This is a genomic window from Desulfobulbus elongatus DSM 2908 (assembly GCF_000621145.1).
GTDB lineage: Bacteria > Desulfobacterota > Desulfobulbia > Desulfobulbales > Desulfobulbaceae > Desulfobulbus > Desulfobulbus elongatus.
Window position 1 is genome coordinate 112,119 of the sequence record NZ_JHZB01000005.1, and the last position, 57,671, is coordinate 169,789.

The window sequence follows — 57,671 nt, forward strand, 5'->3', positions numbered from 1 at the left end:
GTCGTTCAGCGCCGCCTTTATTTCTTCCGTGGTCATTTGCTTGGTGCTGATCTGAGATTGGATGATCTCCGCAGTCATTTCAACGAGTGATTTACTCATCGTTCTCTCCTGAGTGGATAAATTAAGTGGGTACAGTATCTCTGTTCCTGCGATGATAGAACAAGAACACGATCAATGCAATTTTTTTATATCGTTACAGGAAAAAATACGAGCCGGAAAATCCGGGGCGGACTTTCTGTTGTTGCACAAAATGATGGTTTGCATCACAGGGCGCGGCTCCTGTTGTCGCCGGTGCAAAGCCCCTTGTCTTTCAAGGGGGTCCAGGCAAAACGTGACCGGGATGTCTCCATGACGGGTGTTGACAGCCTGTCGGCGAGGCATTATTGTTGCCCTTGTTTTGATGGCTCGGTTTTTTTATTTAACCTGCATATATACAGAGTTGTGAGGTGCGATCATGCCGGTGTATGAGTATGAATGTAGCGGATGCCAGAAGGTTTTCGAGGTGCAACAGCGCATGGCCGACGAACCGCTGTCGGTTTGTCCGGAATGCGGCGGCAGCGTGCGCAAGCTGATCTCCATGAGTTCGTTTCAGTTGAAGGGGGGCGGCTGGTACACCGACGGCTACAGCAATGGAGGCAATGGCAAGGGATGCGCACCCTGCGCCGATTCCGGCAGCGCGTCGTCGTGCTCGAGTTCCGGTGGCTGCTGCCACTGCCCGGCATCCACCTGACCGGCAGCGCGGCTGGTCGACGAAACCCGGCTTCAGGCCGGGTTTTTTCTTTTGCAGCGGTGAAATCGGCTCATGACCTGGTGATGATGGCCATGGCGTCCCCATAGGAAAAAAAGCGGTAACCGGCGGTCACCGCTTCCCGATAGGCCGCCAGAATCCGGTTCTGTCCCGCCAGGGCCGAAACCAGGAACAGCAGCGACGACTTGGGCAGGTGGAAGTTGGTGATCATGTTGTCCACCACCCGGAACCGGTAGCCCGGATAGATAAACAGATCGCATTCGCCGCAGCCCGCCCGGACATGCCCTTCGGCATCGGCCGCAAATTCGAGTGTCCGCACCGTGGTGGTTCCCACCGCCCAGATTCTGCCACCCCTCTCCCTGGCCTGCCGGATGGCGGTTACCGTTTCTTCCGGAATTTCGACGTATTCCCTGTGGATGGCATGGTCGCGGATATCCTCGCTTCGCACTGGCGCAAAGGTGCCGTAGCCAACGTGGAGGACGATGTTGGCTCGCTCCACTCCCTTGTTGCCGATGGCTGCCAGCACTTCGTCGCTGAAGTGGAGGCCGGCGGTCGGGGCCGCGACCGAACCGGTCTGGCGCGCGTATCGGGTCTGATAGCGATGCCGGTCCTCGCCCAGGCTGCCGTCCGGCCGGCTGATATAGGGCGGCAGCGGCATCTGGCCATGGACTTCCAGAAGCTGCTCCAGGGACTGCCCCTGTTTCGGTTGATACTGGAGTGTCACCTCGGCTTTGCCGTCCGGATGCAGACCGTCGACGCGCGCCCGGAAGCTCGGGCCGAAGTGGAGCAGGCTGCCGATTTTGGGCCGTTTTGAACTTTTGATCAGGCCGGTGGCCGAGGCTTGCCGCCACGAGCGGTCGGCGTTGCCCTCTGAGGCGGGCCGAGGAAAGGCGAGGAGCAGCAGTTCGACCCTGCCGCCGGTCTGCTTGTGGCCCAGCAGCCGCGCGGGAAAGACCTTGGTGGTGTTGATGACGAGGAGGTCGCCGGCGCGGAGGTAGTCGGCGAGGTCGGCAAAAGTCCGGTGGGCGAGCGAGGGGCTGTCGGTCGCAAGAACGAGCAGCCGGGACCGGTCGCGTTGCGGGGCTGGGAATTGGGCGATCCGGTCGGCGGGCAGGTCGTAATCGTAGTCGTCCAAACGGTAGGTGTGATCGGTCATGGTCAGAAGCAGGCTGGCAGGTTCCGGGTGATTTGCTTGCAAAGCACGATAACCTACTTTACATTGCGACAAAAGTCTTGGCCGAAAAGTGTCCGTGTGGGCGGCTGGGCGCCGATGGGGTTTTCGCGCCGATTGTGAGTTTTTGGGAAGACCGTGTTTCTGGTAACCGCCGCCACCGATTTCGAGATGGAACCGTTCCGGCGCCTCTGCCCGCAGGCCGTGTGTCCGACGCTAGTGACCGGCGTCGGGCCGGTGGAGGCGGCGGTCCGCCTGACCGCTTTTCTGGCCGCAACCTCCCTGCCACTGGCCGGGGTGGTCAATTTCGGGGTCGCCGGCGCTTATGCCGTGGCAGGGCGGGGCAACGCGGCCGTCCTCGACATCTGTCTGGCCGAGCGCGAGGTGTTGGCCGATCTGGGCATCTGCGCACATGACGAGGTGCTGCCCTTGCGTGGCGCAGGATTCATCATAGCCGATACCTTCGAACTGGACGCCGGCTTGCGGCACCGGGCGGAAGCGGTGCTGGCCGCCGCCGCCATCCCTTGCGCCAGCGGCGTATTCGCGACGGTCAACAGCGCCAGCGGCACCCGCAGGCGGGGGACGATGCTGGCCGAACGCCACCAGGCCCTGTGCGAGAATATGGAAGGCGCCGCCGTAGCGCGTGCCTGTCAGCACGCTGGCCTCCCCCTGCTGGAACTGCGATGTATCTCCAACCTGGTCGAAGACCGCGACCTGCGAAACTGGCAACTGCACGATGCCTGTGCCCGGTGCGGCGAGGTGACGGCCCTAGTCGTCAAAGGATTGCGGCATGACTGAACCACTGGCCCTGACCCTCGGTTTTTCTCCCTGTCCCAACGACACCTACATTTTCAATGGGCTGGTTCACGGCCGGGTGGCGCTGGCCCGCTGCCGCCTGGCCGGCATCCATCTGGAGGATGTGGAGACGCTCAACGAATGGGCTCTGCAGGGGCGTTTGGATGTGACCAAATTGTCGTTCCACGCCTTTGGCCACGTGCAGCACAACTATGCACTGCTCCAGGCCGGAGCGGCCCTGGGGCGGGGATGCGGCCCCCTGCTGATTGCCGGCAACGGTGACAAGCCGGCCGACCTGGCCGACTGGACCATCGCCATCCCCGGCGCCTATACCACCGCGGCGTTGCTGCTGCGGCTGTATCGGCCGGATTGCCGGCGGCTCACGGTCATGCGCTTTGACCGGATCATGGACGCCGTTGCCACCGGGGTGGTCGATGGCGGCGTGATCATCCACGAGAGCCGGTTCACCTATCAGGCCCTGGGTCTGCACTGCATCCGCGACCTCGGCCAGTGGTGGGAGGAGACCACCGGACTGCCCATCCCGCTTGGCTGCATCGCCGCCAAGAAAACGCTGCCGCCTGCCGTCCGCGCCGAAATCGATGGGGCCATTGCCGCCAGTATCCGCTGGGCCGATGCCCATCCCGGCGAGGGGTGGGATTATATCAGGGCGCACGCCCAGGAAATGGATCCGCAGGTGATGCGCGAGCATATCGCCCTCTACGTCAACGACTCTTCCAGAGCGCTCGGAGAAGAAGGGCTGCACGCGGTGCGTCAGCTGCTACGCCGGGGCGCGGCTGCCGGGCTTTTCCCCGCCGCTGTCGGCGATATATGACCGTTGCGCCCAGTCAGACAACACCAACTCCTGTCTGGGGCTGCGTGCTGATCGGCGGCAAGAGCAGCCGCATGGGCCGGCCCAAGCATCTCCTCTATCGGGAGAACCGGACCTGGGTCGAACAGACGGTCGCTCTGCTCCGCCTCCGGACGGAACAGGTGGTCATTGCCGGTGCCGGTGCTCTGCCCCCCTCCCTTGCCGGGATGCCGCGCCTGGACGATGTTCCCGGCCTCGGCGGGCCGCTGGCCGGCATTCTGGCGGCGTTTCGGCGCTATCCCGAGGTGTCCTGGCTGGTGGCGGCCTGCGATCTGCCGGATCTGGAGGTGGGTGCCCTGCAGTGGCTGCTCGCCGGTCGCGGTCCCGGCGTGGTCGCGATCCTGCCGGATCTGGCGGGAGATGGCCGCGTCGAGCCCCTGTTGGCCTATTACGACAGGCAGTGCCGGCCGCTGCTGGAAACCATGGCCGCCACGGGCCAGCGCCGGATGCAGTGGCTGCGGCAGGCAGCAGGCGTGATCACGCCGCAGCCGCCCGAGGCGCTCAGGCGCTCGTGGCGCAACGTCAACACCCCCCAGGAACTCGGCCAACTCGCCCCTTGAAGGCGATGCCGGCCACGAAGCAGGACGGCCTCCACGGTCAACGCAGGAAAACGGAGCGGAAAACCACAGACATGGAGCAGGCTATCGCAGATTGTATCGGGCGGGACCCCGAGCAGCGGGAGTTTCATCAGGTAGTCCGGGAATTTCTTGTCAGCATCCGGCCGGTGCTGGATCGGCATCCGGAATACCGGCGGCTGGCCGTGCTCGAACGGCTGGTCGAGCCGGAGCGGATGATTCTCTTTCGGGTCCCCTGGATGGACGATCAGGGCGGGGTCCACGTCAACCGCGGCTACCGGGTGGAGATGAGTTCCGCCATCGGCCCGTACAAGGGCGGCCTGCGCTTCCACCCGTCGGTCAATCTGTCGATCATCAAATTCCTGGCCTTCGAGCAGGTGTTCAAGAACAGCCTGACCACGCTGCCCCTGGGCGGCGCCAAGGGCGGGGCCGATTTCGATCCCAAGGGACGGTCCGATACCGAGGTGATGCGCTTCTGCCAGGCCTTTATGGCCGAGCTGTTCCGCCATATCGGCGAGGACACCGACGTGCCGGCCGGCGACATCGGCGTCGGTGCGCGCGAGATCGGCTATCTCTTCGGCATGTACAAGAAACTGCAAAATAAATTCACCGGGGTGCTCACCGGCAAGGGGCTGGATTGGGGCGGCAGCCTTATCCGGCCGGAGTCTACGGGCTACGGCATCATCTATTTCGCCGCCGAGATGCTCGGACGCTGTGGGGAAACGGTGGCCGGCAAACGGTGGCTGGTGTCCGGGTCGGGCAATGTGGCCCAGTTCACCGCGGAAAAGATCCTCCATCTGGGCGGCAGGGTGCTGACCATGTCCGACTCGTCCGGCCATATCTACGATGAGGAAGGCATCGATGCGGCCAAGCTGGCCTTTATCAAGGAATTGAAGAATGTTCGCCGCGGCCGCATCCGCGAATACTGCGACCAGTACCCGCAAGCCGTGTATGTGCCGGCCGATCCCGTGCTGGGCTGGAATCCGCTGTGGCACTATCCGGCAGACTGCGCCGTTCCTGCGGCCACCCAGAACGAGATCACCGGCCAGGATGCCCGGCATCTGGTGGCCGGCGGCGTGCGCCTGGTCTGCGAGGGCGCCAACATGCCCTCGACCCCGGAGGCCATCGCCGTCTTCCGGGAACACGCTGTCCTTTTCGGACCGGCCAAAGCGGCCAATGCCGGCGGGGTGGCGGTATCCGGCCTGGAAATGGTCCAGGACTCGATGCGGATGAGCTGGACCCGTGAGGAGGTGGATACCCGCCTGCATGCGATCATCCGCGCCATCCACCGGACCTGTCTCGATGAGGCCGCGGCCTACGGCCGCGAGGGCGATTATGTGGCCGGGGCCAATATCGCCGGTTTTGTCAAGGTGGCCAGCGCCATGCTCGATCAGGGACTGGTGTAGCGGCGGAGGAACGTGTTGTGACCGGAAGGGAAAATGCAGGCGGACGGGGCAGGTCCGGAATGATTGTCGGAGATCTGGAGCGGTTCTTCATCCATGCGGCGGCCGAATGCCCCTACGACATGGCCGCCGACGCCATTTATCATCAGGCCGTTTTCGGCCGGCTTTCCGACGAGGCCATGGGCGATTTCCTGGCCCGCGGTTACCGGCGCAACGGCAACTGCATCTACAACATGCACTGCCGCGACTGCAATCTGTGCGTGCCCATCCGCCTGCGGCCGGAGCGCTTCCGCCCGAATCGCAATCAGCGCCGGGTCTGGAAGAAGAATCAGGACGTGGCCATCGAGATCGCACCCCTTACCATGTCGCGGGAAAACGTGGCCCTCTTGCAGCGCTTCCTCTCCACCCGGTTTTCCGAGGGCCGGAGCAGCGCCGAGAGCTACTATTCCGGATTCTTCATCACCAGCATCGCCCGGTGCTTCGAGATCCGCTACCGGGTCGACAACGAACTTCTGGGCGTGGCCATCGTCGATGCCGCGCCCACGTGGATGAACGCGGTTTATTTCTTCTTCGATCCCGGCCAGGGCTGGCGCAGCCCCGGTACCCTCAACATTCTCACCCTCAATCACATCTGCAAGACGCAGCAGATCGACTTTCTCTATCTCGGCTACTGGATCGACGGCCATGTCGGCATGAGCTACAAGAGTGCCTTCCGGCCGCACGAACTGCTGATCGACGATATCTGGCGGGAACAGAAATAAGCCGGGGAGGCCAGGATGCGTCCTGACCTCCCCGGAACGGACCGCGATGCGGCGCGACGGTGGTTGCGCTGAACCGCCCTAGTTTTTCTCCTTCCAGTCGGGCCGCAGGTGCAGTTCGGTCAACTGCTTGCGCGACACGGAAGAAGGGGCATCGGTGAGCGGACAGGTGGCTTTCTGGGTTTTGGGGAAGGCGATGACGTCGCGGATGGAGGTCGAGCCGGTCAGCAGCATCATCAGGCGGTCGACGCCGAAGGCGATGCCGCCGTGCGGCGGGGCGCCGTGCTCCAGGGCCCGGAGGAGAAAACCGAATTTTTCTTTGGCCTCCTCTTCACCGATGCCCAGGGCCATAAACACGGTCTGCTGCATGGCCGGGCTGTGGATGCGGATCGAGCCGCCGCCGATCTCGTTGCCATTGAGCACCAGATCATAAGCCCGGCTCTTGACCGCGCCGGGGTCGGTGGCCAGCAGGGGCAGGTCGTCCTCGTTGGGTGCGGTGAACGGATGGTGCACGGCGGTGTAGCGTTTTTCCTCCTCGTCGTACTCGAGCAGCGGGAAGTCGGTCACCCAGAGGAAGTTGAACACGCCGTTGTCGACCAGTTCCAGCCGCCGCGCCAGCTCCAGCCGCAGTTCGGAGAGCACCTGATGGACGGTCTTGGCCTTGTCGGCGCCGAAGAGGATGAGGTCGCCGGGCTGGGCATCGAGGGCTCGGCTCATGGCGGCGATCTCGTCTGCGCTGAAGAACTTGGTGATCGGCGACTGCCACTCGTCGTCCTTGATCTTGATCCAGGCCATGCCGCGGGCGCCGAAACGGCCGGCATACTCGGTGAGATCGTCGAGATCCTTGCGCGAGAACTGCCCGCAGCCCTTGGCGTTGATCGCCTTGACCACGCCGCCCTTTTCCACCGCCGCCTGGAAGACCTTGAAGCCGCAGCCCCGGACAATGTCGGTCAGGTCCACCAACTCCAGGCCGAAGCGGGTGTCCGGTCGGTCGGTGCCGAAGCGGCGCATGGCCTCGTCATAGGTCATCCGCGCAAAGGGAGGGCGCAGTTCGACGGAACGGGCGGCGGAGAACAGGTCGCTGATCATCCCCTCGACCAGGGCGATGATGTCGTCCTCGGTGACGAAGCTCAGCTCCATATCGATCTGGGTGAATTCGGGCTGGCGGTCGGCGCGCAGGTCTTCGTCGCGGAAACATCTGACGATCTGATAGTAGCGGTCCATGCCGGCAACCATCAGCAACTGCTTGAACAGCTGCGGCGACTGGGGCAGGGCGTAGAACTTGCCCGCATTGACCCGGCTCGGCACCAGGTAGTCGCGGGCCCCTTCCGGGGTGGAGCGGGTGAGCATCGGTGTCTCGATCTCGAGGAAGTCGTGGCGGTTGAGATAGGATCGCACGGTCTGCATGGCCTGGTGGCGGAGGATGATGTTGCTGGCGATCTCCGGCCGGCGCAGGTCGAGATACCGGTATTGCAACCGCAGGGTGTCGGAGACCTCAATTTCTTCGTCGAGAGGAAAGGGCGGGGTCTCGCTGCTGTTGAGGATGCGGAGTTCGTGGACAAAGACTTCGATCGCCCCGGTGGCCAGCTTGGTGTTTTCCATGGATTCCGGGCGGTTGACCACCTGGCCGCGCACGGCGATCACCCATTCGCTACGCAGTTGATGGGCCTTGGCATGCACCGCCTCGCTGACCTCGGGGTTGAAGACCACCTGGGTCACGCCCCACCGGTCGCGCAGGTCGATGAAGATGACCCCGCCGTGGTCCCGGCGGCGGAGCACCCAGCCCATGAGGGTGGTTTCCCTGTCGATGTCGCCCAGGCCGAGGTCGTTGCAGGTGTGTGTGCGCCGCAGCGCTCCCATTGATTCCATGTTTCGTTCTCCGTATGATAGGCCGGGACCGCTTCGAGGTTGTCCCGGAAGGTAGCTGTTCTAAGGCCGGTTGGCTGCTGTGCCGTGCATCTGCGCTCAGCCAGAGGTTGCGGCCGTCCCCACCAGAGCGAGCAGACGCCGCGCCTGCTCCTCGGGGGAGCCGTTCAGGGTAAAAGTCCGCTGTTCCTGGGTCCGCATGTCACGGAGGATCGCCTCGCCCCGCGCCCATTCGTCCTCGCCGACAATGAGGGTGAAGCGGGCGTTGCTCCGGCCAGCCTGCTTGAGCTGCGCCTTGAGGCTGCGGCCGCTGTAGTCGATGGCCGCCTTGGCGCCCTGCTGCCGCAGGGCATGAACCAACTGGCCGCAAGGGGCGAGAAGGGCGGTGCCGAGGGCGGCCACGAAGAGATCCGTGCTCGGGGCCGCAAGCGAATTGTTGGCTTGCTGCTCCATCAGCAGGACCAGGCGTTCCAGACCCATGGCGAAACCGATGCCGGAGAGCGGCGGACCGCCCAGTTGTTCGATCAGGCCGTCGTAGCGCCCCCCGGCGCCGACGGCTGCCTGCGCGCCGAGATCGGTGGTGAGGAACTCGAAGGTGGTGCGGGTGTAATAGTCGAGGCCGCGGACCATGAACCGGTTGATGCGGAAGGGGATGCGCAGTTCTTCCAGCGCGGTGCGGACTTCGAGGAAATGGCGGTCGCAGTCGGGGCAGAGCGTTTCCAGCAGCGAGGGCGCTTCCTGGACCACGGCGCGGCAGGACGGTTTCTTGCAGTCGAGCACCCGCAGCGGATTGGTGCGGGTGCGGCGCTGGCAATCGTCGCACAAAACCTCGCGCCGCTGTTCGAGGAAGGCGACCAGCCGCTCCTTGAACGGCGGCCGGCAGACCGGGCACCCCAGGGAGTTCAGTTCCAGGCTGACGGTCAGGCCCAGTTCGTCCAGCAGCATCCGGCCCATGGCGATCAGCTCGGCGTCGACCCGGGGCTCGGCCGCGCCGATGATTTCGGCGTCCAGTTGATGAAACTGCCGCAGGCGGCCCTTTTGCGGCCGCTCGTGCCGGAACATCGGGCCGATGGTGTAGAGGCGCTGCACCGGCTGCTGCACATGGAGGCCGTGCTCGATGAAGGCGCGCATGATCGAGGCGGTGGCCTCGGGCCGCATGGTGATGCCCTTGTCGGCAAAGGTATACATTTCCTTTTCCACCACATCGGTGGCCTCGCCGATGGAACGAACGAAAAGTTCGGTCTTTTCCAGGATGGGCATCCGGATCTCCTGGAAACCGAACCGTTCGAAAATATCCCGTGCCCGTTGTTCGATGGACTGCCACCGGCCGACGGCCTCGGGTAGGATGTCTTTGAACCCGTTGATTGCTTGAATTTTCAAGATATACTCCAGAAAAACCGCGTGCGCGGCACCGCGTGCGCTTCACCCGTGGCGCCCGTGCCGGAAAAATTATAAAATCTAATCGAGAAAGGGGTGAAAAGTCAAGCCGATGTGGTCTGGTTGTGGTAGAATGTTTAAGATATGCATATTCTCCGTATCCGACGGCAAACCGGTCTCCATGCTTGACAAATGAGCGTGAGCCCGGCATTCTTTCTGCTTTTGATGCGGACGGCCATCGGGGATACGCAATATTTTCGATTTTTTTTCTGAAAGCAACACACGACCAAGAGGCTTGAATGAAACTGCCAGAACTCAAAATAGGTTCGTTCATCGCAAAAATTCCGATTATCCAGGGGGGGATGTCCATCCGGGTATCGACATCCGCCCTGGCGGTGCCGGTCGCCGAATGCGGCGGTATCGGCACCATCGGCGGTTCCGGCATCCCGGTGCCCGAGCTGCAGGAGGATATCCGCAAGGCCAAGAATGCCACCAAGGGGATCATTGCCGTCAACATCATGTACGCGATGAAGGATTTCTACGATCTGGTGATGGGCTCCATCGAGGCGGGCGCCGACATGATCATCACCGGGGCCGGATTTTCCCGCGACATCTTCAAGATCGGCAAGCGGTTCAACATCCCCATCGTGTCGATCGTGTCGTCGCCCGGTCTGGCCAGTCTGGCGGAAAAGCTGGGCGCGTCGGCGGTGATTGTCGAGGCGACCGAGGCCGGCGGCCATCTCGGCACCGATATTTCATTGCGCGACCTTTTTCCCTCGATCCGCAGGGTCATCTCCAAGATCCCCCTGATCGCCGCCGGCGGCATTACCGACGGCTTCGAGATGGCGGAAATGATGGATAAATACGGTGCCGACGGCGTGCAGGTCGCCTCCCGCTTCGTGCTGAGCAAGGAGTGCTCGGTGTCCGATGCCTTCAAGCAGGCGTTTCTGAAGGCCAAAAAGGAGGATATTGTTCTGGTGTCCTCGCCGGTGGGCATGCCCGGCCGGGCGATCAAGACGCCTTTCGTCGACAAGATGCTGAACAATGAAGACATTGCGGCCAAGAAATGCCTCTTCCAATGCCTGAAGAAATGCAATTACAAATACTGCATCAGCGAACGCCTGATGGCGGCGTTCAGCGGCGATGTCGAAAACGGCCTGGTCTTCTCCGGTGCCAATACCTTCAAGATGAAAGAAATCCTTTCGGTCAGGGAGATTTTCGACAGCTTCGTCAAGGCGGCGGAGTCGGTGTACAAGGAAAAGTGCGCCGCCTACTGAGTGGTGTTTGGCCGGCGTGATCCGTCAAGGTTCCCTTTTTCTCAGCTTGTATGACAGTTGAGTCGCTCGAACAGGCATTCGTTGAGGATGCAAGCGGCGTGGCGCATGCCAGGGTGATTCCCGAGTCGGAGCACCCCATCCGCGAACACCAGCTTGACCGGGAAGCGCTGAAGGTGTTGTACCGCCTTCGCGACGCCGGCTTCAAGGGCTACCTGGTGGGGGGGGGGGTGCGCGATCTCTACCTTGGCCGCACTCCCAAGGATTTTGACATTTCCACCGACGCCCGTCCCGGCCAGTTGCGGCAGATGTTCCGCAACAGCCGCACCATCGGCCGCAGGTTTCGCCTGGTGCAGGTCTTTTTCCGGGGCAACAAGATCATCGAGGTGTCGACCCTCCGGTCGCGCAGCGAGTACGACATCGACGGCGAGGAGCAGGTGCTGCCGTCGAACAACACCTTCGGCACCCTGGAAGAGGATGCCTTCCGCCGTGACCTGACCATCAACTCCCTGTTCTACGAGATCGAACACCACACCATCATCGATTACACCGGCGGCGTGCGCGACCTCGACGAGGGGATCATCCGGGTGGTCGGCGACCCGGACCGGCGGTTCACCAGGGACCCGGTGCGGATGATGCGGGTGGTCCGCCATGCCGCCCGGACGGGATTCGCCATCGAAGAGGCAACCTTTGCCGCCTTGCGGGACCACAAGGACAAATTGGGCCTGTGCCCGCCCTCGCGCATCCGCGACGAAGTGCTGAAGGACCTGCAATCCGGGGCCAGCCGGCCCTGGGCCGAGCTGTGCATGGTCTCTGGCCTGTGGACCACGCTCTTTCCCCTCTATGCGTCCTTGCTCGAAGGGGAGCACGGCGAACGGATCCGCCACGAACTGGTGCGGGTTTTCACCGTGTTGGACCGGCTCCATGCCCGACGCGAAGGGGAGGAGCCGGTCAAGATTCCCGAACACCTGCTCTTTGCCGCGCTGCTGCTGCCCTGGGCCTGCGAGCGGTTCGACCTGCCGGAGACCAATGTGCGCGGGGCGGGCTTTCATCTCTTGTCCCGCGCCATCCGCGAGGAGGTCGACACGGCCTTTGGCGAGCCGTTCAATGTGCAGCGCATGGCCAAGGAATCCCTGACCACCTTGCTGGTCAACCTTCCGACCTTCCACCACGCCCGCAGCCAGGGGAACGATCCCAAATGGCTGAAGAAAAAAAGCTATTACCGGGATTGCTCCCGTTTTTATGATATTTATCTGGAGTCGCAGGGGATCCCTGCCGTGAAAACCGAGCGGTTCGTGGTCGAGCGTACGGAAGAGGTCGAGGTGGTGGCGGCGATGCCGCCGATCACGGAAGGCGGCGGTGGCGGCGCCAGGAGCAAGGGCCGAAGCGGCATGAATCCCGCCTTCAGCAGCATCAAGACCGGGGTCTTCGGCCTGCGTCGTTCCCAGGAGTGACCGGCCGGGAGGAACCCATTGCGATTTCTGCTCTATAATATCCGCTATGCCACGGGGCAGGGCGGCCGTTTCCACTTTCCCTTTCCCTACGCCGGCTACCTGCGGCGTTCCCGCGGAAATTTCGATAAAATCGTCGAATTTGTCGCCGCCGTGCAGCCCGATGTCATGGGGCTGGTCGAGGTCGATGGCGGCTCGTTTCGTACCGACCGGCTGTGCCAGGCGGAGATGATCGCCAGGCAGTTGGGATATTATCATGTTGTCGAGACCAAGTACGGCTCGGGTTCGATGGTGCAGAGATTGCCCCTGCTCAGGGAACAGGGCAATGCCGTGCTCACCCGGATGCCGATTGTCAGTCACCGCTTCCACTATTTCGACGAAGGGGTCAAGCGCCTTGTCATCCAGGTCTGCACCGAACACCTCACCGTTTTCCTCGTCCACCTCTCCCTGACCTACCGCAACCGGCAGTATCAGTTGGAACGGTTGTACAAACTGATCCGCTCGGTCGACCGGCCGATGATTTTGGCCGGCGATTTCAATGTGCTGTGGGGCATGCGGGAGCTGGAGCTGTTTCTCGGCGCCACCGGTCTGGTCAGCGCCAATCCGGAGAAAAAACCCTCCTACCCCAGTCGCGCCCCGAAGCGGGAACTCGATTTCATTCTCCACAGTCCGGAACTCAAGGTGGTTCAGTTCCAGATTCCGCCGGTGACCTATTCCGACCACGCCCCCCTGATCTGCGATTTTGTGTTGTGATCGGAAGCCGGAGGCCCGTTCGGTGAGGTTTTGCCTCAAACGGTGGGCGGCAGGCCGATGAAGGAGCCGTTTCTGCCGGTGACGCCGCCGGTCGCCGTGCGGGCGCGGCGGTAGGAGAAAAACTGCGGATTGCAGCGGGTGCACAGGCCGGCCACGTCGATGTGTTCGGGGAGAACGCCGGCGTCGAGCAGTTGCCTGCGGCTGATGCTCCAGAAGTCGAAGTGGTGCGGCCGGACCTGAAAGGCGTGCATCCAGGCGGGCAGCTCTTTGCGGTAATGGATGAACTCGGCGCAGCAGGGCCCCAGGGATGGGCTGATGGCCGCCCGCAGGCTGGCTGGGGCGATCCCGTACTCGGCGTGCAGGCAGTGGATGGTCTTGCCGATGAGATCGAGCACGCTGCCGCGCCAGCCGCAGTGGATGGCGGCGACGATCCCCGCTGCCGGCGCCGCGAGCAGGACGGCTTGGCAGTCGGCCTGCTGGATCAAGACGCCGGTGTCGGGCAGGGATGTAATCAGGGCGTCGTAGCCTTCAGGTTCCTCCTGGAAATATTTTCGGTCGTCGACCCGGAGGATGCGGTCGCCATGGACCTGGCGGACCGAGACCAGATGGCGCAGGCCCAGAGCCGCCAGAGCGCGTGCCCGGTTGGCGTGCACCCGTTCGGCCTGGTCGCCGACGGAATGGCTGAGGTTGAGGGAGGCGAACGGCGGCTCGCTCGTGCCGCCGGCGCAGGTGAACATGCCGTGGGGCACGGGCAGCAGGAGGCTGGTGTAATGGGGAAGCGGCGATTGGTGCAGGCGCATGGGGCCTCATCGATACAAAAGGAAGGCTTTTCAGCCTTCCTTTTGTATTCGGGAACAGGATCGCCCGTACATCAGAAATAGGCCTCGAAGGTCAGGTAGACCTGATTGGCGCTTTCAACCGGGTTCTGTCCCAGCATCTGGAGTTGGGCTTGCTCGCTACCCAGGTCGTAGGGCTTCATGTTCCAGTCGAAATAACCGGAATAATCGTAGTCGTAATACTGCCAGCCCAGCCGGATGAAGGTCTTGGCGAATTTCGAGATCGCCTCGCCGGTGGGGAGATCGTAGATCAGGTAGAGTTCGTAGGCACTACCCCGGGTCGCCAGTTTCGACATGTAGATATCGTCGTGGCCGGGCGAAAAGGAAACCCAGTATTGCGAACCATAGTTGTATTCCGCGCCGATCCTGAGGCCGATATTGTCCATGTCGTAGCGGATGCCGGTGTAAAACGAATACCCGTTTTCAGAGCCGGTGTTGTTCGTCCCGCTGAAAGGATCGTTGAACATGCCGTTGTCGTTGGGATCCGTCCGGCTCCAGCCCCCGGCGACGAAGTAGTTGAGGTCTTTGTGTTTATCCATGTAGACGGCGCTGGTGTGGTAAATATTGCCGACGTTTTTCCTCACGCCATAGCCGCCTTCATCCGGAGGAAAGGCGGCGCCGTAATTGACGAAATCGCTGCTGAAGGCGGGATAGTTGAACAGATTGAAGGCGCCGAAAACCTGGACATTGAGAAAACGCGGGCCCTGCTTGAACACATCCCAACTGAATCCGGCAAAATCCGTGTCGTTGTTCCAGAGGGGATCGGTGTCGGACTGGAGGCCGCTCTCGAAGCCGCGACCATAGCAGAAGCGAATCCGGCCTTCGCCCAGGGCGTCGTTGTCCCAATCATAGCCGTATCCCAGAGAAAGGCCATCAAAAGGATAGTCCATGTAGGCCACCGGGGTCGCCATCCGCTCCTCGTAATTCATGCGGAGCTGGGCGGGCGGACCGTCAGAGGTGGGCCGCCGGCCGATGGAGAACCAGACCGGCGCGCCGCCGATATTGTTCCAGTTGATAAAGGCACGGTCGACGTACAGCGCGCTGTCGTCGGGGGTGCGGGTGGTGTTGCCGTCAAAAATGGGGAACCCTCCGCCCAGGCCGTCCGGGGTGGATTCCATGCCCCAGGCCTTGTACATGGCAAGGCGGCCCTTGAATTCGACATCCTCGGTCGCCTTGACCCGCATGTTGAGCCTGAGCCGGTTGGTGAGAATGGTGTCGTTTTCCTGGTCGCCTCCCGCGGCAAAGAGATTGTCCGCCTTGTAATAATCTCCCCTGGCCCTGAAATCGCCGTCAAACTGGAAACGGGAAGCGAGATCCCATTTTTCCGATTTTTCTTCGAGCATGGTATCCATGCTGTCGACCTTGTCACCGTATTGGGTGATGGTTTCGTTCTGCCTGCCCACCTGGGCTTTCAGCTCTTCCAGTTGCCGCTCCAGTGCCTCGATCTTGCGTTCCAGGTCTGCCTGGCTCCGGCCATCGGCGGCAACGGCAAAGGCCGGTAAGGCAACAAGTCCGACAGCGGCCAGTGAGGCAATTTTTTTCACCATGTTCCCTCCCTTTCATGCGCGTCCCGCGTCCGGGCCCGCCAATGCGTTCGCGCTGACAGCCCGCGTCACGAGATCCTTGGCAATGAAAATAGGTAAGATTCCTGAATTCACGCCAACAGTATCTATCGTGCTTGACGGGGAATGTCAATTGCACAGCAACGGAGAGAAAAAATGAAACCGGACGATGCGGCAAAAAAAGCCGGACGGCAGTGCCGCCCGGCTTGGAGGAGGGGAATTTACAGGTAGGAGAAAGTGGTTTTGTCTTTTTTCCGGTCGATGTGCACCTTGCCGCCCTTGGTGAGGTTGCCGAACAGAATTTCCTCGGTGAGGACGTCGCCGATCTCCTTCATGATCAGCCGGCGGAGCGGCCGCGCCCCGAAGGCGGGTTCGTAGCCTTCCTTGGCCAGCCAGGTGCGGGCCGAGGAGCTCAGGGTGATCGTCACTTTCTTGCCGGCCAGCTGCTGCTGCAGTTCCAGCACCATCTTGTCGACCACCTTTTCCACGGTGGCGGGTTCCAGGGCCGAGAAGGTGATGGTGGCGTCCAGCCGGTTGCGGAACTCGGGCGAGAAGAGATCCTTGAGCACCTTCTGCTCCCTGCCCTTGGCATCCCCCAGAAAGCCGATGGCCCTCTCGCTCATTTCGCGGGCGCCGGCATTGGTGGTCATGATCAGGATGACGTTGCGGAAATCGGCACGGCGGCCGGCATTGTCGGTGAGGGTGGAATGGTCCATCACCTGGAGGAGAATGGAGAAGACATCCGGATGGGCCTTTTCGATCTCGTCGAGCAGCAGCACCGTGTAGGGATGCTTGCGGATGGCGTCGGTCAGCAGGCCGCCCTGGTCGAAGCCGATGTAGCCGGGAGGCGCGCCGATCAACCGGGCCACCGCGTGCTTCTCCATGTATTCGCTCATGTCGAAACGCTCGAAATGGACGGCGAGGGAGGCCGCCAGCTGCCGGGCCACCTCGGTCTTGCCGACACCGGTGGGGCCGGCGAACAGGAAGGAGCCGGTCGGTGCCTGCGGGTTGCCCAGACCGGCCCGTGACCGCTTGACCGCCTTCACCAGGGCCTCGATCGCCTCATCCTGGCCAAAGATGACCGATTTTAGCTTGTCTTCCAGGTGGAGGAGTTCGCTGGTGTCGCTGCCGACCTTGCTGGTGACCGGCACCCGGGCGATCTTGGAGACGATCTGTTCGACGTCGCGGACCCCGACCGTGCGGCCGGTCCTGCCGTTCAGGCGGAAAAAGGCACCGACCTCGTCGAGCACGTCGATGGCCTTGTCCGGCAGGTAGCGGTCGTTGATGTACCGGTGCGCCAGCTCGGCCGTGGCCTCGACGGCGGCCCGGCTGTAGCGGATCTGGTGGTGCTCCTCGTAACGGGACTGGAGGCCGCGCAGAATCTTGGTGGTATCGTCCACCGAGGGTTCGTCGATGTCGATCTTCTGGAAACGGCGCGACAAGGCCCGATCCTTTTCGATGTGGTTCTTGTATTCCTCGTAGGTGGTGGAGCCGATACAGCGGATGGTGCCGGCCTGGAGGGCGGGCTTGAGCAGGTTGGAGGCGTCCATCGAGCCGCCGCTGGTGGCGCCGGCGCCGATGATGGTGTGCATCTCGTCGATGAAGAGAACGGCTTTCTCCTTCTTTTCGATGGCGGCCACCACCTCCTTCAGCCGTTTCTCGAAATCGCCGCGGTACTTGGTGCCGGCCACCAGGGTACCCAAGTCAAGCATGTAGATCTCCGCATCCTGGAGCAGGTCGGGCACCAGCTTTTTCGGGTCCGGGTGCAGTTCGCGCCGGGCGACGCCGTCCTCGTGGATGCGAAGCGCCAGTCCCTCGGCCATGGCCGTCTTGCCGACCCCCGGTTCACCCACCAGCAGGGGATTGTTTTTCTTTCGCCGGCAGAGAACCTGCATCATCCGGTGCAGCTCCCGATCCCGGCCGATGAGGGGGTCGATGGCGCCCTCGGCGGCCTTTTTGGCGAAATTGACGGTGAATTCGTCCAGGGCATCGGCCGGCTTGGTGTCCTGCTTCTTCCTGGATGGCTGCGGCTGGCCGGGAGGCGGCTGCCGCAGCGGTTCGTTCTGCAGATATTCCGGCAGGCTGTGGGAAATGTATTCCACCACCTCCATGCGGCCGACCCCTTCGCTGCCGAGAAAATAGACCGCGTGCGAATCGGGCTCGGTGAAGATGGAGACCAGGACGTCGCCGGTGTCGACCTGCTTCTTGCCGCAGCTCTGGACATGGCTGACCGCCCGTTGCAGCACCCGGTTGAAGGCCACCGTCTGGGCCGGTTCGCTGTCGGCGCTCTTCATCACCGGCATGCTGGTTTCAAAAAAGCGCTCGAGCCGTTCCTTGAGGGTGTTGTTGTTGCCGCCGCACTTGTCGATGATGTGGCGGGCAAGGTCGTCGTGGAGCAGCCCGTAGAGCATGTGTTCGACGGTGACATACTCGTGGCGGTGATTTTTCGCTTCCTTGATCGCTTTGATCAGGGCAAGTTCCAACTCTTTACTCAACATATGCTGTGTCCTCGATCAAAAGACATCTCCCGCCGATGCCACGGAGGAAACGATGTCTGGCCATGCGTGTTCAACTGTCCTTTTCCAGCGAGCAGCGGAGCGGAAATTGATTCCGTTTCGCCATCCGGTGGACGATCGCCACCTTGGTTTCCCCGATTTCGCGTGTATAAATCCCTGCGATTCCTACCCCTTGATGATGAACGTTCAGCATGATCCGGGTGGCCTCGTCGGTATCCTTGTGAAAGACCGTCTGCAGGACCATGACCACGAAATCCATGGTGGTGTAGTCGTCATTGTGCAACAGCACCTTGTAGAGAGGCGGTTCCTGCAGGGACTCCTGGTCAATGGTTTCGACTTTATCCTGGATGAACGAATCGTGTTTCGCCATGCTCACTGCATCATTGCAAACGGGGAAAGAATTCGGGCCGCTCCCCGGTGTCTGCCGTATTCCCGGATAGTGCGGAGAGGGCGGGTGAACGAATCCGCGATGACCATCGCCACTGCCCGCCGGGCAACGATAATCTTTTTTCGTATTGTAATGCCCGCTTTAGTTTTTGCAAGATCAGCCGGCGGGCTCGCCTCTCTTTTGCGGCTAATGAGAAAGGAACGATACCACCAAGTGTTGGAGGATGGTGGCCGGGGCGACAGGCGAGCCCTTGAGGCGCAATTCGGCCCGGAGCAGGAGATGCAGCCAGGTGGCGAGCGTGGGCAGGGAAAAACCGGCGGCGGTCTTGCACTGCATGTAGAGGGCAAAGGGATGGCCGCCGAGTTCCTTTTTCCACCGGTCCCGTTCCTTGAGGCGGGGCAGGCAGGTCTGCTGAAAGGCTGCGGCGGTCATGGTCGGCTGAAACCCTGTGTCCGGCTGCTCGATCAGCGCCCGGCAGAGCAGCAGGCCGCGGACAAAGTTACGCAGGGTGGCCACCACCGCCAGGGGATGGATGCCGTTGTCCTGGAGCCGGTCGGCAATGACCAGGGAGTGCTCCAGATCTCGGCGGGCAAGGGCGGATGTCAGTTCGAACAGGGCCTCCTGGCGGGTCCGGCCGACAAGGAGATCGAGATCCTCGCGGGTGATCTGGCCGCGGTCGCCGAGGTAGGTCGTCACCTTGCGCAGTTCCATGATCACCGCCACCGGATGGAAGCCGACCCGGTCAATGAGGAGATCGAGCAAGGCCGGGGCCATGGTCTTGCCCTCTTCCACCAGGGTCTGCCGGATCAGATCCTGGAGCACGGCCCGCTGCTCCTTCTGGGCCTTGGCGCCGGAACCGGACTCCACGCTGAGATCGACCACCGTCTCCTCGTCCCTGAGCAACTTGAACAGTTTCTTCCGCTTGTCGACCTCTTCGGCCAGAAGGAGGAGCACATTGCCCGCCGGAATGCCGGTGGCCAGCACAGCGGCCAGCAGATCGCCGGGATCCGATCCCGACGAGACTGCCGAGCCGGTTGCCCCGCCGGCGGCGAGACAGGTGCGGGTCCAGTTCAGGTCGCCGTCGGGCCGGGCGAAGCCGAAACACTGCTGCCACTCGGCGGCCGGGAGGGTCGCCAACTCGTTGTCAGGCGACTGGGGATCGAGCCCGCCGCTGGCCAAGAGGGCGCGGAGGGCGCGTCCCGCCTGTTCCGGCTTGGCCTCGGCATGGGCCTTGACCGCCCGGTCCCAGATGGATTTGGCGACCTGGCGGGAATGGAACAGCCGGGTATCGGTCACCCGGTAGAGCTGGCGTCCCGGCAGCAGCGTGAAGCTCCGCAATTTGGCCAGGGTGGCGCTGATCTCCTCCTGGTCGCCGTCGATGGGGTGGACGGTGCCGCCGCATTCCCGCAGCAGTGCCTGCTCCAACTGGTCCGCCGCTGTCCGGCAGAGGTAGCGCTCGCCGAACAGCAGGAACACCCGCGAAGGGCGGTCGGCTGCCCGAATCAGGAGTTCGGGCAATTGTTCGCGGGTGTAGAGCGCCATGTCCCGCCTCAGCTCCGGGGGCGTTCGAAACGGTTACGGCTCATGGTGCCCGAAGCCTGCTGGGTTTCGTCCAGGATCTTGTGCAGAATGGCGGTCAGGGAGCCGGGCATCAGATAATCCTGCCCCCGGTCGCCCTGGAAGATCGAGGACGATTGCTGGGCCACGCCCTTCCAGGTGATGGTGGACGGATTGGCGGCGATGATCTCGAAGAACATTTTGTTGTACGGATCGTTGATCAGCGCCAGGCCGGTGCCGATGGTGGCCAGGATATCCACCGAGCTGGCAAACAGCCGGGTCAGGCTGGTGTAGACCTTGACGCCGCCGCAGGACCCGAGGCTGAGGAAGCGCTGCTTGCCGCGCAGGTCGGCCTCGGTCACCTGCCCTCCCTCGATCAGCTTGGTCAGCGGTTCGATGATCTGCTCCGAGCGCCAGTAGCTGTGGCCGCGCTGGGCCAGCATCTCGTCCCCGGATTGTATGAAGCGCCGGAGCATCTCCATCTGGTTTTCCATGTCGGAATAGACGAACTGGGTGTGCACGATGGTGACGTTGCCGACCTGCTTGACAAAGGCCACGGCAAAATGGCGCTCGCGCATGGCCTGGAACAGCCTGGTCAGGCCGGCGCCGGTCATCTGCTGAATCTCCTGCTGGAAAGCGGGCGTCAGCGAAGCCACGGTATACTGCTGGGAGGGTACCAGTCTGTAGCCGCTGTTGAGCAGCAGGTTGGCGTTGGAAATGAAGGATTGCCGCCCGTCGTCGTCGGGATGGAACATGGAGACCGAGCCAAGGCGGCCGTCCTGTTTCCATTCGGCAAACGGGGTCAACTGGTAGCGCTCGAGATTGACCGCGCCGTGGCGGACGATCAACCGGCTGATGAGGGTGCGGTCCGAGGGGCCGAGCAGTTCCGGATAGGTTTGCAGGTAATACTGCAGGATGACGGTCACCAGCTTGGAGAAGGCGGCGTTTTCAGCCTCGCTGTTCTGGGCCATCAGGCCGATCAGGTGCGACCGGGCCTCGGGGGTGAGCACCTTGAGGAGATGGCTCAGGGTCGCCGAGAAGAGCAGAATCGAATCCTCGTTCCGGAAGGCCGAGGCGGCGACCAGGCTGAGGATTTCCTTTTGCTTGTCGGAATCGGCGGGGAAGAAGGCGGTCAGTTTGCCCTTCTGGGCGCAACTGGAGATGAAATCCGAGATCAGGCGGTTGCCCGGATCGATCGACTTGAGGAAACCGAGCAGATCTCCCTGGTTTCTGCCGGCGATGCGTTCCTGAAGCACCGGCACCAGAATATCGCGGAAGGAGGAGTCGTACAGTTCGCTGCCCTGGGCCATGACGGCATAGGCGTTGGCTACGGTCAGATCGCGGGCGGTCTGCACGCGGGCGGCCGAGGTGGCCTGTTTGAGCATGGCGACGGCCTGCCCCTTGCCTGCGCCGGCAAAGCCGCTGTAACGGGCCCGGACCGACGGTACCAGCTCGTTGAACTTGGCCTGGAGTTGCTGCATCGAATAGCTGCTCAGCGTGGCATCGGAGATCTCGTAGCCGTTGGCGTCGGTCACGGCGTGGAGGTTGTTGATCTTCCAGATGATTTCCTCGCCGCCCTTGTACAGTCCCTGGAGCAGCACGGTTTTCTGGCGGCTGTCGAGCTTGTCGTACTGGGCTTCCTGGATGTTGGTGGGCAGGGCGAAGTAGCCGACCAGCCAGTTCCAGGCGTCCCGGGGCGAGAGCGAGGTGTCGGTGAACAGGCAGCGGGCGTTCCAGGCATCGTTCTGATACAGCTTCTGGAGCAGTTCCAGGCCGTCGAGCATGGTTTCGTGGTCCATGCCCGGCACCCTGGCATAGGTCTCCGCTGCCTTGGCCTGATTGTTCCTGAGCCGCATCAGGACGGGCAGGCCCTTCTGCGCTAGGTCCGCCCGCATGCCCTTGATGGAGAAATAGGCTTGGGCCGCCCGGTTGTTGTCGTCATTCATGTTGTTGAACAGGGAGATCATGGGCATGGCCAGGGCGGCGGTCACGCCCGGCATGCTGACGTAGCTGCGGAAGGACCGGCCCGCCTCGAAACCCAGATTTTTGACCGTGGCGAGACTGGACATGCCCAGGTTGATATCGACCGAGTCCAGACCGGCGAAGGCCTCGTAGGTCTGCACCTGCTCGTAGGTGAATCGTTCGCGGTTGAGGAGATCGATCGCTGCCTTGGCGTGTTCGAAGGTGGCGCCGGGCAGGCCGCAGATCTTGCGGAAGATGCGCTGGGCGTTATAGTTCATCCTCGGGATGGCGGCCCGGCCGTATTCGACCTGTTGGCTGGTCAATCCGGGAATATTCTGGTAGATCTCCATGGTTTGACTGGCGCTGGTCAGGTTGAGCTGGGCGCTGGCCTGACTGGGCGCCGGGCCGGCTCCGCGAACGGGGGCGGCCGGGCAGGCGGCCAGGAGGGCAAGGGTGACCAGCAACGGCAGGATGCGGGGAGTGCGCCGGTTCTTCCGGCAAAAGAGCGTGTGAGCGTGCATGATGTGGACTGTGGGTTGATGGAATCTGTCGGGTTGCAACGAATGGTGCCCTTTCTGGCGCTGGTGCTGGCGATGGCCCTGTGGGGCAGTTCGTTTGTGGCGTTGAAGTACAGTTTTCAGGAGATGCATCCCCTGATGGTCATTTTCGGACGGATGGCGATCGCTTCGCTCTGTTTCCTTCCCTTTGCGCGCTCGTTCACCCGCATGGGGCTGCGTCGGCGGCATGTCCTGCCGATTCTGGCGATGTGCACGCTTGAGCCCTGCCTCTACTTTTCGTTCGAATCGGCGGCGTTGATCCATACGACCGCTTCCCAGGCCGCGATGATCACGGCCATGCTGCCGCTGCTCGTGGCCCTGAACGCCGGTCTTTTTCTGGGCGAACGGCTCACCAGCCGGACCGTCGTCGGTTTCGCCGCAGCGGCGGGCGGAGCGGTCTGGCTCGGCCTGGGCGGCCGGGACACCGCGCAGGCGCCGCACCCCCTGCTGGGCAACTTCCTCGAATTCATGGCCATGGTCTGTGCAGCGGGCTATAGTATTCTAATGAAACAGCTAAGTAAAGAACTCCATCCTTTTTTTCTCACCGGATTGCAGGCCCTTGCCGGTGCCCTGTTTTTCGCCCCGGTCCTGTTGCTGCCCTCGGTGCGGGCCACTTCCCTGTCGGCGAACGGCTGGCTGGTGGTGTTCTATCTCGGGACCGTGGTCAGCGTCGGGGCCTATGGGCTGTATAATTACGGCATCAGCCGCATCCCGGTGAGTCAGGCATCGGCCTTCGTCAACCTGATCCCCGTGTTTTCCATCGTCCTCGGCTTTTTCCTTCTCGACGAGCGGCTGACCTTGTGGCAGTGGCTGGCCTGCGGCCTGGTGTTTGCCGGGGTCCTGCTCAGCCAGGAGATCGGGAAAATGAAGTGCAGAAAGGGAGAAGCGGCATGAACAGAACCCTGATCTTTCTCGGCATCGGCTGCATCGTGGCCGGTCTGCTCTGGCCGTGGCTGCGCACCCTGCCGCTTGGCCGGCTGCCCGGCGATATCTTTATTGTCCGCGACAACGTCCGCTTCTTTTTCCCGATCACCAGTTGCATCGTGGTCAGCATCGTGCTCACCATTTTGTTCTGGCTCTTCCGGAAGTAGTCGTGTTCCGGCGGGCTGCATTGTCCTCCTCCGTCGATTCGCCCCCGGAGGAGTTCCATGAACATGGGGCGCCGGTCAGCGGCGGCTGGTGCCGGCGCTGCCGTACCGTCCATTTTTTGCCCTCGGCGCCGGCCCGGCAGGAGTGCACTGTCCTGATGGACCTGCTGCATGCCCATGGGCGGATCGATTGGCATCTGCCGCGGACCACGGCTGATCCCCGCTGCGCCACCGATTCCCTGTTCGGCCAGGCCGGCGGCAAGATGTTCGGGGTGCTGTGCTGCCGGAACGGCCAGGGCGAGCAGGTGATACTGCGCGCTTTTTCCGGCCAGTTCAACGGGGTGTGGCAGGTGCCCGGCTGGGCGGGCCCCCTGGTCGATGTGGCCGCCCTGGCCGCGCTGACCCGGCAGCCCGAGCAGGCCATCAAGGGTCTGGGCGCGGCCATGGCGCTCCTGCCCAGGGAATCGGACGCATATCGTCGGCATTGCCGGGAGCGGCGCAGTCTTTCGCGGCAACTGATGCGCTCCATCCACGATCTCTACCGGTTGCGCAACTTCCGCGGCGAGACGCTGCCGCTGGTCGATGCCTTTCTCGGCCCGGGAGCGCCGCCGGCGGGAACCGGCGACTGCTGCGGCCCGAAACTGCTCCAGCAGGCGATGCTGAGCGGCCTGCGGCCGGAGGCCATGGCCGAATTCTACTGGGGGGCCAGCAACGCCTCGGCCACGAGAACGCACGGCCGGTTGTATCCGGCCTGTTCCGCCAAATGCGGCAAGATCCTGGGCTTCCAACTGTGCGGCCTGACATGAGCGGGCAGGAGGCGCTGGACATCCGGTATCGGGACCAGGAAATCGTGGTGGTCGACAAACCCGGCGGTCTGCTGGCCGTTCCCGGCCGCGGGCCGGACAAGCGGGATTCGGTGGCCAGCCGGGTGCGGGCGCTGGTGCCGCAGTGCATCGAACAGCCGGCCGCGCACCGTCTCGACATGGACACCTCGGGTCTGATGGTGCTGGGCCTGACCCGAGAGGCACACGCGCATCTGTCCCGCCAGTTCGCCGAACGGCGGGTGGACAAGCGGTATCTCGCCCTCCTCGATGGGATGGTGACCGGCGAGGCCGGGGAGATCGCCCTGCGTTTCCGGCTCGATCCGGAAAACCGGCCGTATCAGGTCTACGATCCGGTCCAGGGCAAGCTGGGCATCAGCCGGTGGCGGAAAATCGAGGCACGGGATGGCCGCACCCTGGTGCTGTTCACGCCACTGACCGGGCGGACGCACCAGCTCAGGCTGCATGCCGGCCACCCCTTGGGCCTGGGGAGCCCCATCGTCGGCGACCGGCTCTATGGCACGGGCCGGCCCGGCGAGCGGCTCTTCCTCCATGCCACCTGGCTGCGGTTCGATCACCCGGCGACCGGACAGCGACTGACCTTTGCCTCGTTCCCCTCCTTTGCCGGCGTCCAACTCGCCGATTGGAGCGAGTCCTAGCGCGCCGGCGGACACCGGTTTTCCAGGCCGGTCAAGCGCAGGACCATGCCGGGCAGCAACCTGTTGGGGGTGGCGATCCGGTCCCGGTTGAGCTGGTAGAGCTGCTGCCAGGCCAATTCATTGCACAACTCGCGCTCGGCGATCAGGCTGAGGGAGTCGCCGGGGCGCACGGTATAGAGAGTGGCGGGCTGTTCCCCGGTGGGCGTGGCCGCGGGCGGATGGGGCTGTTGTTGTCCGTCTTCCTGCGGCGGGGACTCCTGCGGCGGCAATGATTCCCGCGCAGGCGCTTCCGTTGGCTCGGGTGGGAGAGGGGTTGGTTGCGCCGCCTCCGGGTCGGCGGCGAACGGCCGGATCTCGACCGCGACCGGCTGCGGGGGGATCGGCTCGTCCTGGGGCGCGGGTGTCGTCGGTGGCGGTGCGGCTGCAGAGGGGACGGACTGCGGCACGATCGCCGGGACCGTCGCCGTCGCCACGCCCTTTTCCGGAAGCGGCGGCCGGAACGCCACTGGAACCAGCAGCAGGGCCGCGACCGCCAATCCTGCCCCCAGGCCGGCCCAGGGCAGCAGGCGGGTACGTTTGCTGGCGCCGTCTTCCCCGGCGGGCTGCGATTGCCGGAGCCGCTTGCCCCTCCGCTGCACCGCGCGGGTGAGCAGCAGGGCCTCGTCCATGCGTTTGATCTGCTCCCGGATGCCGGGAAAATCGGCGGCACAGAGCAACACCGCTTCGTACAGCGCCTTGGCTTCCCCGCTCTTCCCTTCGCGCTCCATTGTTTCCGCCCGGGTCGCCAGCGCTGCCGCCCGGGTCAGCCGTTGCTCGATTTCGGCGACACTGCCGCGCAGTTCTTCGCTGTCATCGGTAGGCCCCGCCGCCGTGAGCAGGGCCTGCGCCTCCACGACCCGGCCGGCCGCGAGCAGGTTCCGGATGGCTGTGACGGTCATGTGTTCCACTGGAGAACTCCGTGCAAGAAGGGGGATGCAAGGAGCGTAACGGCCTTCCGATCCTCTTGTCAAGACGGGGGACCGGCCGGGGGACAAAAAAAAGGGGGCGCCCGCAAGAGCGCCCCTCAAGTCATCGTCGTCAGCCGACGAGTCGATTATTTCTTGATATGATCGGTGACCGCGGCTCTTTCGCTCTGCAGCTCGGCTTCGGTCTTCTTGATCATTTCGCGGCTGAAGTCACTGATTTCCAGACCGGGAACGATCTTCCAGTCGCCGTTTTCGCAAACGATCGGGAAGGCGAAGATCAGGTCCTCGTCCACGCCGTAGGGGTTGCCCTTGCTGTAAACGCCCATGCTGACCCACTGGCCGTTGCTGCCCAGGGCCCAGTTTCTCATGTGATCGACGGCGGCGGAAGCGGCGGAAGCGGCGGAGGAAGCGCCGCGGGCCTTGATGATGGCGGCGCCGCGCTGCTGCACGGTCGGAATGAACTCGTTCTTGTTCCACTCGTCGTTGACCAGGGATTTCACGGCCTTGCCGTCAGCGGTGGCATAGCTGATGTCCGGATACTGGGTGGAGGAGTGGTTACCCCAGACAATGACCTTCTCAACCTTGGTGGAATGGGTGCCGGTCTTCTCGGCGATCTGCGACATGGCCCGGTTGTGGTCCAGGCGCATCATGGCGGTCACGTTGCGCGGATTGAGTTTCGGAGCGTTCTTCATGCAGATCAGAGCGTTGGTGTTGGCCGGATTGCCGACGACCAGGATTCTGACATCGGGCTTGGCGTTGTCGCTCAGGGCCTTGCCCTGGACGGTGAAGATGGCGCCGTTGGCATTGAGCAGATCGGAACGCTCCATGCCCGGACCGCGGGGACGGGAACCGACCAGCAGGGCGAAATCGACATCCTTGAAGGCGACATTGGGATCGTCGGTGGCGATGACGCCGGCGACCAACGGGAAGGCGCAGTCATTGAGCTCCATGAGCACGCCCTGGAGAGCGCCCATGGCCGGCGGGATCTCCAGAAGCTGGAGGATGACGGGCTGGTCCGGGCCGAGCATGCTGCCGCTGGCGATACGGAAAATGAGGGAATAGCTGATCTGGCCGGCAGCTCCGGTTACTGCTACACGTACGGGTGCTTTCATTTGTTTCTCCTTGTGGTTGAATCGAACAATTAGTAGACCAAAACAATTGATAATCTACCGTGGCGTTACTCTTCGCTTCCTGGGTTCAGGATATCGATCAAGAAGTGGCACATCGGGTGAAGCAAGGTCTGACGCTGGACATGGAGAACAGGAACATGCTGGAAGTGGTCCGAAAAGACCGAACGGGAAGCGGGCGGCCCCGCTTCCGGGAGACGAAAGAACTGTGCAGAATTCTTGAACGCTCCGGCCAAAGAGACAAATCCCCTCTCAAATCCGCCGATATTGATACAAGTCAACGGATAAAAAGTCAAGCGCTCTTTGCGGCGGGAGGCGCCCGGTGCGCCCACTGTATTTTTCAGGAACTACGAGGGTAACGGTCGGCGATCACCAGCATCAGGGTTTCGTAGGTGAACCCCCAGATGAACCCTTCCGTCGCCGGGATGCAGGGGTATAAAATGCCGGGGCGGCGCGGACTCATCGGCCGCTCGATAACGTTGTCCGCATCGCCGACATAGTCGAGATCCAGCCATTCGTGGCAACTGATCTCCGCCTTCTGCAGCCGGATGGCCGGCTCTTCGGGCAGCTCGAACAGGTAGGGGGTCACCGGTACCGGCTGGTTGAGATAATTGCCGGCCTGGCGCACCGGGTACTGCTTGACCAGGTAGCGGGTGGAGAGCAGGATGCCGCATTCCTCGTAGGTTTCGCGGATGCAGGTGTCCAGCAGGGAACAATCGTCGTCGTTGCGCCGCCCGCCGGGGAAGGCGTAGTGGCCCGACCAGGGATCGTCCGGATTGGCTTTGCGCTTGAGCACCAGGACTTCGGGGGTCGGACGACGGGAGATGATGGTGGCCACGGCCGCTTCGGTTTGGCATGCAGAGTTCATAATGTTCCTCTATAGCAAATTATTTTCCACCCCGCCAGCAGCCGATTGCATGGAGAGGCGGCCCTTTTTTTGTATGTGCGTGCGATTGACGCAGGAGATGCGCGCCGGGCGTGAAGGAGCCGAAGTGCCGGTGCGGTTTATGCGGATATGGCGGCGGTGGCCGGGACAAAAACAACCATAACGGGAGAAGCGGGCATGACCACGACCGGGGAACCGTATCTGGGGGTTGAACAGGGGCCGATCCGGCCGCCCAGCGAGAGTGACAGCCTGTTCATCCGGGTGACCCGCAACTGCCCCTGGAACCGCTGCACCTTCTGCGGTCTGTACAAGGGCGAGCGGTTCAGTCAGCGGCCGGTGCACCATGTTCTGCGCGACATCGACGCGATCCGCCGTTGGATGGATGTTCTGCGCCGGCACGGGACGGGCGGCGAAGCCGGTGGACCCGTTCCCGGTCCGAACCCGGCGGCAAACGACTGGCCGGCCCTGCACGCGGCCCGCACCTGGCTGGCAGCCGGCGCCCGGTCCGTCTTTCTCCAGGACTCGAACAGCCTGATCGTCAAGCCGGACCACCTGATCGCCATCCTCACCCATCTCAGGGCATCCTTTCCCACCATCGAGCGAATCACCTCCTACGCCCGTTCCCGGACCATCGCCCGCATCGACGAGGCCGATCTGGTCCGTATCGCCGCCGCCGGCCTCAACCGCGTCCATATTGGCCTCGAATCGGGATGCGATGCCGTGCTGGCCAGGGTGGCCAAGGGCGCGGATCAGGCCACCCATGTGGCGGCGGGCCGCAAGGTGAAAGCGGCCGGAATCGAGCTTTCCGAATATTTCATGCCCGGCCTCGGCGGGCGCGCCCTATCGCGGCAGCACGCCCTGGACAGCGCCGAGGCCCTCAACCGCATCGACCCGGACTTCATCCGCCTGCGCACCCTGGCGTTGCCCGCCGGCCTGCCCCTGGCCCGCGAGCAGGCCGAGGGCAGCTTCGATCCGCTCGGCGACCTGGAGATCGCCGAGGAACTGCTCCTCTTCCTGCAGGCGCTTGCCGGCATCACCAGCCGGATCACAAGCGACCATATCCTCAATCTTTTCGAGGAAATCGACGGCGTCCTGCCCGACGACCGCGACCGGATGACGGCCGTGATTCACCGGTTTCTGGCCATGGCCCCGGAAGAGCAGGTGCTCTACCGGATCGGACGGCGGACCGGACTGTTCCGGCGGCTCGACGACTGCCGCGATCCGCTGTTGCGGCGGCAGGCCCAGGGGCATGTCGAGCGGTGGTCGGCTACCCCTGCGAATGTCGATGCGATCTGCGCCGAGCTGAGCAAACGGTTCATCTGAGCCGAGGGGCCCGGTCCGCCCTCCCTGACCTCGGGTTTCCGTTGCCGTCCGTCCCCGCCGGAACAGGGCGGCCGACATGCGCCGGGCGCAGGCCGAAAAAGACATCTTTCGCCTTGAGTCGAAGGGGGCGGGCGCATAGAATTGATTGAATGTTGATCAAGCGATTTTTCCATCTCGTTTGCCGGTGTGCGCGCCGGCCCGCGGCGTTCGGCCTGGTCCTGCTTATGCCGGTGTTCCTGTCGTTGGCGGTCGGAGCGGCTTCGGCCCGCGCCGCCGTTTCCCCGGCCTCCGACTCCCTGGATGCCGTCCGCGTGCAGTTCAAATGGCGGCATCAGTTTCAGTTCGCCGGCTATTATGCCGCCCTGGAAAAGGGGTATTTCCGCGATGCCGGCCTGCGGGTCGAACTCCTGGCGGGCAGTCCCGATCTCAATGTCTCCCGGAAGCTGCTCGCCGGACAAGCCGAATTCGCGGTGATGTCGCCGGCCGTGCTGCTGGAGCGCCAGCAAGGGCGCCCCCTGGTGGTGCTGGCCGCCATTTTCCAGCATTCGGCCAACGTGATCCTGACAGACAAAACGAGCGGAATACGGACTCCCAGGGACCTGGTGGGCAGGCGGGTGATGCTCACCGGCGACAGCGATCCGGAGCACCTGGCCATGCTGGCCAACGAAGGGATTGCGCTGCAATCGCTGCATGTGCTCCCCCACACCTGGAAGGTGGACGGTCTCGTCGACGGCACCGTGGATGCGCAAACCGGGTACCTGACCAACGAGCCCTTTCTGCTGCGCCAGCTCGGCGGCGATCCGGTGGTGATCAAACCGGCCCAATACGGCATCGATTTCTACGGCGACTGCCTGGTCGCCACCGAGCAGGAGGTCCGGAAGCATCCGAAGAGGGTCGAGGCGTTCCGCCGGGCGGTCCAGCGCGGCTGGCTGTACGCCATGAACAACCCCGAGGAGATCGCCCGGTTGATCCTGAACCGGTACTCGAACGAGAAGTCCCTGGAATACCTGCTGTTCGAGGCGGAGGCCATGCGGGAGCTGATCCGTCCGGACCTGGTCGAGATCGGCTACATGAGCGTCGAACGCTGGCGGGCCATCGCCGACACTTATGTCCGCCTCGGCCTCATGCCGGCCGATTACAACCTCAAGGGCATGCTGTACAGCGAACTCCGGGAAGAGATGGACGCCGGCAAGTACGGCCTGCTGGTTCTGGCCGCCGTGGTGCTCGGCGGCATTCTCCTGCTGGGATGCGGGGCCGGCGTCATTCTGCTGCTGTTCAACAACCGGCTGAGCCGCGAGGTCGAGAAACGAACGGAGGCTCTGGCCGCCAGCGAGCAGAATTTCCGTGCGTTCTTCGAAATGGCCAGTGTCGGCGTCGCCCAGGTGGACGCCTTGAGCGGCCGGTTTCGCCAGGTCAACAAGAAGTATTGCGACATCGTCGGCTACACGGAAGCGGAGATGCAGAGCCGGACCTTCCGGGACATCACCCATCCCGAGGACCTCGAATTCGACCGCCAGTTGCGGCGCGATCTGGTGCACGGCGCGATCCCCGAGTTCACGGTGGAAAAGCGCTATCTGCACAAGAGCGGCCGGGCCGTCTGGGTGCTGGTCACCGCTTCGCCCATGTGGCGGCCCGGCGAACGGCCCGATTGCTGTCTGGCGGTGGCCCGCGACATCACCAAGAGAAAACAGGCCGAGGAGGAACTGGTTTTTGCCGCCAAGGTGTTCGAGCATTCAATCGAGGGGATCGTGGTCACCGACAAGGACGGCACGATCCTGCAGGTCAACTCGGCCTTCACCCAGATCACCGGCTACACCGCCGAGGAGGCTGTCGGCCGCAACCCGAGGGTGCTCAAGTCGGACCGCCACGATGCATCCTTCTACCAGATGATGTGGGAACGGCTGAACCGTGACGGACAGTGGAGCGGCGAGATCTGGAACCGGCGGAAAGGCGGCGAAATCTATCCGGAATGGCAGACCATCAACGCGGTGCGCAACCCCTACGGCCAGATCACCAACTACGTCTCCATCTTCCACGACATCTCCGAGTTGAAGCGGCAGCAGGAAGCCCTCGAACATCAGGCCCAGCACGACGCCCTCACCGGCCTGCCCAACCGGGTGCTGTTCAACGACCGCCTGCAGATGGCCCTGGCCCGGATGCGGCGCAAGTCGACCAGGCTGGCCCTGCTGTTCCTCGATCTCGACCGTTTCAAGAACATCAACGACGGCTTCGGCCATACCGTCGGCGACAATCTGCTGGTGACCATGTCCCAACGGTTGCAGGAACAATTGCGGATCGGCGACACCCTGGCCCGCCAGGGCGGCGACGAATTCCTCGTCCTTTTGCCGGAGATCGGGTCCGTCGAGGATGCCGGCCTGATCGCCGCGCGGTTGCTGGAATGTCTGCGGGTCCCCTATCGCCACGGGGAAATCGAATATTTCGTCACGGCCAGCATCGGCGTGACCATCGCTCCGGATGACGGCACCGACGCCGGCGACCTGATCAAGAATGCCGACATGGCCATGTATCGGGCCAAAAATCTGGGGCGCGACTCGTATCAGTTTTTCACGCCGGAGCTGGACGCCCAGGCCCACCGCCGGCTCTTTCTGGAATCGAAGCTGCGCAAGGGCATCGAATTGGAAGAGTTCGAGCTGCACTATCAGCCCCAGGTGAGCAGCGCCACCGGGGCGGTCGTCGGCGCCGAGGCCCTGGTGCGCTGGCGGCATGACGGGCAACTGATCGCGCCGGCGGAATTCATTCCCCTGGCCGAGGAATCGGGCCTGATCCTGCCCCTGGGGGACTGGGTGCTGCGCACGGCGGCCCGACACGCGAAGGGCTGGCAGGATGCGGGCTACAACCTGAACGTGTCGGTGAATGTCTCGCCTCGCCAGTTCGCCAGCCGGACCCTGCCTTCTGTCTTGCGGGATGTGCTGGCGGATACCGGGCTGCGGACCGGGAGCGTCTATTTCGAACTCACCGAATCGATCCTGATGGACGATATCGTCCGGGCCCAGCGTCTTTTGGAGGAACTGCGTCCCATGGGAGGGAAATTCTACCTGGATGATTTCGGCACCGGGTATTCCTCCCTGTCCTACCTCAAGCGCCTGCCGCTGGACGGGCTGAAAATCGACCGTTCCTTCATCCGCGATCTCGGCGAGGATGCCGACAGCAGGGCCATTGCCGCGGCCATCGTCTCGCTGGCGGAAACCCTGAACCTCGCCGTGGTGGCCGAGGGCGTGGAAACGGAAGCGCAACTGGCCATCCTCCGCACCATGAGCAGTGCCATGATCATTCAGGGCTACCTTGCCAGTCCGCCGGTTCCGGTCGATCGCTTCACCGCCTTGCTTGCGCGGGGCGAAGGATTGCTGTCACCCTGAGGTTGTGCCGGGTCGGAAAGAGGCGGGCGGTCGATTCGACGCGGATCGTGAAAAGAGGAAAGAATCCGGGGAGGAAATTATGGGAAAACGGCAGGGAATGGCGGCCCTGACGATGGCGCTGCTGACAGCCTGCGGGCCGGCGCCCGCCGGGCGGGATATCCATGCGGAGCGGACAGCCCATGTAACCGCCCGGATGGAGGCACATGTCGGCGACAACGCCGTTCCCGCTCTGGTTGCCTCGGGCCTGGTGGTCGCCGCCGTCGCTTCGGCCCCGGTCGCGATGGGCGAAACCGTCCCCGTAGACTTGCCGCTGCAACTCACCGATACCGCACTGGTCGCCATCCCGCCCGGTCGGGCAGGCGACGACACCGGGGCGGCCGGGAATGCGGCCAGCGGTCAAGCGGGCACAACGATGCGCTTTTCTCCGGAGCAGGTGGTGCCTTTCGCCAAGAAGGTCGAGAAGGTCCTGGCGGGCAGAGGCGCCTTTGTCGCCCTCCTGGCCCGCAAGGGCCGGCTACAGGCCGAGATGCCGGAGGGCATGGCCTTCACCCACTCCGGCTTTGCCGTCTATTCCGAAATCACCACCGCCGCTGGCCGCAGGGTGCCGGGATATGCCGTCTACAATCTGTACCAGCAGGAAAAACATCCGGATGTCAGCGATCTGGTCACCGATTATCCGTCCAACTTCTTTGCCGGCGTGGCCGAACTGGAGGCCGGCATCATCATTCCTTCGCCGACGCTGCAGAAGCGGTTGTTGTCCACCATCGCCTCGCCCACCTATGCATCCCTGCATAACCCGCAGTATTCGGTCATTGCGAATCCGTTCACCCTGGGCCGGCAGAATTGCACGGAATTCGTGCTCGATGTGCTCAATGCAGCCATCTACCAGACGGATGACATCGAGAAGATCAAAACGAATGAAAAGGCCTATTTTGAGGCGCAGAAGGTCAATGTCAATCCCTTGAAACTGATGCTCGGATCACTGTTCAGTGCCGAGGTTTCGCTGTCCGACCAGCCCGGGAAACCGGTCACGGCCACTTTCGAGATGATTGGCCGATACCTGGCCGCATACGACAAGGGCTCGGAAATGCTGACGGTGCTGCCGGACTGACGAAGAACGCCTGCGCCCGTCGCCTGCACCACGCACGGCTCCGGCCTTTTCAAAGCGGCTGGAGCCGTGCGCTCGAGCGTCCACGGGTCCTGATTTTTGATTTCGACCTGTCCCGGAAAAACGCTTTTCGTCAGTCGTCGAGGTAGGAACAGCAGTAGTCGGTCAGCGTCCTGACTTTCAAGTTGAACGAGGCGTTCGCTGCCACCTCGAAGGCCTCGCCCCCCTTGACGGTTCGCCAGTCCTTTTCGCCCGGCAACAGCACCTCGAGTTCGCCGGACAGGATTTCCATCACCTCCCCCGCGCCGGTGCCGAAGGTGTATGCACCCGGCATCATGATGCCCAGGGTCTTTTTGGAGCCGTCGGCAAAGAGCACGGTTCGGCTGGTCACCTTGCCGTCGAAATAGATGTTCGCCTCGCGTACCACCGTGACATTGTTCAATTCTGACATGCTGTTCCTCTTGTTCTCTGGTGCGTTGATCCGGGCAGGATCCCTGTCCCGGAGAATAATTGACCGGCCCCCTCGCCAACGGCCGTTTCAGGCAGGCATCGGCAGCGGTTCCGGCCGCTGAGATTTCTATCCTGCCACCGACCCCCTTCCTACATTTTCTGCTGCTGGAACAGATGCTGGCTGACCAGCGAGAGGAGGATGGCGAACACCATGGCCGCGCTGCCGAGGAGCACATTGTAATAGACCGGCGCCACCAGGGCGATGCGGATCATCAGGGTGGACAGGGCATAGCCGGAGTTGCGGAAGATCATCTTGGCCGAGGGGTGGAAGCACTGGGAAACCAGGACGATGAGGATATCGGTGAGAATCAGCTGGGTATAGAAGCCGTGGAGAAAGTCCGCATGGTCGATCCCCAGCACGGTCTGGTAAAGCGAGTAGCCGCCCATGCAGACGAAGGAAACCAGGAGCAGCAGGGAAATCGCCTTTTTGGAGGCGACGAAGCCGTACAGGTCGATGTGGCGGCTGTCCTCGTCGCTCCGTTTCTGGATTTTGTAATAGATGCCGAGCAGGGCGAAGATCAGCAGGGCGCCGAAGCCGTTGGCCAGGATGTGCAGGATCTTGTCGACATTGCCCTCGTAGCCCAGCGGTTCGGAAAAATAGGACAATTCCTTGAAGGCATTGCGGATGAGGATGAGCGACAGGATCTCGAACTGCTTGCCGAGCGACCGGGAAAAGGAGCAGGGCAGGACAAAGATCAGGCTGATGACCTCGAGCACCAGGATGACGGTGAAGGCGGCGTGGACGGCGTAGAAATGATTCTTCGGCAGGATCGAGGCTGCCTCGGCGGGCATCAGGCCCCGGCGGTTCAACTCGATGGCCGCCAGGCTGCACACGAACAGAAAGACCAGCGAAACCGAGAACTTCCGGTAGAGCCGTTCGTGCTCGTAGAAGGCTTGCAGGGGATCGAAGATGTAGGTGATCCGGGCAAACAGGCTGTTCATGACGCGGGTTCCCATGGCAAAGGGACAGCATCGGCCGCGAGGGGCTCGACAGGAAGCCCACCGCTTACCGCGACTCGGCCGGGCGTGCAAGCACAATCATCATCCTCGGGCCGCTCTCTTTTCATCGTCACCGCCGGCACGAGCGGAACCTCAGGGGTGCGCCCGCCGTCCCGTCCGCTTCCCGGCGAACTCACCGGGGGCGGAAGAACCGGAGCCGGTTGGCGTTGGTGACCACGGTCACCGAGGACAGCGCCATGGCGGCGCTGGCGAACATCGGTTGCAGCAGCCAGCCGGTGAAGGGGTAGAACAGGCCGGCGGCCAGGGGAATGCCGATGACGTTGTAGATGAAGGCGCCGAACAGGTTCTGCTTGATGGTGCGGATGGTGGCGGCGGAGATGGCGATGGCGTCGGCCACCAGCAGCAGCGAGTCGCCGGTGAGGGTGATGTCGGCATGCTCGATGGCCACGTCGGTGCCGCTGCCGATGGCGAAACCGGTGTCGGCCTGGGCCAGGGCCGGGGCGTCGTTGACGCCGTCGCCGACCATGCCGACCCTGGCACCCTGCCGTTGCAGGCCTCGGATCACCTCCAGCTTCTCCTCGGGCAGAATCTCGCTGTGCACTTCGGCGATGCCCACCTCCCGGGCCACGGCCTCGGCGGTGGCCCGTGCGTCGCCGCTGCACATCACCACGGCCAGGCCTATGTCCCGCAGCCGCTTGACCGCGGCCGCCGAATCCCGCCGCACCGGGTCCTTGAGAATCAGAAGGCCCATCACCTCCGTACCCCGGCCGAGCCAGACTGGGGTGCCGCCACGGGCGGCTTGGCGCTCGGCCTCGGCGCGCAGGCCGGCGGGCAATTCCAGGCCCTCCTCGACGAGAAAATGGTGGTTGCCGAGCAGATAGGTGAGGTCGCCGTGTGCGGCGCGCACTCCCCGGCCGGGAACGGCGGTGAAACCGTCGAGCCGGACCAGCGAACCGCCGTGTTCAAGGTGCGCGGTCAGCACCGCCTCGGCCAGGGGATGCTCGGAGCCGCTTTCCAGGCTGGCGGCCCAGCGCAGCACCTCCTGCTCGCTGCTGCCGGCCGCCGGGAAAATGCCGGTCACCGCCGGCCGGCCCTCGGTGAGGGTGCCGGTCTTGTCCACCACCACGTGGGTCAGGGTGGCGGCGGTCTGGAGGGCGTCGGAGTTGCGGATGAGGACATTGCATTGGGCGGCCCGGCTGGTGCCGACCATGATGGCGATCGGCGTGGCCAGCCCGAGGGCGCAGGGGCAGGCGATCACCAGCACGGCGATGGCGGCGGTGAGGCCGTGGGCCCAGCGCAGCTCGGTGGCAAATCCCGCCCAGGCGGCGAAGCTGATCAGGCTGACGGTGATGACCACCGGCACGAACACCCCGGCGATGCGGTCGGCCAGGCGGCCGATGGGCGGCTTGCTCATCTGCGCCGTCTTGACCATGCGGATGATCCGTGCCAAAGTGGTATCCTCGCCCAGCCGGGTTACCTTGAGGACAAAGGCGCCGGAGCGGTTCATGGTGCCGCCGGTGACCGGGTCGCCGATGTCGCGGGCCACGGCCAGGGGCTCGCCGGTGAGCATCGATTCGTCGATGGTGGTCCGGCCCTCGACGATTTCGCCGTCGATGGGGACCTTCTCGCCGGGTTTGACCCGCACCCGGTCGCCGATGCGGAGCAGCGACACCGGGATCTCCGCCTGGCCGGCGGCCCTGAGCACCGCGGCGGTGCGGGCGCGCAGTCCGACCAGGGCGCCGATGGCCTCGCTGGTGGTCCGTTTGGCCCTGGTTTCCAGGACGTGCCCCAACTGGAGAAAGGCCAGGATCATCACCGAGGCGTCGAGGTAGAGGTTGTTGCCGGCACCGGGGATGAAGTCCGGATCGACGATCACCACCAGCGACGACAGCCAGGCGGCGCCGGTGCCCAGGGCGACGAGGGTATCCATGTTGGCCGCGCCGTGGCGGGCTTGCTTCCAGGCGCCGATGAAATAGTTGCGGCCGCTGTAGATCATGGTGAGCAGACAGACGAGGGCGGCGCCGGCCCAGAACAGGCGGTTTTCGTGGGGATGGGGAAACAGGCCGCCCATGTGGCCGGCCATGATCGCAAACCCGACCAGTCCGGCCCACAGGGCCCGCCACCAGGAGCGGCGGATTTCCAGGCGGGTGGCCTCGGCCTGCTGGAGGCCGGGATCGACAAAGGATTCGGCCAGTTCGGCCTGATAACCGAGGTCGGTCAGGCGCAGCAGCACGTCGGCCGGGTGCTGGCTGGTGGCGACCCGCAGTTGCTGGTCCTCGACGGCGACGCCGGTGGCGGGATCCTGGGCCCGGAGGATTTCGCCGATCTGTTCCAGGTCGGCCGTTTCCGGCCAGGGACGGAGGCGGATCAGGAACGAGTCGGAGGGGGGCCGCTGCCGCAGGGAGGCGCCGTAGCCCTGGTCGAGGACCGCCTGCACCGCCGCTTCCGGCGAGCCGCCGCGCACCAGGGCTTTTTTCTCGATCAGGTTGACCGCGGCCTCCGTGACCCCGGCGACGGCACGCAGGGCGGTTTCCACCCGCTGCACGCAACTGGCGCAGTGCATGCCGAGGATGTCGATTTCATACCCTTCGCCGCCAGCCGATCGCGGTTCGTCGACGAATGTTGCCCCGTAGCCGGCCTCTGTGACCGCCTGGACGACCTGGCCCGGCTCGCCGCCCTCGACCGCGGCGCTCCCGTCCACCAGGTTGACCGCGACGGCGCGCACCCCGGCCACGGCCCGGATGGCCGCCTCGACCCGGCCGACGCAACTGGCGCAGTGCATGTCGTCGACCCGGAGCGTATAGGCATCCGCAGGCACAGCGGATTGTGGCGCTGCTGCGGCCATCGGCAGCGGCAGGGGGCAGGCGGTGGCGGAAACGCCGGCGTCCGCCGGTGCGGCCGGGTAACCGGCCTCGGCCACGGCCCGGACGATCGCATCGGAATCGCCGCCGCGCACGGTGAGCGTTCCGGCGGCCAGATCAACCGTGGCCTCGGCCACGCCGGCCACCGACCGGGCGGCGGACTCCACCCGTCCCTGGCAGTGTTCGCAGGTCATGTCGCCCACCGTGAACCGGTGGACAGGTGTCGTGGTCGTGGCAGGAAGGGGGACGGAACTGGTCATGACGGCTCGGGCGGGTAAAAGGAACCCGGCGCGTTCACTTCTGCAAGCGACCGCGCCGGAAGAAGGGTCCGGTTGGTACTATAAATCGCTGGGCGGCGTTCATAAAGGCAGAATGTGCACCTCTTCCCGCAGGGGATAGTTGCCCTCGATCAGGAGGCCGTGGCGGCCGTCGATGGAGATCGGCGTGCCGAAGGAGATGCGGGTGCCGCCTATCTCGGCGTATTCGTCGGCCTCGTAGACCTGCATTTCGCGGCAGCCGACCACGCAGGTCTTCTCCAGCCGGGTGGCTACCACCGAGGCGTGCGAAGTCTGGCCGCCGCGCGAGGTCACCAGGCCGTCGGCCATGGAAATCTCGCGGATGTCCTCGGGCACGGTGTCGCGGCGGATGAGGATCAGCGGCGTGCCCGGCTCCTCCCGGCGCAACTGGTTGATGTTGTCCTCGGTGAACACCGCTTTGCCCGACATGGCCGAGCCGGCCACGCCGATGCCCTTGGCCAGGATCGCCTTGTGGGCCAGGTCGGAATCGACGAAGACGTTGAGGTGCTCCTTTTTCTTGACGGTGATCATGTCCCTGGTCTGGAGAATGGAGAGCTGCTCCGGTTCCGGCCCCTCGAAGGTGAACTCGATTTCCTGGGGATTCCATTCCTTTTCGTAGACCAGGTCGCGGCTGATCGAGAGCAGCCGTTCGTAGACCTTGGGAAAGAGCCGCTCCAGGCTCTTGTTTTCGTCGCGGCCGTCGATTTCCGCCTGCTCCACCGAAATGGGATGGCTGGTCACCAGGCCGGAGACGATGTCCTCGCCCTGGTCGCCGGTGGCGTAATCGCCCCACAGGGCCACCCGCCGTACCTTGCGGTAGGGATGGGCGGTGAAGAGCACGCCGCTGCCCGCCCGGGCGCCGAGGTTGCCGAAGACCATGGTCTGGACGATGACCGCCGTGCCCCAGTCGTCGGACACGCCCATCAGGTGCCGGTATTCCTGGGCCTTGGGGGTGTGCCACGAATCGAACACCGCGTCCACCGCGCCGATCAGCTGCACCCAGGGGTCCTCCGGGATGTTGAAGCCGCGGTCGCGCACCGCCCGCTGATAGTCGAGCGCCAGCTGCCGCATCTGTTCGGGCGAGAATTCGCGCTTGTAATGGACCTCGTGCGCGCGCTTGTGGGCGTTCATCAACTCCTGGAAATCCTCGCGTTCCATGTCGTGGGCCATGCCCCAGGACTGGAGGAAGCGGCGGAAGTTGTCCCAGGCGAAGTATTTTTTTTCCGGATGGAGGGCCACGAACTCCTCCACCATCTCCTCGTTGGCGCCGACGTTGTGGATGGTGGACATGATGCCGGGCATGGAAATGGCCGCGCCCGAGCGCACCGACAGCAGCAGGGGCCGTTCCGACGAGCCGAAGATCAGGCCGGTCAGCTGTTCCAGCCCGGTCACCGCGGCCCGCACCCGCCACATGTACTCGTCGCGCGCCCGTTCGAACTTGCGGATCGCCCGGTAGCAGCGGAAGACCTCGGTGGTGATGATGAAGGCCGGCGGCACCGGCATGCCGTCCCGGCTGAGGACCACCAGGTTGAAGCCCTTGTTGCCCAGGTGGATCAGGTTGTGGGTGCGGAGATTCTCGGCATGGAGGCTGCTCACCGCCTTTTCCGGATTGTAGGTCATCAGCAGGTCGAGGGTCTTTTCGTCCAGGATGTCCTTCTGCGCCTCCAGGGTGCCGATGACCTTGCCGATGAAGTTGTCCAGGTGCTGGAGGCCGAAGGTGGTGGAGATCAGGTCGCGGAGAAAGGTCTCCGACAGCCGGAGCACGGTTTCCGGCATGTTTTTCCCGTCCCAGGAGCCGTGGTATCGGGGCAGGAGGTTGCCCCTGCCGATCTGGGGCACGATGATCGACAGGTTGTTCTGGTGGATGTTGGTGTAGTAGGCGTAGATGATGTCCTTCACCCCCTCGGAAAGCCCGCGCATGATGTCGAGGTGCTGGGTGTAGGAGAAGCGGCGGATGCCGATGGAGGTGGCCAGCAGGCTGATGTAGGTGTCCAGCCGGCGACTGGAGATGCCGTCGATCTGGAGCGCCCGGGAAAAGAGCCGCAGGCATTTGAGGATGCGGATGAAGGTCACCTGGGTGATGAACCCCAGGTTGACCGTGGACGAGAGTTTTTCCAGGTAGACGTTGGCCAGGCTCTCCAGGCGGAAGGTCAGGCCGAGGGCGTCGAACTTGCGCTCGGAATAGCGGCCGTAGACCGAGGGGATGTCCACCGCGATGTGCCGCTTGTAGTAGATCTCCTCCTTGGGCTCGAACTGCTCCGGGCTGAGGATGATCTTCTGCAGATGCTCCAATTCGTCGAGCAGGGCCTCCAGGCAGTGGATGGGATCGTTCTCCCCGAGCACGTCGAGCAGGCGGGCCAGTTCGGGAAAGCCGGCGTTGATCGCGTGCTGGAGCTGGCCCTGGATCTCGGGCAGACTGAGGTTGTACTTGAGGTGCATCAGCTTGTACATCCGCACCAGGAGCGCGAACCGCCGCCGCTCCTCCGGGGAGAGATCCTGCTGCCGGTCGAGGAAGCGTTCGCGCTCGTCGTCCGGCCAGGCCAGGATCTGGCTCATGCGGGCAAAGCGCAGCTCCTTTTTGATCCGGGTCGCCAGTTCGTGCTGCTCGTCGACGTACGGTCCGCCGGCCTGTACCTGGCGCAGCACCTCCTCGGGCAGGTATTCGTGGAGGCAGCTTTTGTCCAGGGTGATCCAGAAGACGAAGATCGCTTCGATGAAGCCGACGATCAGGTTGCTCGATTCGACATGGGCCTGTTTGCGCAGGAAATGGATGAGCGGGTCGCGGCGCTTGTGGATTTCGTCCAGCTCGGTGGACACGTCGCGCAGCTCGCCCTCGGCGCCGATCTCGTTGAAGAAGACCGGCATCAGCTTGGTGAACTGCTTGGCCAGGTTGTAGATCGGGCCGATGGGATGGTTGAGCAACTCGGTGATGTCGCGCTGGAACAGGTCGGTGTCGCGCACGCAGGTACCCGACAGCCGCAGGTTGATGATCAGGGCCGAGAACAGGGTGGAGCACCACTTGGGCTCCTGCTCGATCAGGTTGAGCCAGACCCGGATGTTGGTCAGGTGGGCCGGGTTGGCGATGGGCTGCCAGTCCTCGTCGACGCCACGGACGCCGGCGTACTGGAAGCCGAAGCGCACCGCCTCCCAGAGAAAGGCCTCGACCAGCCGCGAGTTGCCGCGCTTGAACACCTCGTTGCCGATCACCTGGATGCACTGGAGCGAGGTGTGCGGGTAGCGGCGGACATTGGCCTTGAGCAGGTGGAAGGTGGTGACGAAGAACTGCTCGATCTCCTCGAAGGTCTGCTTGCGGATCAGCTGCACCAGGGAGCGGTTGATCTCGCGCAGGGTGCCCTCGTGGATCAGCGACAGGCCGGCGGTCTCCATGATCCGGAACAAAAAGAGCAGCTTGCGGTTTTCAACGAAATTGGCCGCTTCCTCGCTGGCTGGCTCCACGGCCACCATCCTGGCGGGGATTTCCTTGTACGACCGCACCAGGTCCATGTGGTTGGGCAGGGAGAGCAGCACGGCCAGCTCGGCCTGGTCGCCGGCGGTGCCATCCACCGATTCCATGGTGTGGACGCACTCGCGGATGCGCTGGTGCGAGATGCCGACCAGGAGATCCTGGCCGTGCCAGTGCCGGCAGTAGTCGCCGCAGTGGCGCTCGAACCAGGGCAGCGGGTCCTCCTCGTTCAGCCAGTACTCGTAATTGCGGCGCAGAATGGTGCGCAGCAGCAGGGTCAAGGCCTGGAGATCGAAGGGCCGGTCGGGCTGCTGCCGGCGCAGGTCGAGGACCTTCTGGGCGATTTTCCGCACCGGTTGATGCCCCTGGACCATGGCCATCATCACCGGCGGATCGGTGTCGTCCAGTTGGCGCAGCCGGGTGAAGAATTCGGCCAGGGCGTGCTCGAAGCGGAACAGGGCGGGGCTGTCCAGCGACAGGATCAGCTTGTCGGCATAGGCGAGCATGGCCTCGAGGATGCGCTGGAGCAACTGCTCGTTGCGGGTCGAGTCCTTGAGGGCGTCGAAAAAGATGCCCATGAACAGGGCGAAGGCCTCGGGGCCCTGGTCGTGGTCGCGGTAATGGCCACAGTTCTTGAGGACAAAGGCCCGCAGCTCGGGAATGATCAGCTTCCAGTTGTGGTAGGGGTGGCTGATCTCGTAGAGCAGGCTGTCGAGCTTGCCCAGGATGCCCTGATAACGGCAGACGATGTCCCGCAGCAGGGAAAAGGCCGGGTCGATGACCACCGGCGCGGCGGTTTCCAGCAGATTGGCCTTGAGGGCATCGGAGGCCAGGGGCAGGGGACAGGAATCGGTGGACATGGCAACCTCGTTATCGGGAACCGGGAAACATTTCGTCACAACGCAAATATTGTATAGTCGATCGCCCGGAAAGTCAGCAGGAGTTTGCGCCGGCCGGGCGCCGTTGTCCTTGCGCGGCAGCGTACATTCGTCCTTGAAATCGGCAGACGGATTGCTACTATACGAGGTTAGTGCTGCCGACCGCATCCTGGAACGCCGCCGGCAGCGCCGGCAATCCGCCGCCACGACCCCGCCCTTTGGTCCGGGGAGCCTCCTCTCCTCTTTCTTCGAACGACCATGAACCGTTATACCCTCACCATCGTGCTTCTGGCCTGCAGCAATATCTTCATGACCTTTGCCTGGTACGGCCATCTCAAGAGCCTGTCGCACAAGCCCTGGATCGTCGCCGCCCTGGTGAGCTGGGGCATCGCCCTGCTCGAATACCTGCTCCAGGTGCCGGCCAACCGCATCGGCCACAATGTCATGTCCGTGGGCCAGTTGAAGATCCTCCAGGAGGTGATCACCCTGTCCATCTTCGTGCCCTTTTCCCTCCTCTACCTCAAGGAGAAACTAACCCTCGACTACCTCTGGGCCGGGCTCTGCCTGCTGGGCGCGGTTTTTTTCCTTTTCCGGGCCAAGCTCATGGGGGCCTGATCCCGCCATCACCGGGAGCATTCACATGGAAACGACAGGATTGCCGCCCTCCTTCACCCTCGATCTGCCGGACTGGGTTTTCGCTGAACTGGAACTTCTTCCGGACGCCGTGCCCGATCTGGAGGCGCGGATGGCGCTGGTGCTGCGCCTGGCCCGCCTGAACACCGAACACCAGAGCGGCGGCCCCTTTGCCGCCGGCGTCTTTGCGCGGGATTCGGGCCGGCTCGTTGCCGTGGGCGTCAACCGGGTGGTGCCGCGCGCCTGCTCCTCGGCCCATGCCGAGATCATGGCCCTGTCGCTCGCCCAGCAGCGGCTGGGCGTCTACGATCTCGGCGGACCGGGCCTGCCCGCGCATCAACTGGTGGTCAACTGGAGCCCCTGCGCCATGTGCTTCGGGGCGGTGCTCTGGTCTGGCATCCGCTCGCTGGTAATCGCCGGCGCCGACCCGGCCATGATGGCCGTCACCGGTTTCGACGAGGGGCCGATGCCCGCCGATTGGCGGAACGAACTGGCCGACCGGGGCATCGACCTGATCGAAGGAGTGCTGCGGCAGGAGGCGCTGGCCGATTTCCGGGCCTTTGCCGCCACCAATCCGGTGGTGTACAACGGCCGGCAGGGATAGGGGCGACCATGGGCGAATGCGCGCGCAGGCAGCCTGGGGCGTCGATCCGTCGCAGAAACATGCCGATGTGTCTGCTGGCGGTCTTCCTCCTGTTCCTCCTCGCCACGGCAACATCGTGGGCCGGCGAATGCGCCCTGCCGGAACTCGGCGAACTGGCATCGCAGTACGACTGGAACCGGCGCAGCGAGAAGAACGCTTGTCTCCGGCGCATCAACGATATTCCCGCCGATTATTTCGTGCTTTCCCTCTCCTATTCGCCCCGGTTTTGCCGGGAAAGCGCCAGGGATGGCCGCACCGGTGCGATCCGGCCGCATCATGCCTTCCAATGCGCCGGCAGCAACACCTTCGGCTGGGTGGTGCACGGGCTGTGGCCCCAAGCCCGCCATCCCCGGATCTGCCGGGTCGGTGGCGCGGCCACGGCCATGCACCCGAGATATTGCCAGGGGGACGATGTCGGCCCGACCGATCCCCAGGTGATCAGAGAGTATATGTGCGTGCTGCCCAGCGAATTCCTGCTGCAGGGCGGATGGGAAAAGCACGGGACCTGCGGCGGATTCGCCTCGGCGGAGGCGTATTTTGCCAAGACGCGGCAGTTGTTCGCAGCGCTGGTCCTGCCTGAGGAGGATCTCAGGCCGCCCCGCCTGTTTCAGGTGCTGAGACGGGACAATCCGCAGCTCAGAGGTGTCTGGATGGGGTACGAGGCCGGCGAAATCCGGATTTGCTACGACAAGAAGTGGCGGTATATCGACTGCCCCCGATGACAGCGGCGGCGGGATGCGGGAAGCCGCCAGCGACCGCCTGACAGGCAGGCACGAAAAAGCCGCGGCCCGGCAGGCAGGTCGCGGCTTTTGTCATGCAGGCACTGATGGTTCAGTGCATCCCTGCCGGCGGGGGCTCATCCGCCGAACTCGTAGTCAAAGAACTCCTTTTGCGCATCGTTGTAGCGTTCGCTGAGTTCAGTCATCCTTCTGTCGATGGTTTCCTGTTCCGGCTGCCACACAAGCGGGCATTCGGTCCGCAGTTTCTCGATCCTGTCCTCCAGTTCGGTCACAATGATGTGCAGGCCGTTGATTTCCTCATACACCCCTTCTTTTCTTCCCGTGGAAAGGGGTTCGAGCTTGCTGATCACATCGTGAAGCTTGGCCTTCCACGTGGTGAGTTCCGTGTCGACATTTTCGCAATATTCCTTGATTTCCATGGTGAATACCTCGCTCTGTCTGTCGTGAAAATAAAAGACATTCAATATCCATAATGATCGACTCGATTGCTCTGTTTGCTCATCTGTTGCACTTTTCCTCCATAATGACAGGTTCCTTCATGACACGGGCCGGCGGGCGCGGCGTATCCTTGCCCTGTCGGGATCTCAGGGGATCACGCCGCAGGCGACCCGCGCACCGCCGCCGCCCAGCGGAGCCGGATGGTCGGCATGGTTGTCGCCGCCCGCGTGGATCATCAGCGAGCGGCCCTTGACATCGTTCATCTTCAGCCGGGGCGCCAGGACCGGGTTGGTGGCGGCGCCGGTGGCGTCAACGTACAGGGCCGGCAGGTCGCCGAGATGGCCATCGCCCCAGGGCATGCCATGCCGCTTTGTTCCGGCCGGATCGTAATGGCCGCCGGCCGCGAGGGCCGGCACCATCTTGCCGTCCTGCTCCTTGGGCGCGCAGGTGGGATTTTCATGGATATGGAAGCCGTGCAGGCCCGGCGGCAGACCGGTGAGCGCCGGTGTGAACACCAGGCCGTAGGGCGATTCGCTGATCACCACGGTGCCGATGGCTGTCCCGGCCCCTTTTTCATCGGCCATGTTCATGGGTACGGTGATGTCCGCCCGCGCCGTTCCGGCGAGAAACGCAAGGGCCATCGCGGCGATCAGGGTGTAGTGCTGTCTCATGGCATGTCCTCCTGTGTTGTGGTTGTCGGTCAGACGGTTTCGATGCACGAACTCAGCGGCTTGCAGACCTCGTAGCCCCGCGTGTCGCCAAAGGGGTTGAACACCAGGGTCGGGCAGGGGGCGCCCTTGATGACCCGGTCCGCCACGCTGCCCAGCAGCACCTTTTCGATGCCCTTGGTGCCGTGGGTGGCGATGACGATGAGATCGACCTTGTCGGCGCGGGCACGGGCCAGGATGGCCTCGGCCGTTTCGCCGTCGACCACCACGCCGTCGATATGGGCGGCCCGATCCCTGACCGAATCCAGAAAGGCGGTCATCTTTTCTTCGGCATGGGCTCGGAATCCCTCGTCCAGCCGGGCGAGGGTGTCGGGCAGGTAATCGCTCAGGTCCGGGAGATGGGGCAGGACATGGAGAAAGGTTGTCCGCTCCGCCCCGAGGCGGTTGGCCATGGCGAGGGCCACGTCGGCAAGGGCCGGAGTATGGACGCGAAGATCGATGGGAACGAGAATGTGGCGGATATCCAGCATGGTGCACCTCCTTGTCGGGTCGACGTTCCGGATGGGACACAGAGGAAAGGGGTTGGTCATGCCCCGGCGATCAGGTCGGGGAGATGGGTGTTTCCTCGAAAAATCGGGACGATTTGATCGCTTTATTTGATAGATAAGGCCGGCGGGGCGGTTCGTCAATCAGGAGTACCTAAAAAGAAGGGCTGCCCGATCCAGGCGGTCGGGCGCGGCTTAGGAATCGCTCCTGAAACGGTAGCCCACGCCCGACTCGGTGAGGATGTAGCGCGGCCGCGAGGCGTCGGTCTCTATCTTGCGGCGGAGATTGCTGATGTTGACCCGCAGGACGTGTGGCTGTTCCAGGTAGGCGGCCCCCCAGATCCGCTTGAGTATCTGGCGGTGGGTGAGCACCTTGCCGGCGTTGGTGGCGAGCAGGCGCAGCAGTTCGTACTCGGTGGGCGTCAGCGCCACGGGCTTGCCACCCAGCATGATCAGCCTGCAGGCCAGATCGAGTTCCAGTTCGCCGACGCGGATGACCGGTTCCGGTGCCTGCTGCACGGCTCGCCGCAGCATCACCCGGATGCGGGCCAGCAACTCGTCCACGCCGAAGGGCTTGGTGAGATAGTCGTCGGCGCCCGCGTCCAGGGCCCGGACCTTGTCGGCCTCGCGGTCGCGCACCGACAGGACGATGATCGGCACCTGCGACCATTGCCGCAGCCGCGCGATTACTTCCACGCCGTCCAGATCAGGCAGGCCCAGGTCGAGGAGGATGACGTCCGGCCTGGTTGAGGCTGCAGCCGCCAGCGCCGCATGACCATTTTCGGCCTGAACGAGCGTAAACCGGTCGTCGGCCAGCGCTGCGTGGAGAAACCGCCGGATCGCCGGTTCATCGTCGACAATCAGAATGCGGCACGGTTGCCCCTGGCTCGATGGTTCGTTCATGGCTGCACAGGGAGGCGGCAGACGACGCGCAATCCGCCGCCGGCGCGGTTTGCGGCACAGATGGTACCGTGATGGGCCTCGACGATGCCCTTGCAGATGGACAGGCCCAATCCCGTTCCGCCGACGCCTTCCGGCACCGGCAGGCGATAGAATTTTTCAAACATCCGTTGCAGATCCTGTTCCGCCACGCCCGGTCCCCGGTCCAGCACTTCCAGGACCAGATGGCCGCCGTCGATGCGGGCGGCGATTTCCAGGGGACTTTCCACTGGCGAGTATTTCAGGCCGTTATCGAGCAGGTTGACCAGCACCTGGGTCACCAGTACCATGTCGATGCCGACCAGGGGCAAGCCCTCTGCCAGTTGCACGCTCACATCCCGGCCGGCCAGCTTTTGGTCGAGGATGGTCAGGGCGCTGCCGATCAGATCCTGGATATCGCAGGGCTCGCGGTTGATCCGCATTTCCCCGGCTTCCAGCCGGGTCATGTCGAGCAGGTTGCCGACAAACCGGTTCAGCCGCTCGGCCTCGTCCCAGGCACAGCGCAGCAGTTCCCGCTTTTTCGGCTCGGGCAGGGGCGGCGCATCGCCGCACACACTGCTCAAGGCACCGATGATGGTGACCAGCGGGGTCCGGAGGTCGTGGGAAATGGAATTGAGCAGGGCCCGTTCCAGGGTCTCGCGGGCCTCCAGCACCTGGGCCTGTTCCGCCTGGCGGGCCAGGTGCACGCGCTCCATGGCCAGGGAGATCTGGGCGCCGAAGGCATCGAGCAGCCGGCGGTGATGGGGGGAACGATAGTCCGCCGCCGCGGCCAGCGCCACCCCCAGGACGCCGAAGCATCGGCTCGCCGTGCACAGGGGCAGGTAGAGGAGGTGCGCCGAGCCGAGGGTTTCGGTGCCGTTGCCCGCCGGCCGCCGGTTGCGGTAGGCCCAGTCGGCCACGGCCATCTCCTTGGCGTCGAGCGCCAGGTTCTCGCCGAGCGCGGCAACCCGCATCTGTTCGTCCTCCGGGTCGGCGATGAGCACCGCCAGATGCGCCTGTAGGGATTCGCCGACATTTTTCCGCACCGCCTCCAGGATGGACGCCATATCGATGGCCACCGCCAGATCGCGGCTTAAATAATACAGGCTTTCGGTCTGGATTTCACGCTCCCGCAAGGCCTCGGCGCGCATCTTGGTCTCGGCCATCAGGGTGCTGATCACCACGCCGACGGTGAACAGGCCGAGGAAGGTGACCAGATATTCGGTATCGGTAACGGTGAAGCTCCACCGGGGTGCGATAAAAAAGAAATCGAGGGCCAGCACCCCGAAGACGGCGGTGAACACGGCCGGATTCCGGCCGAAGCGCATTGCAACCAGCACCACCGCCAGCAGGTAGATCATGACCTGATTGGTCGGCGAAATGCGGGGCCAGAGCAGCAAGGGCAGGGCGGTCGCCACCGCCACCAGGGCCAGGCTGACCAGGTAGTGCGCCCAGGGGCCGATCCTGGTGGGGCTCAGGGCCGGAATCCCGGCGGGCGGCACCTCCTGCTCGAAACTGAGCACCTGGACGTGGATCGAACCGCTCAGACGGATGATCTGGTCGACGATCGGCGGCCGCAGCAGTTCCCGCCAGCGGGGTTTGGCGGGCTTGCCGACCACGATCCGGGTGACGTTGTGGCGCACGGCGTATTCGACGATCGCCCTGGGCACCGACGGGGCGGTGACGGTGGCCACCTCGGCGCCCAGGCTCTCGGCCAGGCGGAGGTCGCGCCAGACCCGTTGCCGGTTCTCCTGCTGTTCCCTGGCGAGCCGCGGAGTCTCGACATAAACGGTGAACCATTGCGCCTTGAGTTCGTCGGCCAGCCGCCTGGTGGCGCGGATCAGGCGTTCGCTGTACGGACTGCCGCTGGCGCAGACCAGGAGCCGTTCGGCCACCGGCCAGGGCCCGGCGATGGCGCGGGTCGCCATGTAGGTCCGCATGTCGTCGTCCACCCGGACCGCGGTTCGGCGCAGGGCCATCTCCCGCAGGGCGATCAGGTTGCCGGGCCGGAAGAATTGCCGGACCGCCTGGGAAGCCTGCTCCCGCACATAGACCTTGCCCTGGCGCAGACGTTGCAGCAGGGTTTCGGGCGGAATGTCCACCAGCATGACCTCGGCCGCCTGGTCCAGCAGGCTGTCGGGCACGGTTTCCCGCACCGGGATGCCGGTGATCTGGGCGGCGATGTCGCTGGCGCTTTCGAAATGCTGGACATTGACCGTGGTGGCTATGTCGATGCCGGCGGTCAGCAGTTCCTCGACGTCCTGCCAGCGCTTTTCGTGGCGGCAGCCGGGCGCGTTGGTATGGGCCAGTTCGTCGACCAGCGCCAGTTCCGGCTCGCGGGCCAGGACGGCATCGAGGTCGAGTTCGGCCAGTTCCACTCCCTGATGCGGATACCGGGCCGGCGGCAGCACCTCCAGCCCCGCCAGCAGGGCGTCGGTTTCCGCCCGGCCGTGGGATTCGACATAGGCGGCCACCACCTCGCGGCCTTCATCCCTGAGCTGTTGGGCAGCCTTCAGCATGGCGTAGGTTTTGCCGACCCCGGCGGCATACCCCAGGAATATGGTCAGCCGGCCGCGCCGCTGTTCCTGTTCTTCCGCCTGGGCCACCCGGAGCAGAGCCTCCGGGGACGGGCGGTGTTCTTCACGATCCGGATACATGGGAAGACCGGGATGGTTGTCCGGAAGCGTGGCACCGACTGTGCCCGCACCGGATTATCGTCCTATCGGACCGATGCCTGAGTTCAATGGGCCGATCGGGGAAGAATGACGTTATTCCGCTGATATATATTGTAAGGGGCATGGTGTTTATCTCGTGGCTTCGGATGTTTTGTGGTTGATCGTCTCTTCCAGAGCGGTGAGGATATCGTCGCACTGGGCCGCGATGATCCGTTTCTTCTCCAGGGAAAGCATCAGGGATGCAATATCGCTGTTCTGGCGCGAAAGCTGCATCACTTGGCTGGTTACGTCAACGAATTCGGCGAAGGAGGCTTTCGCTTGGGCAATCTCCTCGGCCTTTTCGTTGCCGCTGAGTTCCTCCAGTGCCGCGAGGGACTGGCTCGCCACCTGTTCCTCTGCATGGATTCGGGTTTCGATCAGACCCATTTCGGCGCTGTTCACCTCGATGATGTAGGGGGTGTGCAGATTGAATATCTTGAGTGCGGCGATCAGCGCGCGGGATGCCTGGACAGCCACCTGGCCAGCATCCGGGCTGCCCGCCGAAGAGGCGTGGATACTGGCCAGGGCCTTCTCGAACCTGTGCATGCTTTCCTCCCCTCTTCCTCTGGAAAGGACGGCCGCCCTGAGGTTGGCGTTGGCAACCGTCCGAAGCAAGGTGATCTGATCGACCTTGCCGAGTTCCATCCAACAGACGGCGAATTCCTCGAAAAGCTTTTTCTCGTTTGCCATGAATCCGTTGTCGACCAGCGAACGGAGGGCTGCGAGGTCTTGATCCACCGCGGCCGAGGCTACTCTCGATTGATTCGCGTACTCCACGGATTTCGGGTTGGCGAGCGCCATGACCGCGCTCTTTTCCATTTCGACGGACTTCAGCAGTTGCAGACGCATACGGGCGAGCAGTTCTTTCCTGGCAAGAACGGCTTTATAGCCGGTCGACACCGATGGCGAACTGTCGCCGAATTTTGCAAAAACGGCAAACAGGATGAGCGCAAGCGCGATACCACACCCTGCCGCCAGGGCAAGGCGTTCCTTCTTCTTCGTGTATTGCATAGCCGTTTTCAACCATTCGTCTGCACAACCGTCCCGTTGGCCCCAACCTCATAACCAGACCACCGGACAAACGGGACGCGCCGGCCACCGCCGGAACGCGTTCATGGCGCCGCTGCGTCCAGGGCCAGGTTGACCGCCAGGACGTTGATGCGCGGCGCACCCAGGAAGCCGAACTGGCGCGTTTCCAGATGGGCAGCAAGCATGTCGGCGACCCGTGCCTCGCTCAGGCCCCGCGCCTGAGCGATACGCAGAACTTGCGCCGCTGCGGCTTCGGGCGAGACATGGGGATCGAGGCCGCTGCCCGAGGCTTGCACCAGGTCGGCGGCGATCGGGCCGGTCAGGCCGGCGGCGGGCAGTTTGCCCAGCCGCTCGCCAATCGTTTTGCCATAAGCCGGGCTGGCGGGGCTTATGTTGGCGCCGCCCGAAGCCAGGGGGTTGTAGGCGAATCCGCCGGTTGCCGAAGGCCGCGGCCACAGGTACTTCGGGTCGGAAAACGGTTGGCCGATGAGGGCGGAGCCGATCACTCTGCCCGTTGCGTCGGCGATCAGGCTGCCGTCCGCCTGGGCAGGAAAAAGAAGCTGGGCCAGGCCGGTGACCACGGCCGGGTACAGACCGCCGCAGATGAGGGTGAACAGAAGCAGCATGAGCAGGGCGGGGCGGATCTCTTTCATGGCGCGATTCCTTGTCTGTCGATGGTCTTCACAGGAGCAGGCCGAGGCCCAGGTCAATGACCTTGATGCCGATAAAGGGAACGACAATGCCGCCGACGCCGTAGATCAGGAGGTTGAAAATCAACAGGTTCTCGGCGGGCATGGGCCGGAATTTCGAGCCCTTCAGCGCCAGCGGAACCAGCAGCGGAATGATGAGGGCATTGAAGATGACCGCCGCCAGGATGGCGCTGTGGGGGCTGGCGAGCCGCATGATGTTCAGCGCCCCCAGTTGGGGATAGATGGCCGCCAGCGCCGCCGGGATGATGGCGAAGTACTTGGCGATATCGTTGGCGATGCTGAAGGTGGTCAGGTTGCCGCGGGTCATGAGGATCTGCTTGCCGATCTCGACGATGTCGAGCAGCTTGGTCGGATTGCTGTCCAGGTCGATGATGTTGGCCGCCTCGCGGGCCGGCTGAGTGCCGGTGTTCATGGCCACGGCCACGTCGGCCTGGGCCAGGGCCGGGGCATCGTTGGTGCCGTCGCCGGTCATGGCCACCATGAACCCGGCCTCCTGGTTTTCCCTGATCAGGCGCAGCTTGTCCTCGGGCCTGGCCTCGGCGAGGAAGTCGTCGACCTGGGCCTCGGCGGCGATGGCGGCGGCGGTGAGCGGATTGTCGCCGGTGATCATCACCGTTTTGATGCCCATGTTCCTGAGTTGGCGGAACCGTTCCTGAATGCCGCTCTTGACGATGTCCTTGAGGTTGACCACCCCCAGGATCGCGGTTCCTCGGCAAATCACCAGCGGCGTCGCCCCGGCATGGGCGATGGCCGCCACCTTGCTTTCCATATCTCCGGGCACGGTGCCTCCCTGCTCGCCGACAAACGTAGCGATCGAGTCGGCGGCGCCCTTGCGATAGCGCACGCCATCGACATCGATCCCGGAGAGGCGGGTGGCAGCGCTGAAGGGAACGGCCACCGCGCCTGCGGGCAGCCCGGTCGCGGACAGATTGAACTGCCGTTGGGCCAAATTGACCACGCTCCGGCCCTCCGGGGTTTCGTCGGCCAGCGAGGCCATCAGGGCCGCCTCGGCCACCTCCCGTTCGGTATGCCCGGCCACCGGCACAAAGGCGACCGCTTCCCGGTTGCCGTGGGTAATGGTACCGGTTTTGTCGAGTAGGAGCACGTTGACATCGCCGGCAGCCTCGATGGCCCGGCCGGAAAGGGCGATGACATTTTTCCGGAAAAGGCGGTCCATGCCGGCGATACCGATGGCGGGCAGCAGCGCGGCGATGGTGGTGGGCGCCAGGCAGACGAACAGGGCCACCAGCACGGTCAACGAGACGGGACTGCCCTGGCCGGAGGCCGCGGCGCTGTAGACGGACAGCGGGCTGATGTTGGCGCAGACCAGGAAGAAGACCAGGGTCAGGGCGATCAGCAGGACCTCCAGGGCCACCTCGTTGGGGGTTTTACGGCGTTTGGCGCCCTCGATCAGGGCGATCATCCGGTCGAGGAAGGTCTCGCCGGGATTGGCGGTGATCCGGACGACGATGGCGTTGGCGACGACCGTGGTGCCGCCGGTGACCGCGCTGCGGTCGCCGCCCGATTCGCGGACTACCGGGGCCGATTCGCCGGTCACCGCCGCTTCGTTGACCAGAGCGGCGCCGGCCACCACCTCGCCGTCGCCGGCGATCAGTTCGCCCGCCTCCACCAGGATGTGGTCGCCCTTGCGGAGTTCGCCGGCGCCGACCATGGCGTAACTGTCGGCACGATCCGGGCTGGCGAGCCGCTTGGCCATGACCGTGGTGCGCGCCCGGCGCAGGCTGGCCGCCCGCGCCTTGCCCCGCCCTTCGGCCAGGGCCTCGGCAAAGGTGGCAAAAAATACCGTCAGCCAGAGCCAGATCGAGACGCCGCCGGTGAACCAGGCCGGCTCCCGGTTCAGGCCGGTGAGCGAGAGCACGAAGGTCACCAGGGTGATGGCGGAGGCGATCTCCACCGCCAGCATCACCGGGTTGCGCCAGAGCTGGCGCGGATCGAATTTTTTCAGGGACTCGATGAGCGCGTCCGCCAGCAGTTTTCTGTCAAAGGCCGATTGGGGCGCAGGAATATGTTTCGCCATGGCCTCAGTTGCCTCCCGGCACGGTCAGATGCTCGGCAATCGGCCCCAGGGCCAGGGCCGGGAAAAAGGTCAGGGCACCGACAATGAGGATGACCAGGAGCAGCCAGAGGGCAAAGGGCGGCTTGTCGGTGGGCAGGGTACCCAGGCTGGGTGGCACGTACTTTTTGGCGGCCAGAGAACCGGCCATGGCGAGCATCGCCACCGCCGGCACGAAGCGGCCGATGAGCATGGCCAGGGCTCCGAGCAGGTTGTAAAAATTGGTGTCGGCGTTCAGGCCGGCAAAGGCGCTGCCGTTGTTGTTGGCCATGGAGGCAAAGGCATAGAGCACCTCGGACAGGCCGTGGGCGCCGGCGTTGGCCATGGACGCCGTTGCCGAGGGCGTGACCATGGCGATGCCGGAGAGGATCAGCACCACCACACCGGCGATGAGGATGGTCACGATGGACAGCCACATCTCGCGCACCTCGATCTTCTTGCCCAGGTACTCGGGCGTCCGGCCGATCATCAGCCCGGCCACGAAAACGGCGATCACGGCAAAGGCCAGCATGGTATAGAGACCGGAGCCGACCCCGCCGAACACGATTTCCCCCAGCAGTATCAGGCTCAAGGGAATCATGCCGCCGAGGGGGGTGAGCGAGTCGTGCATGGCGGCCACCGCGCCGCAGGAGGTGGCGGAGGTGGCCACCTCGAACAGACTGGTCGCGGCTTGGCCGAAACGGACCTCCTTGCCCTCCATGTTGCCGCCCTCGATGCCGAATTGACTCAGTTGCGGCGCGGCATCGGTCTCGACCCACTGGAGGGCGCCAAAAGAGAATATCAGGAGGAGGAGCATGACCGAAAACAGGGCCCAGCCCTGGCGGGTATTGCCGACCATGACGCCGAAGGTATGGGTGAGGGCGGCCGGGATCACCAGGATGAGCAGGATTTCCAGCAGGTGGGAGAAAGGAGTCGGGTTCTCGAAGGGATGGGCCGAGTTGGCGTTGAAGAAGCCGCCGCCGTTGGTCCCCAGTTCCTTGATCGCCTCCTGGGAGGCGACCGGCCCCATGGGCAGGGTGACCTCGGCGACGGTTTCTTGCCCGGCCGGCGTATCGATATTGAAGGGTTGAAGCAGGAGAACGGTTCGATAGGGGCTGAAATTCTGGATCACCCCTTGGGAAACGAGGAGGAGGGCGGCGGCCAGGGAGAGCGGCAGCAGGATGTAGAGCACGCCGCGACTCAGGTCAACCCAGAAGTTGCCGATCAGGGCGGTAGTGCGGCGGGAAAAGCCGCGGATCAGAGCGATGATCACGGCCAGGCCGGTGGCGGCGGAAACGAAATTCTGCACCGTCAGCCCCGTCATCTGGGTAAGGTAGCTGGCCGCCGCCTCGCCGCTGTAGGCTTGCCAGTTGGTGTTGGTGACGAAGCTGACCGCGGTGTTGAGCGCCAGTTGCCAGGTGAAGGGTGGCAGGCCGCGCGGATTGAAGGGAAGCAGGTGCTGCATGTTCAGCAGGGCGAACAGCGCTGCCATTCCCGTCAGGTTGAACAGCAGCATGGCGGCAGTGTAGTGCCGCCAGTCCATTTCCTTGTCCGGATTGACCCCGCAGATCCGGTACAGCAGGTTTTCGCAGGGGGCGAGAAGAGGCGACAGCAGGGTACGCTCGCCCCGGTAGACCCTGGCCATGTAGATGCCAAGCGGCTTGACCAGAAGCAGCAGGGTGGTGAAAAAAAGACCCGTTTGCAGCCACGCGAACATGTCCATGATCGTTCTCCCGACCGTTTGTTCATAGACACCGGCCGCCCATCGCGAGCGCGGGTCATGAACAGGGTGTTGCCTGTCTTTTTACCACCTTCGGTATCAAGATACGGTCAAGAAGTCAGGAAAATCCATCAATAAACCATCAAGACGGATTGGCCGGGCCAGAACATCGGGTCGGCCTCGTGGTCGCCGGCGCGGCGGTCTTTTTTCCGTGCACTTTTCTGCCGGCGTTAGTGCCCCGGGAAGTATCCCGGTTCGTTGCCGGGTTTCCATTTGATGTTGCAGCCCATGCTCGGCCGCTGCTCCTCGGGAATCGGTTGGCCGGCCAGCAGGGCGTCCAGGGCGCGGCGCAGATCCCGGCCGGTCACCGGCACATCCCTGCCCGGCCGGGCGTTGTCCAGCTGGCCCCGATACACCAGGCGCCGATCACGGTCGAACAAAAAAATATCCGGGGTGCAGGCGGCGTGATAAGCCTTGGCCACCTCCTGCGTCTCGTCGAAGAGATAGGGGAAGGGGTAGCCCGCCCGTCGGGCCTCCTCGTCCATGCGGGCGAAGCTGTCGTCCGGGTAGGCGGTGGCGTCGTTGCTGTTGATGCCGACCATGGCGATGCCCTTGGGGATGTAGGCGCGGCCGATGGCGGCCAACTCGCCCTGGACATGTTTGACATAAGGGCAGTGGTTGCAGAGAAAGACCACCAGCAGACCGGCCGCTACGGCGAAATCGTCGCGGCTGACGACGGAACCGTCGGTGGCGGGCAGGGAGAACGCCGGTGCCTCGGCGCCAAGCGCCAACATGGTCGATGCGGTGAGAGCCATATCATCCTCCTGTATGTTGATTTTTTTGGGAGAAACTCGTTTTTTTCCCGGGAAGGTCTTCCCTTTGCCTCGATTCCGATTATCATTCGGAACCCGAATCCTGCACAGATCCCCTTCACCGCCGTGAACAGAGCCCATGCGCACAGGTGTCTTCCTCGGTTTGGCGACAGCCGATATCGTCTACTATGTGCCCCATCATCTCGAACGCAACCAGAAACTGAAGGCCGAGCGGCAACTGGTCTATGCCGGCGGACCGGCGACCAACGCCGCCGTCACCTTCGCCGCCTTCGGCAACGAGGCCTCGCTGATCACCGCACTGGGGCAGCATCCCCTGGCCCATGTCGCCAAGGCGGATCTGGCCGACCACAAGGTGCATCTGGTCGACAGCACCGACCAGCCCCGCCGGCCGCCGGTTTTGTCCGCCATCATCGTCGATCTGGCCAATGGCGAACGCAGCGTGGTGTACTCCAACACCGATCTGCGCAAACTCCGCCAGGACTGCGTCAACGAAACCACTTTGGAGTATGCCGACATCCTCATGCTCGACGGCTACTATCTGCCGCAAGCGGTGCAGCTGGCCGCCTGGGCCAGGTCGATGCGCATCCCGGTGGTCCTTGACGGCGGCAGTTGGAAGGAGGGGCTGGAAGCCTTGCTGCCCCTGGTCGATTACGCCATCTGCTCCCGTGTCTTCCGCCCGCCGGGCTGCACCGGCGCGGACAGCGTCATCGCCAGCCTGTGCGGCTTCGGCATCGAGCATATCGCCATCACCAGGGACGGCGAGCCGATCCTGGTCCACACCGGCGGCGAATCGAGCGAGGTGCCGGTGATGGCGGTCAAGGTGATGGACACGCTGGGCGCCGGCGACATCTTCCACGGCGCCTTCTGCCATTACATCCTGGAAAACGATTTTCTCTTAAGCCTCGAACGGGCCGGCGAGGTGGCCAGCCTGGCCTGCGCCTCGCTGGGTACCCGCGCCTGGATCGAGCAGGAAAAATTCATCTGACCGGCGCGTCTTCACCGGGACGGCGTCTACCGCTGCCGGAACGGAATCTGGCAGTAATCGATGCCGCGCTGGGGGACGATGCCGTTGCGCTCCAGGAACATCTTGAGCGAATTCATCGAGATATTGATATTGGCCGTGGGGCCCAGGTAGAGGTGGTCCATGGCCAGCGGCCTGCCGTCCAGGCTGAGATCGAATTCGATGTAGGGCACCAGCATGGCGTGCCCCTCGCGGAAGAGGACCGGGGATTCGGCGCTGTTGGCGAACACCGGCGAGACGACGCGCCACTCCTTTTCTTCGCGGAAC

The 57,671-nt window shown here is 63.8% G+C and carries 48 protein-coding genes (2 of these 48 cut by a window edge); 20 read left to right on the top strand and 28 right to left on the bottom strand.

The features are described 5' to 3' along the window. Positions 1–99, bottom strand: the 5' end (the start) of a protein-coding gene (locus Q362_RS0104340; protein WP_028317689.1) for a Ros/MucR family transcriptional regulator. It extends 345 nt beyond the left edge of the window; the window shows 99 of its 444 coding nt (coding positions 1–99); it begins with the start codon at positions 97–99; the stop codon falls past the left edge of the window. 355 nt (positions 100–454) lie between these two features. Between Q362_RS0104340 and Q362_RS0104345 the strand changes: the two genes are divergently transcribed. Continuing rightward, entirely contained in the window at positions 455–730 is a 276-nt protein-coding gene (locus Q362_RS0104345; protein ID WP_028317690.1) for an FmdB family zinc ribbon protein, read from the top strand. Positions 731–800: 70 nt separating this feature from the next. On the opposite strand, the gene queA is transcribed toward Q362_RS0104345, so the two are convergent. Next, positions 801–1,904 carry a tRNA preQ1(34) S-adenosylmethionine ribosyltransferase-isomerase QueA gene (gene queA, locus Q362_RS0104350; protein ID WP_028317691.1) on the bottom strand — a complete coding sequence of 368 codons (1,104 nt, stop codon included), beginning with the start codon at positions 1,902–1,904 and terminating at the stop codon, positions 801–803. A gap of 153 nt (positions 1,905–2,057) precedes the next feature. Here queA and mqnB point away from each other — a divergent pair, with 153 nt between their 5' ends. From mqnB to Q362_RS0104375, 5 genes are all read left to right on the top strand, one after another. Further along, positions 2,058–2,717, top strand: coding sequence for a futalosine hydrolase (mqnB, locus tag Q362_RS22000; RefSeq protein ID WP_051553640.1), 660 nt, complete (start codon positions 2,058–2,060; stop codon positions 2,715–2,717). Then, positions 2,710–3,546, top strand: coding sequence for a 1,4-dihydroxy-6-naphtoate synthase (locus Q362_RS0104360; RefSeq protein ID WP_028317692.1), 837 nt, complete (start codon positions 2,710–2,712; stop codon positions 3,544–3,546). Before mqnB ends, Q362_RS0104360 begins: the two co-directional genes overlap by 8 nt. Then, a complete protein-coding gene (mobA, locus tag Q362_RS22005) occupies positions 3,543–4,142 on the top strand; it encodes a molybdenum cofactor guanylyltransferase (RefSeq protein WP_084312272.1) in 600 nt (199 codons plus the stop codon). The genes Q362_RS0104360 and mobA overlap by 4 nt, the downstream gene beginning before the upstream one ends. Before the next feature lie 71 nt (positions 4,143–4,213). Then, on the top strand, positions 4,214–5,563 hold the full coding sequence (gene gdhA, locus Q362_RS0104370) for an NADP-specific glutamate dehydrogenase (protein WP_028317693.1): 1,350 nt from the start codon (positions 4,214–4,216) through the stop codon (positions 5,561–5,563). A 59-nt stretch (positions 5,564–5,622) separates the two neighbouring features. Beyond that, the gene (locus Q362_RS0104375) at positions 5,623–6,321 is read left to right on the top strand and encodes an arginyltransferase (protein WP_051553642.1); all 699 of its coding nucleotides are present in this window, start codon (positions 5,623–5,625) and stop codon (positions 6,319–6,321) included. A 78-nt stretch (positions 6,322–6,399) separates the two neighbouring features. Here the strand turns inward: Q362_RS0104375 and aspS are convergent, their stop codons facing one another. Beyond that, positions 6,400–8,187, bottom strand: coding sequence for an aspartate--tRNA ligase (gene aspS / locus Q362_RS0104380; RefSeq protein WP_028317695.1), 1,788 nt, complete (start codon positions 8,185–8,187; stop codon positions 6,400–6,402). 96 nt (positions 8,188–8,283) lie between these two features. Then, positions 8,284–9,564, bottom strand: coding sequence for a histidine--tRNA ligase (gene hisS / locus Q362_RS0104385; RefSeq protein ID WP_035215533.1), 1,281 nt, complete (start codon positions 9,562–9,564; stop codon positions 8,284–8,286). A 296-nt stretch (positions 9,565–9,860) separates the two neighbouring features. Here hisS and Q362_RS0104390 point away from each other — a divergent pair, with 296 nt between their 5' ends. The 3 genes from Q362_RS0104390 to Q362_RS0104400 are packed head-to-tail and all read left to right on the top strand — an operon-like array spanning position 9,861 to position 13,039. Next, a complete protein-coding gene (locus Q362_RS0104390) occupies positions 9,861–10,838 on the top strand; it encodes an NAD(P)H-dependent flavin oxidoreductase (protein WP_028317697.1) in 978 nt (325 codons plus the stop codon). A gap of 50 nt (positions 10,839–10,888) precedes the next feature. Continuing rightward, the gene (locus Q362_RS0104395; protein ID WP_035215535.1) at positions 10,889–12,289 is read left to right on the top strand and encodes a tRNA nucleotidyltransferase/poly(A) polymerase-related protein; all 1,401 of its coding nucleotides are present in this window, start codon (positions 10,889–10,891) and stop codon (positions 12,287–12,289) included. Between the two features lie 18 nt (positions 12,290–12,307). Continuing rightward, positions 12,308–13,039 (top strand): endonuclease/exonuclease/phosphatase family protein, encoded by a 732-nt coding sequence (locus Q362_RS0104400; RefSeq protein WP_028317699.1) that lies wholly within the window; start codon positions 12,308–12,310, stop codon positions 13,037–13,039. A gap of 35 nt (positions 13,040–13,074) precedes the next feature. Here the strand turns inward: Q362_RS0104400 and pgeF are convergent, their stop codons facing one another. The 6 genes from pgeF to Q362_RS0104430 form a co-directional block, all read right to left on the bottom strand. Further along, on the bottom strand, positions 13,075–13,839 hold the full coding sequence (gene pgeF, locus Q362_RS0104405) for a peptidoglycan editing factor PgeF (protein WP_028317700.1): 765 nt from the start codon (positions 13,837–13,839) through the stop codon (positions 13,075–13,077). Between the two features lie 71 nt (positions 13,840–13,910). Further along, entirely contained in the window at positions 13,911–15,422 is a 1,512-nt protein-coding gene (locus tag Q362_RS0104410) for a DUF3373 family protein (RefSeq protein ID WP_028317701.1), read from the bottom strand. Positions 15,423–15,658: 236 nt separating this feature from the next. After that, positions 15,659–17,935, bottom strand: coding sequence for an ATP-dependent Clp protease ATP-binding subunit ClpA (gene clpA, locus Q362_RS0104415; RefSeq protein ID WP_028317702.1), 2,277 nt, complete (start codon positions 17,933–17,935; stop codon positions 15,659–15,661). A gap of 70 nt (positions 17,936–18,005) precedes the next feature. After that, the gene (gene clpS, locus Q362_RS0104420; protein WP_084312274.1) at positions 18,006–18,323 is read right to left on the bottom strand and encodes an ATP-dependent Clp protease adapter ClpS; all 318 of its coding nucleotides are present in this window, start codon (positions 18,321–18,323) and stop codon (positions 18,006–18,008) included. Between the two features lie 204 nt (positions 18,324–18,527). Further along, positions 18,528–19,883, bottom strand: a complete 1,356-nt coding sequence (gene holA / locus Q362_RS0104425) for a DNA polymerase III subunit delta (RefSeq protein ID WP_028317704.1) — start codon at positions 19,881–19,883, stop codon at positions 18,528–18,530. A gap of 8 nt (positions 19,884–19,891) precedes the next feature. Next, entirely contained in the window at positions 19,892–22,381 is a 2,490-nt protein-coding gene (locus tag Q362_RS0104430) for a hypothetical protein (protein WP_028317705.1), read from the bottom strand. A gap of 18 nt (positions 22,382–22,399) precedes the next feature. Between Q362_RS0104430 and Q362_RS19080 the strand changes: the two genes are divergently transcribed. From Q362_RS19080 to Q362_RS19090, 4 genes are all read left to right on the top strand, one after another. Then, positions 22,400–23,311 carry a DMT family transporter gene (locus Q362_RS19080; protein ID WP_211248442.1) on the top strand — a complete coding sequence of 304 codons (912 nt, stop codon included), beginning with the start codon at positions 22,400–22,402 and terminating at the stop codon, positions 23,309–23,311. Next, positions 23,308–23,508, top strand: coding sequence for a DUF2905 domain-containing protein (locus Q362_RS0104440; RefSeq protein ID WP_028317706.1), 201 nt, complete (start codon positions 23,308–23,310; stop codon positions 23,506–23,508). The genes Q362_RS19080 and Q362_RS0104440 overlap by 4 nt, the downstream gene beginning before the upstream one ends. Before the next feature lie 155 nt (positions 23,509–23,663). Continuing rightward, the gene (locus tag Q362_RS19085) at positions 23,664–24,311 is read left to right on the top strand and encodes a hypothetical protein (RefSeq protein ID WP_245590156.1); all 648 of its coding nucleotides are present in this window, start codon (positions 23,664–23,666) and stop codon (positions 24,309–24,311) included. Continuing rightward, positions 24,308–24,985 (top strand): RluA family pseudouridine synthase, encoded by a 678-nt coding sequence (locus tag Q362_RS19090; RefSeq protein ID WP_051553644.1) that lies wholly within the window; start codon positions 24,308–24,310, stop codon positions 24,983–24,985. Before Q362_RS19085 ends, Q362_RS19090 begins: the two co-directional genes overlap by 4 nt. On the opposite strand, the gene Q362_RS19095 is transcribed toward Q362_RS19090, so the two are convergent. The 3 genes from Q362_RS19095 to Q362_RS22010 form a co-directional block, all read right to left on the bottom strand. After that, entirely contained in the window at positions 24,982–25,932 is a 951-nt protein-coding gene (locus tag Q362_RS19095; protein ID WP_035215538.1) for a LysM peptidoglycan-binding domain-containing protein, read from the bottom strand. The genes Q362_RS19090 and Q362_RS19095 overlap by 4 nt on opposite strands. A gap of 146 nt (positions 25,933–26,078) precedes the next feature. Beyond that, positions 26,079–27,062, bottom strand: a complete 984-nt coding sequence (locus tag Q362_RS0104460; protein WP_028317707.1) for a malate dehydrogenase — start codon at positions 27,060–27,062, stop codon at positions 26,079–26,081. Between the two features lie 355 nt (positions 27,063–27,417). After that, positions 27,418–27,945, bottom strand: a complete 528-nt coding sequence (locus Q362_RS22010) for an NUDIX hydrolase (RefSeq protein ID WP_051553646.1) — start codon at positions 27,943–27,945, stop codon at positions 27,418–27,420. 195 nt (positions 27,946–28,140) lie between these two features. Between Q362_RS22010 and Q362_RS0104470 the strand changes: the two genes are divergently transcribed. The 3 genes from Q362_RS0104470 to Q362_RS0104480 all read left to right on the top strand — a co-directional run bounded on the left by Q362_RS0104470 (position 28,141) and on the right by Q362_RS0104480 (position 33,774). Next, on the top strand, positions 28,141–29,286 hold the full coding sequence (locus Q362_RS0104470; RefSeq protein ID WP_028317708.1) for a radical SAM protein: 1,146 nt from the start codon (positions 28,141–28,143) through the stop codon (positions 29,284–29,286). Positions 29,287–29,435: 149 nt separating this feature from the next. Further along, a complete protein-coding gene (locus tag Q362_RS0104475; RefSeq protein ID WP_028317709.1) occupies positions 29,436–32,663 on the top strand; it encodes an EAL domain-containing protein in 3,228 nt (1,075 codons plus the stop codon). A 79-nt stretch (positions 32,664–32,742) separates the two neighbouring features. After that, positions 32,743–33,774 carry a DUF2145 domain-containing protein gene (locus tag Q362_RS0104480; RefSeq protein ID WP_245590157.1) on the top strand — a complete coding sequence of 344 codons (1,032 nt, stop codon included), beginning with the start codon at positions 32,743–32,745 and terminating at the stop codon, positions 33,772–33,774. A gap of 130 nt (positions 33,775–33,904) precedes the next feature. Here Q362_RS0104480 and ppnP read toward each other — a convergent pair whose 3' ends face one another. The 4 genes from ppnP to Q362_RS0104500 form a co-directional block, all read right to left on the bottom strand. Continuing rightward, positions 33,905–34,222, bottom strand: coding sequence for a pyrimidine/purine nucleoside phosphorylase (gene ppnP, locus Q362_RS0104485; RefSeq protein ID WP_028317711.1), 318 nt, complete (start codon positions 34,220–34,222; stop codon positions 33,905–33,907). Positions 34,223–34,371: 149 nt separating this feature from the next. After that, positions 34,372–35,223 (bottom strand): hypothetical protein, encoded by an 852-nt coding sequence (locus Q362_RS0104490; protein WP_028317712.1) that lies wholly within the window; start codon positions 35,221–35,223, stop codon positions 34,372–34,374. 190 nt (positions 35,224–35,413) lie between these two features. After that, positions 35,414–38,362, bottom strand: a complete 2,949-nt coding sequence (locus tag Q362_RS0104495) for a heavy metal translocating P-type ATPase (protein WP_028317713.1) — start codon at positions 38,360–38,362, stop codon at positions 35,414–35,416. A gap of 99 nt (positions 38,363–38,461) precedes the next feature. Beyond that, complete coding sequence (locus Q362_RS0104500) at positions 38,462–42,721, bottom strand: PEP/pyruvate-binding domain-containing protein (RefSeq protein WP_028317714.1); 4,260 nt, start codon at positions 42,719–42,721, stop codon at positions 38,462–38,464. A 276-nt stretch (positions 42,722–42,997) separates the two neighbouring features. Here Q362_RS0104500 and Q362_RS0104505 point away from each other — a divergent pair, with 276 nt between their 5' ends. Genes Q362_RS0104505 through Q362_RS19105 form a run of 3 tightly spaced genes read left to right on the top strand, consistent with a single transcriptional unit; the run spans position 42,998 to position 44,737 of the window. Beyond that, a complete protein-coding gene (locus Q362_RS0104505; RefSeq protein ID WP_028317715.1) occupies positions 42,998–43,354 on the top strand; it encodes a DMT family protein in 357 nt (118 codons plus the stop codon). 25 nt (positions 43,355–43,379) lie between these two features. Next, complete coding sequence (locus Q362_RS0104510; RefSeq protein ID WP_028317716.1) at positions 43,380–43,976, top strand: nucleoside deaminase; 597 nt, start codon at positions 43,380–43,382, stop codon at positions 43,974–43,976. Between the two features lie 59 nt (positions 43,977–44,035). Continuing rightward, positions 44,036–44,737, top strand: a complete 702-nt coding sequence (locus Q362_RS19105) for a ribonuclease T2 family protein (RefSeq protein ID WP_169737360.1) — start codon at positions 44,036–44,038, stop codon at positions 44,735–44,737. Between the two features lie 134 nt (positions 44,738–44,871). On the opposite strand, the gene Q362_RS0104520 is transcribed toward Q362_RS19105, so the two are convergent. The 10 genes from Q362_RS0104520 to Q362_RS0104565 form a co-directional block, all read right to left on the bottom strand. Beyond that, the gene (locus tag Q362_RS0104520) at positions 44,872–45,174 is read right to left on the bottom strand and encodes a hypothetical protein (RefSeq protein WP_157469874.1); all 303 of its coding nucleotides are present in this window, start codon (positions 45,172–45,174) and stop codon (positions 44,872–44,874) included. Positions 45,175–45,339: 165 nt separating this feature from the next. Next, on the bottom strand, positions 45,340–45,864 hold the full coding sequence (gene sodC, locus Q362_RS0104525; RefSeq protein ID WP_028317718.1) for a superoxide dismutase family protein: 525 nt from the start codon (positions 45,862–45,864) through the stop codon (positions 45,340–45,342). A gap of 29 nt (positions 45,865–45,893) precedes the next feature. After that, on the bottom strand, positions 45,894–46,391 hold the full coding sequence (locus Q362_RS22015; RefSeq protein WP_051553650.1) for a universal stress protein: 498 nt from the start codon (positions 46,389–46,391) through the stop codon (positions 45,894–45,896). A 210-nt stretch (positions 46,392–46,601) separates the two neighbouring features. Continuing rightward, positions 46,602–47,309 carry a response regulator gene (locus Q362_RS0104535; RefSeq protein ID WP_028317719.1) on the bottom strand — a complete coding sequence of 236 codons (708 nt, stop codon included), beginning with the start codon at positions 47,307–47,309 and terminating at the stop codon, positions 46,602–46,604. Beyond that, complete coding sequence (locus Q362_RS0104540) at positions 47,306–49,981, bottom strand: sensor histidine kinase (RefSeq protein WP_028317720.1); 2,676 nt, start codon at positions 49,979–49,981, stop codon at positions 47,306–47,308. Before Q362_RS0104540 ends, Q362_RS0104535 begins: the two co-directional genes overlap by 4 nt. Before the next feature lie 147 nt (positions 49,982–50,128). Next, positions 50,129–51,049 carry a hypothetical protein gene (locus tag Q362_RS0104545; protein WP_028317721.1) on the bottom strand — a complete coding sequence of 307 codons (921 nt, stop codon included), beginning with the start codon at positions 51,047–51,049 and terminating at the stop codon, positions 50,129–50,131. Between the two features lie 101 nt (positions 51,050–51,150). Next, positions 51,151–51,720 carry a potassium-transporting ATPase subunit KdpC gene (kdpC, locus tag Q362_RS0104550; protein ID WP_028317722.1) on the bottom strand — a complete coding sequence of 190 codons (570 nt, stop codon included), beginning with the start codon at positions 51,718–51,720 and terminating at the stop codon, positions 51,151–51,153. Between the two features lie 28 nt (positions 51,721–51,748). Next, entirely contained in the window at positions 51,749–53,815 is a 2,067-nt protein-coding gene (kdpB, locus tag Q362_RS0104555) for a potassium-transporting ATPase subunit KdpB (protein WP_028317723.1), read from the bottom strand. Between the two features lie 4 nt (positions 53,816–53,819). Beyond that, entirely contained in the window at positions 53,820–55,553 is a 1,734-nt protein-coding gene (kdpA, locus tag Q362_RS0104560) for a potassium-transporting ATPase subunit KdpA (protein ID WP_028317724.1), read from the bottom strand. 227 nt (positions 55,554–55,780) lie between these two features. Next, positions 55,781–56,365, bottom strand: coding sequence for a thioredoxin family protein (locus tag Q362_RS0104565; RefSeq protein WP_028317725.1), 585 nt, complete (start codon positions 56,363–56,365; stop codon positions 55,781–55,783). Between the two features lie 136 nt (positions 56,366–56,501). Between Q362_RS0104565 and Q362_RS0104570 the strand changes: the two genes are divergently transcribed. Then, on the top strand, positions 56,502–57,368 hold the full coding sequence (locus Q362_RS0104570; protein ID WP_028317726.1) for a PfkB family carbohydrate kinase: 867 nt from the start codon (positions 56,502–56,504) through the stop codon (positions 57,366–57,368). A gap of 26 nt (positions 57,369–57,394) precedes the next feature. Here the strand turns inward: Q362_RS0104570 and Q362_RS0104575 are convergent, their stop codons facing one another. After that, on the bottom strand, positions 57,395–57,671 hold the 3' portion of the coding sequence (locus tag Q362_RS0104575) for a DUF2971 domain-containing protein (RefSeq protein WP_028317727.1). 608 nt of this gene lie beyond the right edge of the window; 277 of the gene's 885 nt are visible here — the last part of the coding sequence; the start codon falls outside the window, past its right edge; it ends in the stop codon at positions 57,395–57,397.

Bases quoted from the DNA above. Each gene is read 5' to 3' on its own strand.
- Q362_RS0104345 (WP_028317690.1), top strand. From the start codon at position 455: ATGCCGGTGTATGAGTATGAATGTAGCGGATGCCAGAAGGTTTTCGAG.
- queA (WP_028317691.1), bottom strand. From the start codon at position 1,904: ATGACCGATCACACCTACCGTTTGGACGACTACGATTACGACCTGCCC.
- Q362_RS0104360 (WP_028317692.1), top strand. From the start codon at position 2,710: ATGACTGAACCACTGGCCCTGACCCTCGGTTTTTCTCCCTGTCCCAAC.
- mobA (WP_084312272.1), top strand. From the start codon at position 3,543: ATGACCGTTGCGCCCAGTCAGACAACACCAACTCCTGTCTGGGGCTGC.
- gdhA (WP_028317693.1), top strand. From the start codon at position 4,214: ATGGAGCAGGCTATCGCAGATTGTATCGGGCGGGACCCCGAGCAGCGG.
- Q362_RS0104375 (WP_051553642.1), top strand. From the start codon at position 5,623: ATGATTGTCGGAGATCTGGAGCGGTTCTTCATCCATGCGGCGGCCGAA.
- aspS (WP_028317695.1), bottom strand. From the start codon at position 8,187: ATGGAATCAATGGGAGCGCTGCGGCGCACACACACCTGCAACGACCTC.
- Q362_RS0104390 (WP_028317697.1), top strand. From the start codon at position 9,861: ATGAAACTGCCAGAACTCAAAATAGGTTCGTTCATCGCAAAAATTCCG.
- Q362_RS0104395 (WP_035215535.1), top strand. From the start codon at position 10,889: ATGACAGTTGAGTCGCTCGAACAGGCATTCGTTGAGGATGCAAGCGGC.
- pgeF (WP_028317700.1), bottom strand. From the start codon at position 13,839: ATGCGCCTGCACCAATCGCCGCTTCCCCATTACACCAGCCTCCTGCTG.
- Q362_RS0104410 (WP_028317701.1), bottom strand. From the start codon at position 15,422: ATGGTGAAAAAAATTGCCTCACTGGCCGCTGTCGGACTTGTTGCCTTA.
- clpA (WP_028317702.1), bottom strand. From the start codon at position 17,935: ATGTTGAGTAAAGAGTTGGAACTTGCCCTGATCAAAGCGATCAAGGAA.
- clpS (WP_084312274.1), bottom strand. From the start codon at position 18,323: ATGGCGAAACACGATTCGTTCATCCAGGATAAAGTCGAAACCATTGAC.
- holA (WP_028317704.1), bottom strand. From the start codon at position 19,883: ATGGCGCTCTACACCCGCGAACAATTGCCCGAACTCCTGATTCGGGCA.
- Q362_RS0104430 (WP_028317705.1), bottom strand. From the start codon at position 22,381: ATGCACGCTCACACGCTCTTTTGCCGGAAGAACCGGCGCACTCCCCGC.
- Q362_RS19080 (WP_211248442.1), top strand. From the start codon at position 22,400: ATGGAATCTGTCGGGTTGCAACGAATGGTGCCCTTTCTGGCGCTGGTG.
- Q362_RS0104440 (WP_028317706.1), top strand. From the start codon at position 23,308: ATGAACAGAACCCTGATCTTTCTCGGCATCGGCTGCATCGTGGCCGGT.
- Q362_RS19085 (WP_245590156.1), top strand. From the start codon at position 23,664: ATGGACCTGCTGCATGCCCATGGGCGGATCGATTGGCATCTGCCGCGG.
- Q362_RS19090 (WP_051553644.1), top strand. From the start codon at position 24,308: ATGAGCGGGCAGGAGGCGCTGGACATCCGGTATCGGGACCAGGAAATC.
- Q362_RS0104460 (WP_028317707.1), bottom strand. From the start codon at position 27,062: ATGAAAGCACCCGTACGTGTAGCAGTAACCGGAGCTGCCGGCCAGATC.
- Q362_RS22010 (WP_051553646.1), bottom strand. From the start codon at position 27,945: ATGAACTCTGCATGCCAAACCGAAGCGGCCGTGGCCACCATCATCTCC.
- Q362_RS0104470 (WP_028317708.1), top strand. From the start codon at position 28,141: ATGACCACGACCGGGGAACCGTATCTGGGGGTTGAACAGGGGCCGATC.
- Q362_RS0104475 (WP_028317709.1), top strand. From the start codon at position 29,436: ATGTTGATCAAGCGATTTTTCCATCTCGTTTGCCGGTGTGCGCGCCGG.
- Q362_RS0104480 (WP_245590157.1), top strand. From the start codon at position 32,743: ATGGGAAAACGGCAGGGAATGGCGGCCCTGACGATGGCGCTGCTGACA.
- ppnP (WP_028317711.1), bottom strand. From the start codon at position 34,222: ATGTCAGAATTGAACAATGTCACGGTGGTACGCGAGGCGAACATCTAT.
- Q362_RS0104490 (WP_028317712.1), bottom strand. From the start codon at position 35,223: ATGAACAGCCTGTTTGCCCGGATCACCTACATCTTCGATCCCCTGCAA.
- Q362_RS0104495 (WP_028317713.1), bottom strand. From the start codon at position 38,362: ATGACCAGTTCCGTCCCCCTTCCTGCCACGACCACGACACCTGTCCAC.
- Q362_RS0104500 (WP_028317714.1), bottom strand. From the start codon at position 42,721: ATGTCCACCGATTCCTGTCCCCTGCCCCTGGCCTCCGATGCCCTCAAG.
- Q362_RS0104505 (WP_028317715.1), top strand. From the start codon at position 42,998: ATGAACCGTTATACCCTCACCATCGTGCTTCTGGCCTGCAGCAATATC.
- Q362_RS0104510 (WP_028317716.1), top strand. From the start codon at position 43,380: ATGGAAACGACAGGATTGCCGCCCTCCTTCACCCTCGATCTGCCGGAC.
- Q362_RS19105 (WP_169737360.1), top strand. From the start codon at position 44,036: ATGCCGATGTGTCTGCTGGCGGTCTTCCTCCTGTTCCTCCTCGCCACG.
- Q362_RS0104520 (WP_157469874.1), bottom strand. From the start codon at position 45,174: ATGGAAATCAAGGAATATTGCGAAAATGTCGACACGGAACTCACCACG.
- sodC (WP_028317718.1), bottom strand. From the start codon at position 45,864: ATGAGACAGCACTACACCCTGATCGCCGCGATGGCCCTTGCGTTTCTC.
- Q362_RS22015 (WP_051553650.1), bottom strand. From the start codon at position 46,391: ATGCTGGATATCCGCCACATTCTCGTTCCCATCGATCTTCGCGTCCAT.
- Q362_RS0104535 (WP_028317719.1), bottom strand. From the start codon at position 47,309: ATGAACGAACCATCGAGCCAGGGGCAACCGTGCCGCATTCTGATTGTC.
- Q362_RS0104540 (WP_028317720.1), bottom strand. From the start codon at position 49,981: ATGTATCCGGATCGTGAAGAACACCGCCCGTCCCCGGAGGCTCTGCTC.
- Q362_RS0104545 (WP_028317721.1), bottom strand. From the start codon at position 51,049: ATGCAATACACGAAGAAGAAGGAACGCCTTGCCCTGGCGGCAGGGTGT.
- kdpC (WP_028317722.1), bottom strand. From the start codon at position 51,720: ATGAAAGAGATCCGCCCCGCCCTGCTCATGCTGCTTCTGTTCACCCTC.
- kdpB (WP_028317723.1), bottom strand. From the start codon at position 53,815: ATGGCGAAACATATTCCTGCGCCCCAATCGGCCTTTGACAGAAAACTG.
- kdpA (WP_028317724.1), bottom strand. From the start codon at position 55,553: ATGGACATGTTCGCGTGGCTGCAAACGGGTCTTTTTTTCACCACCCTG.
- Q362_RS0104565 (WP_028317725.1), bottom strand. From the start codon at position 56,365: ATGGCTCTCACCGCATCGACCATGTTGGCGCTTGGCGCCGAGGCACCG.
- Q362_RS0104570 (WP_028317726.1), top strand. From the start codon at position 56,502: ATGCGCACAGGTGTCTTCCTCGGTTTGGCGACAGCCGATATCGTCTAC.